General features: G+C 65.4%; 56 protein-coding genes and 2 pseudogenes (1 of these 58 running past the window's edge). 32 read left to right on the top strand and 26 right to left on the bottom strand.

Going from position 1 to position 55,340, the window contains the following annotated elements:
* The 9 genes from DPV79_RS15965 to DPV79_RS15930 all read left to right on the top strand — a co-directional run.
* Window positions 1-473: the 3' portion of a hypothetical protein gene (locus tag DPV79_RS15965; protein ID WP_113045866.1), read on the top strand. Its footprint begins 40 nt before the window's first position; 473 of the gene's 513 nt are visible here — the last part of the coding sequence; the start codon falls outside the window, past its left edge; it ends in the stop codon at window positions 471-473.
* A complete protein-coding gene (locus DPV79_RS15960; RefSeq protein ID WP_113045865.1) occupies window positions 473-1,945 on the top strand; it encodes an AAA family ATPase in 1,473 nt (490 codons plus the stop codon). Before DPV79_RS15965 ends, DPV79_RS15960 begins: the two co-directional genes overlap by 1 nt.
* Window positions 1,938-2,342, top strand: coding sequence for a hypothetical protein (locus tag DPV79_RS15955; protein ID WP_113045864.1), 405 nt, complete (start codon window positions 1,938-1,940; stop codon window positions 2,340-2,342). The genes DPV79_RS15960 and DPV79_RS15955 overlap by 8 nt, the downstream gene beginning before the upstream one ends.
* Before the next feature lie 390 nt (window positions 2,343-2,732).
* Window positions 2,733-3,386 carry a hypothetical protein gene (locus DPV79_RS42080; protein ID WP_133295654.1) on the top strand — a complete coding sequence of 218 codons (654 nt, stop codon included), beginning with the start codon at window positions 2,733-2,735 and terminating at the stop codon, window positions 3,384-3,386.
* Window positions 3,387-3,426: 40 nt separating this feature from the next.
* Window positions 3,427-4,818, top strand: coding sequence for a flotillin family protein (locus tag DPV79_RS15950; RefSeq protein WP_133295653.1), 1,392 nt, complete (start codon window positions 3,427-3,429; stop codon window positions 4,816-4,818).
* A 2-nt stretch (window positions 4,819-4,820) separates the two neighbouring features.
* Complete coding sequence (locus DPV79_RS15945) at window positions 4,821-5,045, top strand: hypothetical protein (protein WP_113045862.1); 225 nt, start codon at window positions 4,821-4,823, stop codon at window positions 5,043-5,045.
* Between the two features lie 69 nt (window positions 5,046-5,114).
* A complete protein-coding gene (locus DPV79_RS15940) occupies window positions 5,115-5,387 on the top strand; it encodes a hypothetical protein (protein ID WP_113045861.1) in 273 nt (90 codons plus the stop codon).
* Entirely contained in the window at window positions 5,362-5,736 is a 375-nt protein-coding gene (locus DPV79_RS15935; protein WP_133295652.1) for a hypothetical protein, read from the top strand. Before DPV79_RS15940 ends, DPV79_RS15935 begins: the two co-directional genes overlap by 26 nt.
* Before the next feature lie 69 nt (window positions 5,737-5,805).
* Window positions 5,806-6,072, top strand: coding sequence for a hypothetical protein (locus DPV79_RS15930; RefSeq protein WP_133295651.1), 267 nt, complete (start codon window positions 5,806-5,808; stop codon window positions 6,070-6,072).
* 50 nt (window positions 6,073-6,122) lie between these two features.
* Here DPV79_RS15930 and DPV79_RS15925 read toward each other — a convergent pair whose 3' ends face one another.
* Window positions 6,123-7,172 (bottom strand): tyrosine-type recombinase/integrase, encoded by a 1,050-nt coding sequence (locus tag DPV79_RS15925; RefSeq protein ID WP_113045858.1) that lies wholly within the window; start codon window positions 7,170-7,172, stop codon window positions 6,123-6,125.
* Window positions 7,173-7,287: 115 nt separating this feature from the next.
* Between DPV79_RS15925 and DPV79_RS15920 the strand changes: the two genes are divergently transcribed.
* The 3 genes from DPV79_RS15920 to surE all read left to right on the top strand — a co-directional run bounded on the left by DPV79_RS15920 (window position 7,288) and on the right by surE (window position 9,203).
* Window positions 7,288-7,917, top strand: coding sequence for an AzlC family ABC transporter permease (locus DPV79_RS15920; RefSeq protein ID WP_279636567.1), 630 nt, complete (start codon window positions 7,288-7,290; stop codon window positions 7,915-7,917).
* Window positions 7,910-8,218: an AzlD family protein gene (locus tag DPV79_RS15915; protein ID WP_060068295.1), complete on the top strand. Its 309-nt coding sequence runs from the start codon at window positions 7,910-7,912 to the stop codon at window positions 8,216-8,218. Before DPV79_RS15920 ends, DPV79_RS15915 begins: the two co-directional genes overlap by 8 nt.
* A 205-nt stretch (window positions 8,219-8,423) precedes the next feature.
* On the top strand, window positions 8,424-9,203 hold the full coding sequence (gene surE / locus DPV79_RS15910) for a 5'/3'-nucleotidase SurE (RefSeq protein ID WP_113045857.1): 780 nt from the start codon (window positions 8,424-8,426) through the stop codon (window positions 9,201-9,203).
* A gap of 217 nt (window positions 9,204-9,420) precedes the next feature.
* On the opposite strand, the gene DPV79_RS15905 is transcribed toward surE, so the two are convergent.
* The 8 genes and pseudogenes from DPV79_RS15905 to DPV79_RS15870 all read right to left on the bottom strand — a co-directional run bounded on the left by DPV79_RS15905 (window position 9,421) and on the right by DPV79_RS15870 (window position 19,737).
* Window positions 9,421-10,242, bottom strand: a complete 822-nt coding sequence (locus tag DPV79_RS15905) for an SDR family NAD(P)-dependent oxidoreductase (RefSeq protein ID WP_021160587.1) — start codon at window positions 10,240-10,242, stop codon at window positions 9,421-9,423.
* A gap of 17 nt (window positions 10,243-10,259) precedes the next feature.
* Window positions 10,260-10,727 (bottom strand): annotated as a pseudogene (locus DPV79_RS43355) (MFS transporter); the annotation flags it as partial.
* Window positions 10,728-10,788: 61 nt separating this feature from the next.
* Window positions 10,789-13,434, bottom strand: a complete 2,646-nt coding sequence (locus DPV79_RS15895) for a GH92 family glycosyl hydrolase (protein ID WP_113045856.1) — start codon at window positions 13,432-13,434, stop codon at window positions 10,789-10,791.
* Between the two features lie 67 nt (window positions 13,435-13,501).
* Window positions 13,502-15,961 (bottom strand): GH92 family glycosyl hydrolase, encoded by a 2,460-nt coding sequence (locus tag DPV79_RS15890; protein WP_113045855.1) that lies wholly within the window; start codon window positions 15,959-15,961, stop codon window positions 13,502-13,504.
* A gap of 328 nt (window positions 15,962-16,289) precedes the next feature.
* Entirely contained in the window at window positions 16,290-16,757 is a 468-nt protein-coding gene (locus tag DPV79_RS15885) for a cupin domain-containing protein (protein ID WP_048021426.1), read from the bottom strand.
* A 240-nt stretch (window positions 16,758-16,997) separates the two neighbouring features.
* Window positions 16,998-18,350: a pyridoxal phosphate-dependent decarboxylase family protein gene (locus DPV79_RS15880; protein WP_113045854.1), complete on the bottom strand. Its 1,353-nt coding sequence runs from the start codon at window positions 18,348-18,350 to the stop codon at window positions 16,998-17,000.
* A gap of 25 nt (window positions 18,351-18,375) precedes the next feature.
* On the bottom strand, window positions 18,376-18,675 hold the full coding sequence (locus tag DPV79_RS15875; RefSeq protein WP_021160594.1) for an ArsR/SmtB family transcription factor: 300 nt from the start codon (window positions 18,673-18,675) through the stop codon (window positions 18,376-18,378).
* A gap of 174 nt (window positions 18,676-18,849) precedes the next feature.
* A complete protein-coding gene (locus DPV79_RS15870; protein ID WP_113045853.1) occupies window positions 18,850-19,737 on the bottom strand; it encodes a LysR family transcriptional regulator in 888 nt (295 codons plus the stop codon).
* A gap of 133 nt (window positions 19,738-19,870) precedes the next feature.
* Between DPV79_RS15870 and DPV79_RS15865 the strand changes: the two genes are divergently transcribed.
* Window positions 19,871-20,908 carry an aldo/keto reductase gene (locus tag DPV79_RS15865; RefSeq protein WP_059587108.1) on the top strand — a complete coding sequence of 346 codons (1,038 nt, stop codon included), beginning with the start codon at window positions 19,871-19,873 and terminating at the stop codon, window positions 20,906-20,908.
* A 34-nt stretch (window positions 20,909-20,942) separates the two neighbouring features.
* Here DPV79_RS15865 and DPV79_RS15860 read toward each other — a convergent pair whose 3' ends face one another.
* A complete protein-coding gene (locus DPV79_RS15860) occupies window positions 20,943-22,769 on the bottom strand; it encodes an ABC transporter ATP-binding protein (RefSeq protein WP_244321758.1) in 1,827 nt (608 codons plus the stop codon).
* Window positions 22,770-22,805: 36 nt separating this feature from the next.
* Here DPV79_RS15860 and DPV79_RS15855 point away from each other — a divergent pair, with 36 nt between their 5' ends.
* The 5 genes from DPV79_RS15855 (at window position 22,806) to DPV79_RS15835 (ending at window position 26,726) form a co-directional block, all read left to right on the top strand.
* Entirely contained in the window at window positions 22,806-23,108 is a 303-nt protein-coding gene (locus DPV79_RS15855; RefSeq protein WP_048021417.1) for an ArsR/SmtB family transcription factor, read from the top strand.
* 61 nt (window positions 23,109-23,169) lie between these two features.
* Window positions 23,170-24,165, top strand: coding sequence for a zinc-dependent alcohol dehydrogenase family protein (locus DPV79_RS15850; RefSeq protein ID WP_113045851.1), 996 nt, complete (start codon window positions 23,170-23,172; stop codon window positions 24,163-24,165).
* 157 nt (window positions 24,166-24,322) lie between these two features.
* Complete coding sequence (locus DPV79_RS15845) at window positions 24,323-24,799, top strand: GNAT family N-acetyltransferase (protein WP_059684973.1); 477 nt, start codon at window positions 24,323-24,325, stop codon at window positions 24,797-24,799.
* A 317-nt stretch (window positions 24,800-25,116) separates the two neighbouring features.
* Window positions 25,117-25,380: a helix-turn-helix domain-containing protein gene (locus tag DPV79_RS15840; RefSeq protein ID WP_042975682.1), complete on the top strand. Its 264-nt coding sequence runs from the start codon at window positions 25,117-25,119 to the stop codon at window positions 25,378-25,380.
* A gap of 2 nt (window positions 25,381-25,382) precedes the next feature.
* Entirely contained in the window at window positions 25,383-26,726 is a 1,344-nt protein-coding gene (locus tag DPV79_RS15835; RefSeq protein WP_113045850.1) for a type II toxin-antitoxin system HipA family toxin, read from the top strand.
* A gap of 42 nt (window positions 26,727-26,768) precedes the next feature.
* Here DPV79_RS15835 and DPV79_RS15830 read toward each other — a convergent pair whose 3' ends face one another.
* Complete coding sequence (locus DPV79_RS15830) at window positions 26,769-27,494, bottom strand: class I SAM-dependent methyltransferase (protein ID WP_113045849.1); 726 nt, start codon at window positions 27,492-27,494, stop codon at window positions 26,769-26,771.
* Between the two features lie 188 nt (window positions 27,495-27,682).
* Between DPV79_RS15830 and DPV79_RS15825 the strand changes: the two genes are divergently transcribed.
* The 3 genes from DPV79_RS15825 (at window position 27,683) to DPV79_RS15815 (ending at window position 31,072) form a co-directional block, all read left to right on the top strand.
* A complete protein-coding gene (locus DPV79_RS15825; RefSeq protein WP_113045848.1) occupies window positions 27,683-28,690 on the top strand; it encodes a hypothetical protein in 1,008 nt (335 codons plus the stop codon).
* Window positions 28,691-28,948: 258 nt separating this feature from the next.
* Window positions 28,949-29,536 (top strand): DUF4410 domain-containing protein, encoded by a 588-nt coding sequence (locus tag DPV79_RS15820; protein WP_059587098.1) that lies wholly within the window; start codon window positions 28,949-28,951, stop codon window positions 29,534-29,536.
* Between the two features lie 726 nt (window positions 29,537-30,262).
* Entirely contained in the window at window positions 30,263-31,072 is an 810-nt protein-coding gene (locus tag DPV79_RS15815; RefSeq protein WP_021160604.1) for a TlpA disulfide reductase family protein, read from the top strand.
* Between the two features lie 34 nt (window positions 31,073-31,106).
* On the opposite strand, the gene DPV79_RS43650 is transcribed toward DPV79_RS15815, so the two are convergent.
* Complete coding sequence (locus DPV79_RS43650) at window positions 31,107-31,238, bottom strand: hypothetical protein (protein ID WP_269139196.1); 132 nt, start codon at window positions 31,236-31,238, stop codon at window positions 31,107-31,109.
* Between the two features lie 497 nt (window positions 31,239-31,735).
* Here DPV79_RS43650 and DPV79_RS43350 point away from each other — a divergent pair, with 497 nt between their 5' ends.
* Entirely contained in the window at window positions 31,736-31,930 is a 195-nt protein-coding gene (locus tag DPV79_RS43350; RefSeq protein WP_226233541.1) for a SymE family type I addiction module toxin, read from the top strand.
* Window positions 31,927-32,247, top strand: coding sequence for a helix-turn-helix domain-containing protein (locus tag DPV79_RS15805; RefSeq protein WP_060280166.1), 321 nt, complete (start codon window positions 31,927-31,929; stop codon window positions 32,245-32,247). The genes DPV79_RS43350 and DPV79_RS15805 overlap by 4 nt, the downstream gene beginning before the upstream one ends.
* 173 nt (window positions 32,248-32,420) lie before the next feature.
* Here the strand turns inward: DPV79_RS15805 and DPV79_RS15800 are convergent, their stop codons facing one another.
* From DPV79_RS15800 to DPV79_RS15785, 4 genes are all read right to left on the bottom strand, one after another.
* Entirely contained in the window at window positions 32,421-32,825 is a 405-nt protein-coding gene (locus DPV79_RS15800) for a hypothetical protein (RefSeq protein ID WP_021160608.1), read from the bottom strand.
* A 259-nt stretch (window positions 32,826-33,084) separates the two neighbouring features.
* The gene (locus DPV79_RS15795) at window positions 33,085-34,677 is read right to left on the bottom strand and encodes a DHA2 family efflux MFS transporter permease subunit (RefSeq protein WP_113045847.1); all 1,593 of its coding nucleotides are present in this window, start codon (window positions 34,675-34,677) and stop codon (window positions 33,085-33,087) included.
* The gene (locus tag DPV79_RS15790; RefSeq protein WP_059587090.1) at window positions 34,674-35,792 is read right to left on the bottom strand and encodes an HlyD family secretion protein; all 1,119 of its coding nucleotides are present in this window, start codon (window positions 35,790-35,792) and stop codon (window positions 34,674-34,676) included. The genes DPV79_RS15795 and DPV79_RS15790 overlap by 4 nt, the downstream gene beginning before the upstream one ends.
* Before the next feature lie 47 nt (window positions 35,793-35,839).
* On the bottom strand, window positions 35,840-37,360 hold the full coding sequence (locus tag DPV79_RS15785; RefSeq protein WP_482764114.1) for an efflux transporter outer membrane subunit: 1,521 nt from the start codon (window positions 37,358-37,360) through the stop codon (window positions 35,840-35,842).
* A gap of 98 nt (window positions 37,361-37,458) precedes the next feature.
* Between DPV79_RS15785 and DPV79_RS15780 the strand changes: the two genes are divergently transcribed.
* Both DPV79_RS15780 and DPV79_RS43345 read left to right on the top strand, forming a co-directional pair.
* Window positions 37,459-38,232 carry an AraC family transcriptional regulator gene (locus DPV79_RS15780; RefSeq protein ID WP_113045845.1) on the top strand — a complete coding sequence of 258 codons (774 nt, stop codon included), beginning with the start codon at window positions 37,459-37,461 and terminating at the stop codon, window positions 38,230-38,232.
* A gap of 102 nt (window positions 38,233-38,334) precedes the next feature.
* Window positions 38,335-38,505: pseudogene (locus tag DPV79_RS43345) on the top strand (helix-turn-helix domain-containing protein); the annotation flags it as partial.
* A 104-nt stretch (window positions 38,506-38,609) separates the two neighbouring features.
* On the opposite strand, the gene leuA reads toward DPV79_RS43345, so the two are convergent.
* Window positions 38,610-40,319, bottom strand: a complete 1,710-nt coding sequence (leuA, locus tag DPV79_RS15770) for a 2-isopropylmalate synthase (protein WP_165843526.1) — start codon at window positions 40,317-40,319, stop codon at window positions 38,610-38,612.
* 960 nt (window positions 40,320-41,279) lie between these two features.
* Here leuA and DPV79_RS15765 point away from each other — a divergent pair.
* The 3 genes from DPV79_RS15765 (at window position 41,280) to DPV79_RS15755 (ending at window position 43,611) form a co-directional block, all read left to right on the top strand.
* The gene (locus DPV79_RS15765) at window positions 41,280-41,669 is read left to right on the top strand and encodes a fucose-binding lectin II (protein ID WP_021160613.1); all 390 of its coding nucleotides are present in this window, start codon (window positions 41,280-41,282) and stop codon (window positions 41,667-41,669) included.
* 124 nt (window positions 41,670-41,793) lie between these two features.
* Window positions 41,794-42,612 (top strand): fucose-binding lectin II, encoded by an 819-nt coding sequence (locus DPV79_RS15760; protein WP_113045843.1) that lies wholly within the window; start codon window positions 41,794-41,796, stop codon window positions 42,610-42,612.
* A gap of 153 nt (window positions 42,613-42,765) precedes the next feature.
* The gene (locus tag DPV79_RS15755) at window positions 42,766-43,611 is read left to right on the top strand and encodes an AraC family transcriptional regulator (protein WP_113045842.1); all 846 of its coding nucleotides are present in this window, start codon (window positions 42,766-42,768) and stop codon (window positions 43,609-43,611) included.
* A gap of 186 nt (window positions 43,612-43,797) precedes the next feature.
* Here the strand turns inward: DPV79_RS15755 and DPV79_RS15750 are convergent, their stop codons facing one another.
* From DPV79_RS15750 to DPV79_RS15740, 3 genes are all read right to left on the bottom strand, one after another.
* On the bottom strand, window positions 43,798-44,130 hold the full coding sequence (locus DPV79_RS15750) for a helix-turn-helix domain-containing protein (RefSeq protein ID WP_027790006.1): 333 nt from the start codon (window positions 44,128-44,130) through the stop codon (window positions 43,798-43,800).
* The gene (locus tag DPV79_RS15745) at window positions 44,123-44,455 is read right to left on the bottom strand and encodes a type II toxin-antitoxin system RelE/ParE family toxin (protein WP_113045951.1); all 333 of its coding nucleotides are present in this window, start codon (window positions 44,453-44,455) and stop codon (window positions 44,123-44,125) included. Before DPV79_RS15745 ends, DPV79_RS15750 begins: the two co-directional genes overlap by 8 nt.
* Window positions 44,456-44,744: 289 nt before the next feature.
* On the bottom strand, window positions 44,745-46,109 hold the full coding sequence (locus DPV79_RS15740) for a M23 family metallopeptidase (RefSeq protein ID WP_113045841.1): 1,365 nt from the start codon (window positions 46,107-46,109) through the stop codon (window positions 44,745-44,747).
* Between the two features lie 340 nt (window positions 46,110-46,449).
* Between DPV79_RS15740 and DPV79_RS15735 the strand changes: the two genes are divergently transcribed.
* The gene (locus DPV79_RS15735; RefSeq protein WP_113045840.1) at window positions 46,450-47,319 is read left to right on the top strand and encodes a mechanosensitive ion channel family protein; all 870 of its coding nucleotides are present in this window, start codon (window positions 46,450-46,452) and stop codon (window positions 47,317-47,319) included.
* Between the two features lie 80 nt (window positions 47,320-47,399).
* Here the strand turns inward: DPV79_RS15735 and DPV79_RS15730 are convergent, their stop codons facing one another.
* Together DPV79_RS15730 and DPV79_RS15725 are read right to left on the bottom strand one after the other, a co-directional pair.
* Window positions 47,400-48,542, bottom strand: coding sequence for a branched-chain amino acid ABC transporter substrate-binding protein (locus DPV79_RS15730; RefSeq protein ID WP_113045839.1), 1,143 nt, complete (start codon window positions 48,540-48,542; stop codon window positions 47,400-47,402).
* 69 nt (window positions 48,543-48,611) lie between these two features.
* Window positions 48,612-49,649 carry a histone deacetylase family protein gene (locus DPV79_RS15725; protein ID WP_060221439.1) on the bottom strand — a complete coding sequence of 346 codons (1,038 nt, stop codon included), beginning with the start codon at window positions 49,647-49,649 and terminating at the stop codon, window positions 48,612-48,614.
* A 115-nt stretch (window positions 49,650-49,764) separates the two neighbouring features.
* On the opposite strand from DPV79_RS15725, the gene DPV79_RS15720 reads away from it, so the two are divergent.
* The 3 genes from DPV79_RS15720 (at window position 49,765) to mqo (ending at window position 52,790) form a co-directional block, all read left to right on the top strand.
* Window positions 49,765-50,253 carry an Lrp/AsnC family transcriptional regulator gene (locus tag DPV79_RS15720; protein ID WP_059489442.1) on the top strand — a complete coding sequence of 163 codons (489 nt, stop codon included), beginning with the start codon at window positions 49,765-49,767 and terminating at the stop codon, window positions 50,251-50,253.
* 65 nt (window positions 50,254-50,318) lie between these two features.
* On the top strand, window positions 50,319-50,606 hold the full coding sequence (locus tag DPV79_RS15715; protein WP_021157988.1) for a subtilisin-like serine protease: 288 nt from the start codon (window positions 50,319-50,321) through the stop codon (window positions 50,604-50,606).
* 540 nt (window positions 50,607-51,146) lie between these two features.
* Window positions 51,147-52,790, top strand: a complete 1,644-nt coding sequence (mqo, locus tag DPV79_RS15710) for a malate dehydrogenase (quinone) (protein ID WP_042973822.1) — start codon at window positions 51,147-51,149, stop codon at window positions 52,788-52,790.
* Window positions 52,791-52,821: 31 nt separating this feature from the next.
* Here the strand turns inward: mqo and DPV79_RS15705 are convergent, their stop codons facing one another.
* From DPV79_RS15705 to DPV79_RS15690, 4 genes are all read right to left on the bottom strand, one after another.
* Window positions 52,822-53,223, bottom strand: coding sequence for a hypothetical protein (locus DPV79_RS15705; RefSeq protein WP_113045838.1), 402 nt, complete (start codon window positions 53,221-53,223; stop codon window positions 52,822-52,824).
* 81 nt (window positions 53,224-53,304) lie between these two features.
* Entirely contained in the window at window positions 53,305-53,562 is a 258-nt protein-coding gene (locus tag DPV79_RS15700; protein ID WP_059553755.1) for a PAAR domain-containing protein, read from the bottom strand.
* 22 nt (window positions 53,563-53,584) lie between these two features.
* A complete protein-coding gene (locus tag DPV79_RS15695) occupies window positions 53,585-54,244 on the bottom strand; it encodes a hypothetical protein (protein ID WP_113045837.1) in 660 nt (219 codons plus the stop codon).
* A gap of 99 nt (window positions 54,245-54,343) precedes the next feature.
* Window positions 54,344-54,979, bottom strand: coding sequence for a hypothetical protein (locus tag DPV79_RS15690; protein WP_244321757.1), 636 nt, complete (start codon window positions 54,977-54,979; stop codon window positions 54,344-54,346).
* Between the last annotated feature and the right edge of the window lie 361 nt (window positions 54,980-55,340).

Raw genomic sequence — 55,340 nt, 5'->3', positions numbered from 1 at the left:
CGATCGCAGGCGACTTGATCGCGGCGCTGGTGCAAGAGCTGCGCCTGTTGCCCGATATCTGGATCAAGGTCGGTTTCGACGAGCAGCAAGACATCTTGGAGCGCATCAAAAAGCGCGTGACCGACAACGTGCGGCAGGCGGTCACCATGATTGCGGCAAGTGATCGGATGACTGTCGCGGCCGAGCTGAAGCGCGTCACGTTCGCCGATAAGGTCGAAGCCGTGTTCAGCCTCGCGAAGCGCGACCCGTCCGCGATGGAACTCTGTCACGCGCAAGGGCTGGCCTGCCTCATCGTCGTGGCTGACGCGCAGCAGCACATGGGCGGCACCGACACGCCGCAAAAGGACATTCGGCAGAAAGACATGTTCGACGGCAGCGGCACCGGCGACGCCGACAGCCTGATCGAGCAAGTGCGCCGCCGCTCGCAGCAGCCGCCGAGCGTGCCGCCCGCGCCGTCCGGGGAGGACGAATAATGAAAGTCACCCGCTTGGCCGTCCGCAATTTCTGCGGGGCTTTCCGAATTGACGTCGAGCCGAAAGAGCCGGTCGTGCTTATCTGCGGCTCGAACGGCGCGGGTAAGTCGTCGCTCGTCGAAGCGCTGCGGTTTGTGGCGCTCGGCGACGGCGGCGGCGCGCGCGTCGTCAAGTCGGGCGACTGGCCCCTGCTGGTGTCCGAAGGTTCCCGTGAGGCGGTCGTCGCGCTTCACGTTGAACATGACGACGGCAAGAGCATCCGCCGCGTATCGCTGCCGGAAGGCATCGCGACGCAAGACGGCCCCCCTATCCCGCAGCCGGAATACCTGCCGTTCGTGCTCGATCCGACGCTGTTCGCGAGCGTGCCGACCGACGAGCGCCGCATGCTGCTGTTTCACCTGCTCGGCGCGTCGATCGAGCCGGATGCGGTCGAGAAAATCCTCATCGATCATGACGTTAGCCCGATGCACGCGAGCGAAGCCGCAACGCTGATGCACGGCGGCTTTGAAATGATGCACGCATATGCGCTCGACCAAGCGAAGCAGGCGCGCGCGGCGTGGAAGGCGATCACGGGCGAAACCTACGGATCGCGCAAGGGCGACACCTGGGCCGCGCCGGTCGTCGAATTCTCGCCCGAATACCTCGATCACGTCGTCGCCCGGCTAGCTGAGGTCGGCCCCGAACTCGAAGGCGTGCAGCGCGCGCTCGGCGCGATCGAAGAACGGCACCGGATCGCGCAGCGCGGCGCGCAGTCTACGCCGTGCCCGCACTGCGGCGGTTTGCTCATGATCAACGGCGACCACCTCGAACCGTTCTCGCAGGCCGAAGGCGGCAGTAACGCCCTCGCGATCCTCGAAGGTGAGTACAGCGCCGCGCGCACGCATGCCGACGAGCTGCGGTCGGTGCTCGACGCGCTGACGACGCAGCGCCGCGAACAGGAGGCCATTCAAGTGCAGGCGGTCGAAGGCGAGAAGCGCACCGAAGCGGCGCGCGGGTATCACGCCGACGTGAAGCAATGGACGATGGTGGCCGATCTGGCTGCGCCCGAAGGACTGCCGTCCGAGCTGCTGCGGGGCGTGCTCGGCCGGTTCAATGCGACGCTGCGCGGGTTCGCCGCTCAGAACGGGTTCCAGCAATGCGCTGTCACGCCCGCGCTTACGGTGACTGCGGACGGCCGACCCTATGCGCTGCTGTCGAAGTCGGAAAAGTGGCGGGCCGATCTGACGTGCGCAGTAGCAATCGCTCACTTCTCGGGCCTGCGCTTCGTCGCGACCGACGAGTTCGACGTGCTCGATACCGGGGGCCGCAATGGTGCGCTGCAATGGCTTGAGCATCTGGTGCAGCATAAGGAACTCGACGCCGCGTTTCTGTTCGCGACGCTCCGCACGCTGCCGCCGCCCGAGCCGGGTTTCATGGAGTCGCACTGGATCAAGACGGGTGAAAACGAACACGTCGGAGGCCGCAATGAGTAGCGAAGAAACGACCACCTCGCAACGCGTCCTCACGTGGATGCGCGCGACCCGCGAACGTTACCCGGACGGGATTACCAGCGTCATGCTGGCTGATCAGCTCGACCTCGAACCGAACAGCGCGGCAGCGGTACTTTCCAAGCTGTTCGACTCGCGATGCGTGACCCGCGAGAAAACGAACGGCGCGCGCGGCGGGCGGCTGCTGTATCGCTATCGCTACGTGACCGACGTTCCGATGGCCAAGCCGGTTGAAACGCGCCAGAAGCCCCCCATCGGGCGTGTCGCGGTCGGCGACATGCTGATCCTTATCCCGATCGGCAAAGAAGCCGTGCAAATCACGGTCGAGGATGCTCGCGGTCTATACCGTCATCTCAGCATGCTTTTCGGGAGATCAAAGTGAGCCAGATAAAGGAAACCGCGCAGCTCATCACCGACGTTCTGCCGCCTGGCTCTCACTTGACGGCGGCAGAGATTCGAGCGCGTGCGCCGACCGCGAAGCGCGTTTCGGAAACGCTCGGCGCTATGGTGCGGCGCGGCATAGCCCGACGATGGGGTGTCCGGCATACGGCGGACGGCAAAACGGAAGTCATTTTCACGATCGATGTAAAGCGGTGTTAACGCGGCAATTCTGCGCGATTTACGTCTAGTAACACCTTGTTACGTTGATTAACCATGACGCAACCATACTGACGAGCATCAATCTCCATACCTTTCGTTCCTAATCGGAATGAATTCCGCAATGGGGAAAGAGCTGAACAGTACGGGTGCATGACGATGATCCATTCCATCTATGAATACGCAAGCAACGCGGGAGACCATCCCGCGCCACATGGTCGGCTTGCCTCGCGACGAGCGCGGTTATCCGGTGCCGTGGTTTTGCGCGATCGTGAATGGTCGGCCCGACTTCCGAATCGCGGACGCAGAGCGGGTTTGGCAAGCCGTGATAGGCTCGCGCTGCTGGATTTGCGGTGGCAGTCTAGGCCGCTTTCGATCTTTCCTGATTGGGGCGCAGGGCGCGATGAATCGCGTTCACTCAGAACCCCCTAGCCATCACGATTGCGCGACTTACGCCGTCAGCGTCTGCCCATTCCTCGCACTGCCGAAGGCGCGCAGGCGTGAGGCAAACAGACCGGAGAACGCAGTCTGTCCCGATGGGTTAGACCTCGCGAATCCTGGCGTCGTTATCGAATGGGTTTCTAGCTCTGCCCGCCCTTTCAATGGGAAGGACTCCTTTCTATTTGAACTCGGCGAGCCAGATGCAGTGCGATGGTTCTCGGAAGGTCGCCCGGCGACACGAGATGAAGCAAAGAAAGCAGTAGATGAAGCGGTAACTAAGTTGCTCGCGCATGCAGGCGACGATGCAGTGAAACGCGGGGCCGTGCGATTACGCGAACGCACGATTCTCAGTTATCTGCCACAGGTGAATTCGATAAATCAGGAGTGAGAGTATGCGCCATCCATATATGCAACCGCGCGATGCACGTATGAACCGCGAGGCAAACAGCCCGAGCAAGCTGCCCCCGGCCAAACGGCCGCGAGACGCATCGGCGGGACCGGTGCGCATTACGTGGACTGAGCTTGAGTGGCGGGCCGTGGTCGAGAAGGCGATCCAGATTCAAGCGATCGAGCCGAACCTCTCGGACTATCAAGCCGCAGACCGCGCGCAGGCTATCGTGCTGCTGTCGAAAAGACAGCGACCGTTCTATAGCGAAGCCGGGAATCCGCAATCGAGGCTGCGGGAAAGCTTGATGATGTATTTCATGGATATGCGCGCCGAACTTGCGAGCAAGACACAGGAGACGATCGTGATCGATACCGCAGCGGTTGATACACCGGATGAGACGACGCCCGCAGGCGCCCCGGAACAGGCTTCGCCGGGGCTGATCGATGACGCAGCGCCGTCGAGCACCGAACTGCCCGCGACGCTCGATTACAGCGCGCTCGCCCCTGAACGCACAGAGCTGAACGGGCAGCACGCGGATAAGCGCACATTGGTGCGGTGGACAGACGACGAAAAACTCATGATCGCGGGCAAGTCATTGGAACTAATGCGCGGTTTCGACGGGATGAAGCCCCTCGAAGCAGTGCGCAAAGCGATTGAATACAACCTGCCGAGCGAGCGTCATCGAACAATCGTGACGTTCGGCGATGTGAAGTGGATCGACGGCATGTGGAAGCTGATCCAAGACCGTGAGCAAGCCGAAGCGCTCGCGCGTGAGCAAGAGCAGGCCCGAGAAGAGAACGCCCGGCGCGAAGAGAACGCCCGGAACGAGCAAGCGGTGCGTGAGGCGCGCGAGGCACACGAACGCGCACAAGCCGAGCGGATCGCAGCAGAGAAGGACGCCGCCCGCGAGCAGTCGATCGACGAAGCGGTTAACGAACGGCTCGCCGCGCTGTCGTTTGAGGGCATCGTGCGACTGTTCGCCAACAAGGTCGCGCGGACGGTGATGAATGAAATCGGCGCATCACTGTATGCCGATATCGAGGAACAGATTGAAGGGCTGGTGTCCGCAGCGCGCGCCGGATTCTCGACGACGCCCGGGAGCGCCGCAGCCGAACAAGCAGTGATCAAGCGTCCGGCGCACAAGCCGAAAGTGCTGATCTGCGGCCTGTTGAATCAGCAAATCGCTGAAGTGAAGCAGTCCTATGGCGATGTGCTCGAACTCGACTTCGCGAAGCATCGCGACGAAGGCGGCGTGAAGCTGAAGGACAAGGGCGCACGCGATCTGGTGCTGATCATGGATGAATGGGGCGGCGCGCGGTTCAAGCGCGAAGCGAAGGCGGCGGGAATCGCTTACGTCCCCATCAACGGCACTGTGTCCGCGTTGAAAAAGTGGCTCGACAGCTACGTATCGAACGCAAACGGAGCGAACTAGCGATGTTCTCGATGTGGGTCATCTATGAACGGCCGCGCGACTATCCCGAGCAGTATGTCGCGCGCCGACTGCGAGCAAACAGTGGCGGCGGCGTCATCACGCTACGTGGCGACGTGATCCTCGGCGACACGCTCGACGAAGTGCGCGCGCGGCTCAAGCCGTTCGGCCTGCATCGCATCGCACGTGATCCTCGCGACGAGCCGCAGGTAGTCGAGACTTGGCTGTAAGACCGAACCCCTGAAAAGGCGCAACGAGTTTTCGGGGGTTTCTAAACCGACCTTCTGTTAGAGGTACTTATGAAGCAACGCGAAATGGTCGAGTATCGAAGCCCTCTGTCGTGGACGCGGGTGATCGACGTGCTCACCGAGAACGGGAATCAAGGCATGACGAACAAGGAAATCGCAAACGTGCTGGATACCGACTATGCACGCGTCCGCGGCCTCACGCTCGTTATGTGGGAACACGGCGCACTGTCGCGCGTGCACGTTGGCGAGACGGGCGGAGCGACGTTTTACTTTCTGCCGATCACGGAAGAGGTGAGCGATGAAGAACGAAGCACAGCGCTTTAACTGCCCGCGCCGGATCATGGCGCTGATCCACGCCGAGGACGAGTGGCTGACGACTCGATGGAATCGCCCGGATGATCAATGGCCCGAGGCTGCATCGCCCAAGCCGCGCACGTGTAGCTACTGCGGCGGCGTGCACCCCGACGACGTTATCCCGCTGCTGATCGCGGGGTGGCACGTCGAACCGACCACGAAGAATTACAAGTTCTACGTGAACGATCCGGACGGGCATTCGGCAGTTCCGCCCGTGAAGGTCTACCTGCAACACTGGACGCAAGAGCAAGTGCAGCGGGCCGACGCGATTCTCAAGGCGCGCTATGAAATGGAGCGCTCGCACGTTAAGAACGACTAGGAGGCGACAGGGGAAAGCATGGACACGAACGCACAAGCAAACAAGGCCGCGCCGCCGGACGATGACGAAGTGTGGACGCCCGCGCAGCTCGGTAAATTTCTCGGTTACAAGGCCGAGACGATCCGAAGCTATTCGACCGCGCACCCGGATCGACTGCCGCCGCGCATCAAGGGTTTGAAGCGCCCGCGATGGCTGCGCTCGGTCGCGATGGCATGGGCGCGCGACGGTAGCAAACGCGATCCGCTCGACGATGCAGCGAAGCCCGAGCAGCCGATCGAATCGCGCGAGCCGCGCAAACCTCAGGTCGGCCGACCGCGCAAAGTTCCGGCGCACTGACCAAAAGAAAAGCGGCCCTGCGGGGCCGCTTCCCTTTGTACTCTACCTCGCTACTGATCGAGTGCGTCGAGCGCGTCGGCCATCTCAGTCCCACTCAAGTTGAAATAGATTTTCAACATTTGGAGCGATTTGTGGCCCGTGAATGCAGACAGCTTGAGCAAGGCCACGTCGTTATCGCCGACAATCTTTTTCAGCTTCTTCGCAACGCGTGTGGCTGCCTCGCGGCGGGAGTCGTGCGCGTGCAGGTCAATGATGCCCGCCTGCTTCTTCGCTTCGCAAAACAGTGTCGTGAAACGATCCTCCGACATAGGCACCAGCTTTTCGTCAGGCTCGCCGACAGGCACGAGTTTGAGCAGCGCCAACGCTCTTTGCGAAAGAGGCACCTCGCGCGAATCGCCGTTCTTGGTCGTCTGAAGGTAAATGTAGCGTTCAGCGATATGGACGTCCCGCCAACAGACTTTCGTGAACTCGCCACGACGCATCGCGGTTTCGATCGCGAACAGGAACGCCCACATTACCCATTGGCGTGTTTTCTTCGGCGTGGACTTCATATCCCAGTTGAGCGTCGCAGCCAACCGTTCGATATCGTCCTCCGTTACGCGTCGCGTGCGCGGCTTTCCCTTTGGCGGCATCGTGATCATGCTGACGGGGTTCTGCTTCAATGGAACTTCCCACTCGCGGATCGCGTGTGTGAATACGCCCGACAGGAACGCCATTTCTCGAATAAACGTGGACGACTGGACCGGCTTCTCACCTTTCAAACGATAGTCGCGGTATGCGCGCAAATCTGCCGCACCGAAATTCGCGACGCGCTTCTGGAACGTTTCCAACTTGGCAAGCCGCAGACCAAGGTTCAATTCGACTTTGTAGCCGGGTCGTGACGGGGAAACGTCCCGAATGAATCGATAGATCACCGCCGCCACAGTTGGATTTTCGCCAAAGTCATCATGTCGGATCACTTCGCCGCGCTTGATACGTGCCTCGATCTGTTCGGCCCATTGTTCGGCTTCAATGCGCGTGTCGAAGGTCGCGCTTGCCTCTTGTCCGCGCATCCGAACCTGCGCACGCGTGCTGCTTCCGCGAGTCGTGAACGTCGCCATTTTGTGTACCTCACAACGTGTTTTATGGGAGTAACCAGCCTATCACTTCCCATTGGCCCGAAGCGTGCACCGGGCGTTCACGTTGGAGCAAATTGTTACACGCGATCACACTGAAATATATTTAAAATCAATAGGTTGCATACTCATACACGAGAAAAATCGAGACCTGTTCGAGGTGCCGATGATGACCGGCATGAACTTCGGCGGCGGCTCCGAATTCGCGGCGATCCACCTGTGGACGTCGCCGCCGCACATCGCGCTGATCGTCGCGATGTCGTTCCTCGTGAATTCGCGTCACATCCTGATGGGCGCCGCATTCGCGCCGTATATCCGCCGCCTGCCGCGCCGCCGCGCGTTCTTCGCGCTGTTCTTCATGTGCGACGAAAGCTGGGCGATGTCGCTCGCCGACGCCCGGGCGCGCTCGGCCACCCACATCAGCGTGCCCTACTACGCCGGTATCTGCGTGGGGCTCTACCTGACATGGATCTCGATGACCACGCTCGGCGCGGCGGTCGGCCCGACGATCGGCGACGTCGAGCAGTACGGCTTCGACATGGCGTTCACGGCCGTCTTCCTGGTGCTGCTGCGCGGGATGTGGAAAGGGATGCGCGCGAGCCGCCCGTGGTTCGTGAGCCTCGTCGTCGCGGCGGCCACGCACCTGGCCGTGCCCGGCGCGTGGTACGTCGCTGCCGGCGCCTGCGCGGGGCTGATCGCCGCGCTGCTGTGGGAGCCGCGCGATGCCTGATTTACCGGATCTCAACACGGTCGTCACGATCGTGCTGATGGCGTCGACGACTTACCTGTCGCGCATCCTCGGCTACGTGCTGCTGCGCAACCGCACGCTGAGCCCGCGCATGGCGGCGGTGATGGAGAACGTGCCCGGCTGCGTGCTGATCTCGGTGATCGCGCCGGCCTTCGTGTCGACGCGCCCGGCCGACCTGCTCGCACTGGCCATTACGCTGATTGCGGCGACACGCCTGTCGATCCTGCCGACCGTCATCGTCGGCGTCGTGTCGGCCGGCGTGTTGCGGCACCTGCTCGGATAACGCGGATAACGCGGGTAACGCCGATCCGTCCCGCCGCATCGGCGGTCTGCCGAACCCGAGAACGGGCGCGCGATGCGCCCGTTTTCGCATGCGCGCACGGTGCAAGGTGCTGCGTGGCACGACAGGCGTCGCGACGGGATGCTAGCCTTGCGGGTGTACCCGCGATGCCTTCCCCCCTCATTGCCTACCTGCGAGGATCGTCCCGATGCAAGAAACCCGCCCGCTGTTCGATCGTGTCCTGCTCACCAACGACGACGGATTCGACGCCCCCGGCCTTGAAGTGCTCGAACAGGTCGCCACGCAACTGGCGCGCGAAGTGTGGATCGTCGCGCCGGCGGAAGACCAGAGCGGCACGTCGCATTCGCTGAGCCTGCACGAACCGCTGCGCGTGCATCGCAAGGGCGAACGCCGTTTCGCTGTGCGCGGCACGCCCGGTGACTGCGTCGCGATCGCGATCAGCCACCTGATGAAGGATGCGCGGCCCGACGTCGTGTTGTCCGGCGTGAATCGCGGCGCGAACCTCGGAACCGAAACGGTGTTCTCCGGCACGGTCGGCGCCGCGATGACGAGCATGCTGGTCGGCGTGCCGGCCATCGCGCTGAGCCAGGCCTTTACCGATCGCAATGCGGTGCCGTGGGGCACCGCGCTGGCGCTCGCGCCGGACGTCATTCGCCGGCTCGTCGCCGCCGGCTGGGACCGCGATGCGTGCCTCAACGTGAATTTCCCGGCGCGGCCGGCCGAGGACGTGCGCGGCCTGAAGGTGACGAACCAGGGGGCCGGTACGCTGCAGGGCGTCGAGATCGTGTCGGGCCGCGATCCGCGCGAAATCGACTATCACTGGCTGAAACTCGCTCGCGCGCCGCGTGAGGACGATCCGCATTCGGAAACGGTCGCTCTCGGCGAAGGGTATGTCGCCGTCACGCCGCTGAAGTTCGAGCGCACGCACGACCACGCGCTCGCGCAACTGCGGTCGCGCCTCGGCTGATCCGCGTACGGAGGCTAAAGAGCGGTCGCGGCAATCGCGTGCATGATTCTTGCGCGCGGCTGTCCGGCCGCGACATTGCATCACCGCATCGCCACAACACCGCGACGCTGTATCCCCACATCACTTGCATCACTGCATCACTGCATCACCGCATCACCGCATCACCGCATCACCGCATCACCGCATTACCGCATCACCGCATCACCACTTCACCCCATCACGTCAGGTTCATTCCCCCATCGAGCATCACGATCTCGCCCGTCACGTAATCAGACGCGACGAGCATCGCGACCGTCTGCGCGATGTCATCCGGCGCCGCCGCCCGGCGCATCGGCGCGCGCTCGCGCCAGAGCTGCTGCGCGTCCGTCCAGTCGGCCGTGAGCGGCGTATCGACGAGCCCCGGTGCGACCGCGTTGACGCGAATCGCCGGCGCGAGCGTGCGCGCGAGCAGCCGCGTCGTGTGATTGAGCGCGGCCTTCGCGGCCGCATAGGGAATCGACGCGCCCTTCGGCCGCACGCCCGCATGCGAACTGACGTTCACGACGCACCCGGCCCGCCCGTGCGACGCCGCCTCGCGCAGCGCGGCCTCCGCTTCGGCAACGAGCCGGAATGGCGCGATCACGTTGATCTCGTGCATCTCGCGCCACACGTCGGGCGTCGCCGCGGCAAGGTCGTCATGCGGAATCACGCGGCTGACGCCCGCGTTGTTGACGAGGACGTCGAGCCGCCCGTGCACGGCCAGTGCGTCGCGAATCAGCCGCACGCGTTCGGCATCGTCGGCGAGATCGGCCTGCACGTAGGCCGCGCCGAGTTCACGCGCCATCGCGCGCCCCACGTCGGCCGAACTGCGCGAATGCAGGATCACCGCATAACCGTCCGCCGCGAGGCGGCGCGCGATCGCCGCGCCGATTCCCGACGTCGATCCGGTGACGAGCGCGACCGGCCGATGCAGCCGCGACGCGCGCGGCTCGGCGACGGTTTCGGTTTCAGGTTCCGTTTCGGGAATCGGGGCAGAGATCGGCGGAAGCGGCGCGTCCATGTCGGGGAACCCTGTGAGTGGCGTTCCCGCATCATAAGCGCGACGACGTCTCCCAGACGCGAAAGTCACCGCGGCCACCACGAGGATCGCTCCGGCGAAGCCGAATCGGCCGGCTATCCATGCGGCCGGCAACGCGCGGATCGCACAGCCGGGATCGCGCCAGAACCGGTACACGCTCGGCGAGCGAGCACACCCGCCAGCCGGGCCCGGACGCGTCGGACGCATCGGACACGGCAGCAATCAGGCCCGGACAGACCATCGCCGTGCCGAGACCGGGCAACACGCTCGCCACGAGCCGCCAGCGCGACTGCCCCGTCAGCGAGGTCGGCGCGAGCCCAGCCGCCGGCACCCGCATCCCGGCGACGATCAGCCCCTTGCGGCCCCAGCGGTCGCTCAGCGGCCCGGTGACGATCCGGCAACTTGCCCCACACGGCCGGACAGACGGCCGGACAGACGGCCTCAAGGATGCCGATCCGCTCGAAACCGGCACGACCGGATGAAGCCATTCGGCCCGCGTCGAGGCGGGCCGCTTGCCGTTGCCTGCTGCTACTTCCCTGCAAGCGTCAGCGAAGGTGCGAGCGCGCTGTTCGGATCCTGACCGTTCCACTGGCTGACCCAACCATCGTTCGGCGTCGCCCCCATCACGAAATCGAGCGTGCCGCCGGCCTTCATCTCGTCGTAGGTGATGTACGGCCGATGCAGCGGCACGCCGTTCAGGCTCACCGACTGCACATAGCGATTGACCGACGACGGCGCGCCGCCGCCGGCCGTGTGCGCCGTCACGGTGAAGCGCCGCGACTTGCCGAACTTCAGCGCACCGCCGTCTCCGCCGCCCGATGCAACCGGGATGTCGATCGTCGCTTCCGCGAACAGCGGCGTGCCAAGGTAGAACACGCCGCCCACCGGATTCAGCGAATAGATGCCGAGCGCGGACAGCACGTACCACGCGGACAGTTGCCCGCAGTCGTCGTTGCCGGGAATGGCCGAATCGCGCACGCGGCGCGGGTCCGCCAGCGCGGCCTTCAGGCTGTCGCCGCTGAGCAGCGCGCGATCGCCGGCCGTCAGCGTCAGCGAATACATGTCGTCCATCACCGTGCGCACGCGGTCCTGTGTCTTCGACGGCATGCCCGCGATGTCGTACAGGTACGGCAGATGGTTCGCCGGCTCGTTCCCGGCGAAGAACTGGCCGCTGCGGCCGGTCAGGTCCGGAAAGCCCTGGTTGCCGAGGAAGGTCAGCGGGTTCGCCGGATCGAACGTGCGATCGAGCTGCGCGATGAACTGGCTTTTCCCGCCGAGCAACGCAACGAGCCCCGGGAAGTCGTGGAAGATGTTCCACGTATCGATCCACGCATTCGATTCGGAGAAGTCCGTCTTCTCCGCCGCCGTCGGGTCGAAGCCCGCCACCCAGTTGCCCTGCGCATCCTTCGGCTGCGAGAACTTCCAGCCGTTGTTCAGCGTCGGGTTGAACACGTTCCGGTAGTTCTGGCTGCGCTGCAGGTAGGGCCGGTAGTCGGCCGTGCTCTTGCCCGCCGCCTTGCCGACCGCGGCCGTCGCCCAGTCGTCGAACGCATAGTCCTGCGTCGTCGACACCGATGCGTTGTCGCCCGCGACCACGTAGCCGCGCTGGCGATACTGGTCGAAGCCGTGCGCGCTCGCGCCCTGCGTGGTGGTCAACGCGGTCCAGATGTCGTCGATGCCCGCGTTCGTCAGGTGCTTCAGGTACGCATCGGCGATCAGCGGGATCGACGGGTGGCCGGCCATCGTGAAGGTTTCCGTTTGCGCGAGCGGCCACACCGGCAGCTCGCCCTTGCCGTTCTGCCTGAACTGCGTGAGCAGCGACTTGACCAAGCCGTCGACGCGCTCGGGCTGTACCAGCGTCATCAACGGCGATTCGGCACGGAAGGTGTCCCACAGCGAGAACGTCGACGAATAATCGAAGCCCGGATTCGCATGCTTGCTCGTCGTCGGCGGCGTTGTCGTGCCGTCGTTGGTCGAATCGGTGCCGACGTAGCTGCCGTCCGCGTTGTTGTAGACGGTCGGCGCGAGCATCGTGCGATACAGCGACGTATAGAACATCGTCCGCTGGTCGGCGCTGCCGCCCTTGATCCTGATCCGTCCGAGCGCGTCGGCCCACACGCGTTCGGCGGCGCCGCGCACCTGGTCGAACGACTTCGCGCCGACTTCCGCGGCGAGATTGGCCTGTGCATCCGCGATGCTCGACGGCGAGATGCCGACCTTCACCGTAACCGCGCCGCTGTCGTTGCCGTCGGCGAACGTCAGGTAGGCCTTGAAGCCGTCGGCGCTGAACGCGACGTGTTTCGTATCGAACGGCTTCGAGAAACGCGCGACGAAATACGTCGGCTTGTTGTTCGCCCAGTTGTTCGTGATCTCCCAGCCGGCGATCGTCTGCGCATCGATGACCTGGATCTTGCCGCTCGCGGTCGAGCCGCCGATCGGGTTGTCGATGCTGACGATCATGCTGCGCTTCTGTGCTGCCGCGCTCGGGAAATACGTGTAGCGATGCACACCCGCATGCGCGGTGGCCGTCATCTCCGCGAGAATCTTCGCGCCCTTCACGTTCCACGGCGTGTTGCCGCTGCCGGCCGGTGCCATCTTCACGCGGTAGTAACCGGGGCTCGCGGTTTCGTCGTCGTGGCTGAACGACGCGTTGTAGGTGATCGACGCATCGGCGGCCACCTTGGCCAGCGTCGCGGTGTCGACCGGCGCCAGCGTCGGCAGGAACCGCACTTCGCCGCCCGAACCGATGCCGGTGCCCGACAGGTGCGTGTGCGTGAAGCCGGTGATGAGCGGATCGTCGTACTGATAGCCGGACGTGCGATCCCAGTTCCACGGCAGCGTGTGCGCGCCGCCGGTCGTGTCCGGCCCGAGCTGCACCATCCCGAACGGCACGGTCGCGCCCGGGTACACGTGGCCGTGGCCGCGCACGCCGCTGCCCCAGTCCGCGTTGATGTCGAGGTTCGCGGTGCCGATCATCGGATCGACGCTGCGCAGCACCGATCGCTTGCCCGCGCCGCCGTTCTCGCCCTGATCGTTCTGATCGCCCTGGTCGTTCCGGTTGCCCTGCGCGTTCGACATCTGCGCGAGCACGCTCGCATCCGTCGAAGCCTGATCGCCCCCGCACCCCGACAACACGGCAAGGCATCCGATACCCACCACATGACGTAGCTTCATCCGTTCGTCCCTCCCTCTCTCTGTGTCGATCCTGTCGGCAAGAACCGCTCGTTGATCTTCTCGACCGTTACGGCGCGCTGGCCGCCTGCGGGAACGACGGCATCGCGGATGCGTCGGTGCCCCACGTCGCCGCGCTCGCGTCGGCCGTCATCGAATACGACAGCTTTCCGCCCTTAGCGATGTGCTCGAACGGCAGCCACGCGGTCGGGTAAGGTGCGCCGTTCAGCTTCAGCGACTTCACGTAGAACGACGCGGCATCGCCCGAACCCGCGCCCGGCGCGACGATGTGCAGCAGGCGGTAGCTGCCGTCCTGCTGCCCGACGCGCACGACGATCTTCTCGAACTGCGGGCTCGACAGCGCGACGCCGCTCACGCCCGGCACGACCGGGTAGAGACCGAGCGCGGCCCACACGTACCAGCCCGAGAGCGCGCCGAGATCGTCGTTGCCGGGCAGCCCGGCCGCACCGGTGCCGAACTCGTTCGCGAGCGACGCGTGCAGCACGCGCTGCGTATGCGACGGCGCGCCGGCCCACGCATAGACCCACGGCACGGCCATCGTCACTTCGTTGCCGACGTAGAAGTACGGCTGCACGGTGCCGATGTTCAGGTGCGTGAAGAACGTGTCGAGCCGCTTGACGACCGGTGCGGCGCCGCCGGCCTGCGCGACCACGCCGCCGAGATCGTGCGGCACGTACCACGTGTACTGCTCAGAGTTGCCCTCCATGAAGCCGGTGCCGTCGGTGACCCACGCGCCCGCCGCAGTCTTCGGCTGGATCGCGTTCCTGTCGAACAGGTTCTGCCAGTTGCCGCTCGACTTCAGCAGCGTGCCGGCCGTCGCCGTATCGCCGAGCGCCGTCGCGAAGCGCGACACCGCGAAGTCGCGCACCGCATATTCGAGCGTGTTCGACGCGGTCTGGTTGTCGCCCGGGCCCGACGACGGCACGTAGCCGAGCCGGTCGTAATCCGCGCGGCTGCCCATCACCGGCGTGCCGGCGCATGCGGCGCCCGATGCCGTGCTGCGCTTCATGATCGACAGCGCGGCCTGCGTGTCGAAGTTCGTCGCGCCGAACGCATGCGCGTTCGCGACGATGATCGAGCCCGCATCGCCCGGCATCACGGCCGTCTCGGTATTGAAGTACGCCCAACGCGGGAACGCGCCGCACGCTTTTGCATCGAGCACGAGCGACTGCACGATGTCGCTGGTCCGCACCGGATCGAGCAATGCCTGAAGCTGCATGAACGAGCGGTCGATGTCCCAGCCGGAGAAGTTCGCGTACATCGTGCGGCCTTGCTCGACCTGACGCGTCGGCGCGGCCGATGCGCCGTTCGACGCGTAGAAGTCCGGATACTGGCCGTTCACGTCGTTGAACACGTTCGGGTGCAGCGACGCGTGATACAGCGCGGTGTAGAACTTCGTCTTGTCCGCGTCGCTGCCGCCCGTGACCTGGATCGCGTTCAGGCGCGCGTTCCACGCGGCGCTCGCCGCGCTGCGTACCTTGTCGAAACGCCAGTTCCGGTTGCCTTGCGCGTCGGTGCCCGGATTCTCGGCGAGCAGGTTCGCCTTCGCGTTCGCCTCGCTGACGAACGAAATGCCGAGCTTCATCATCACGTCCGGGTGCTTGCGGTCGACATTGAACGTCAACGCCACGGGGCTGTCGTTCGACAGCGCCGGCTTCACCGCGAACGGCTGGCTGAATTCCGCGTAGTAGTAGACGGGTACCGCATGCCCGGCCCAGCAGAATCCGCCGCCCGCGATCGTGCCCGACAACGCGCGGTCGCCGACCTGGCTGATCGTGTCGCCCGTCGAGCCTTGCGCGCGATTGTTCAGCACGGTCGGATCGATCGCGATCGTCGCCTGCTGGCCCTGCGCGAGTGCCGGATACGTGAAGCGCGCGAAGCCGGTGCGCAGCGTCGTCGTCAGCTCGGCCTTGATGCCGTTGCCGAGCGTGACACCGTAATAACCGGCCTGCACGGTTTCGTTCGCGTGGTTGAAGCTGGCCGGCGTGCCGGCGTCGCCGGGCGCGAGTTGCGGCATCACGTTCAGGTAGCCGCCGTTCGCCCAGCAGCCGGTGCCGCTCAGGTGCAGGATGCTGAATGCGTTGATCGACGTGTCGCCATACCAGTAGCCGCCGGAGAAGCCGGAACCGTCGCCTTTGCGGCTGTCGTATTGCGCGGTGGGCGTCATCGGGCTCCATTGCATCATCCCGAACGGGACCGTCGGCCCCGGGAACGTGCCGCCGCCCAGACCCGAGCCGACCGGGTCGGCCGGCTGGTCGGTCGCGTAGTCGGTGCCGATCAGCGGATTGACGTACTGAACGACGCGAATGTCGGCGTTCGTCTTCGCTGCTGCGTTGCCGTTGTCGTTTCCATTGCCGTTGCCGCCGTTGCCGTCTTCGTTGCCTTGCGACTGCGCCGCGGCCGACAGATTCGAAGCGGCTGCCGACGGCGAATCGCCATCGCCCCCGCACGAAGCCAAGCCAACGCAGAGCGCCAGCAGCGCCGCTCCCAACCCCAGGTTCCTCGACATCGCCTGTCTCCGTTTCGTTCTTGAATCAAGCCGTTGGTTCGAACTACTGAGCTTTAAATCAGGAATCTTTTCGTGACTTGTCGCGTACGCGGCCAATCGGTCGAAACTGCCGGACGCGTGTATTTATTTCCGTACCCGGATGCCCGAAAAAGACATGCCGGCAGGTCGAAATGCCGGCACCCGGGGACGGACAATGCGCACAAGCGTGCCCAAATAAACGTGGTTTCTCCACCCCGTATTTTTACGAATTTTTATTTTGTTTATCTAAACAATATGTAATTGATTCGGTTTTTTATACGGAATTCGACATTGCGAATGCGATTGGCAATCAGGGCTGTTTCGGCAGCTCGACGTAGTCTTCAAGCTCGCCGGCGATATAAAGCCGCTTGCCGATACGCGGGTATTCGCAGACATCGTGTTCGAGCCGCTGCCCGCCGACGAGCAGTTCCAGCGGTGCATCGCCGGTGTTCTGCACCGTGTGCGCTTCACCGCCACGCGGAAAGCCGATGAAATCACCGGGCCCGATTTCACTGACGCGTTCGCCGATCGTGACGGAGCCCGTGCCGGACAGCACGTAGACGAATTCTTCCTCGTACAGGTGACGGTGATACTCGGCCGATTCGTGACCGGGCATCAGCGTGAGCAGGTGAACACCGAATTGCGTCAGGCCGGTCAGGTCGCTGAGTTGTCGTTTGAGCCGGACGGCATTGGGATTCAGCGAATGCACCGCGCGCGTCGGTTCCATCTTCGCGATATCGGCGGCCTTCAGCAGTTCCCGGGGAAAGGGAGTCGACATGGGGGTCTCGCAAGCGTGAATGCATCGGTTGAACGCTGCGCCGGCCCGGCGCGCGCAGCGGCTATTGTCCGACATTTTCACGCCGGCAGACGTGGCATTCGCACCGCTGTCGCACGCGGCTCACACACCCCCGTTCGTTGCGCGAGCGCATCGATGCGAATGGTGCGCGCCGCGCTGCACGTCATCGCATGCATGAAGGTTGCGCCCGCCAACCTGACGGGCGCGGACGCCGCGTGACGCTCAGCGCACGTGCACACCGCGCAACGCCGTCAGCAACGCGATGAGCCGATCGATGTGCGCATCTTCCGTGCGCCACGACGACACGCTGATCCGGAACGCCGGCCGCCCCTGCCACACGGTCGCGCCGAACCACACGTCGCCCGATGCCTGTGCGGCTTCGAGGATCGCCACAGTTTCGTCGTCGGTGCCGGCGCGCACGAGCACCTGGTTCAGCACGACGCGATTCAGCACGTCGTAACCGGCCGCACGCAGGCCGTCCGCAACCCGCGCCGCCTGCGCGCAATGTCGCTCGACCATCGTCGCCACGCCGGCGCGGCCGAGCGCACGCAACGCAGCCCACACGGGAATGCCGCGCGCCCGCCGCGAGAATTCGAGGTTCAGGTTCTTCTGCGCATCCTGCGCGCCGCTCAGGTAGACGGCGTCGCTGTTCATCGCGGTGGCGAGCGCCGCCGCGTCGCGGCAGATCACCATCGCGCCGTCGTACGGCGTGTTGAGCCACTTGTGGCCGTCGGTCGTCCAGCTGTCCGCGCCGTCGATGCCGTCCGTCAGCGCGCGCTTCGACGATGCGCGTGCCCACAGGCCGAACGCGCCGTCCACGTGCACCCATGCGCCGGCCGCCTTCGCGGGCGGAATCAGCGCCGCGAACGGATCGAATTCGCCGGTGTTCACTTCGCCGGCCTGCACGCAGAGGATCGTCATGTCGTCGAGCGGCGGCAACTGGGCGGGGTCGATGCGGCCGTGCGCATCGACCGGCGCGACGACGATGCGCTTCATCCCGAAGCCGAGCACGCGCAGCGCCTTCTTCACCGTGATGTGCGCGAGCGCGGAGATCACGACCTTCACTTCGGGCGCGCCGATCAGCCCGTCCTCGTCGATATCCCAGCCCTTGCGCGCGAGCAGCGCACGCCGCGCGGCCACCAGCGCGACGAGCGTGCAGGCTGTCGCGCTCGTGCCGAACCCGACCGCGCTGCCTTCGGGCAACGCGAGCGCATCGACGACCCAGCGCGCGGCCTGGCGTTCGATCGTCGCCGCGACCGGCGAATTCGCGTACGACGACGCGCACTGGTCCCACGCGAGCATCAGTCGCTCGGCCGCGGCAGCAGCCGGGAGCGCCGCGCCGATCACGAAGCCGAAGTAGTTCGGGCCGTTCGACGCTACCGTCGCGGGCGTGCCGTGCTCGTCGAGCAGGCGCAGCACGTCGTCGGCCGGGCGGCCCGCGTCGGGCAGCGGCTCGTCGAAGGCGGCGAGGGCGGCCAGCGCGGCCGCGTCGGGAAACGCGCGTCGCTCGCCGGTTGCGGCCAGATACGCGTGCGCGCGCCGGTCGGCGTCGGCCAGCAGTGCAAGTTCGTCCATGTCGGTTGCCTCGGGGGAAACGGAATCAGAGTTGGGAGAGATCTTGGCCGAGCTGCTGCAGCGCGCCGTCGATCCGCTTGTAGTACGTGAACTTGCCGACGCGGGTCGCCCGCACGAGCCCGGCATCCGCGAGGATGCGCATGTGGCGCGTGGTCGTGGCCGGCGCGATGCCGAGCTTCTCGGTGATGTACGTGCAGCACACGCCGAGCTCGTCGAAGTCGCCGTGCGGTTGCGGCGGGAAATGCTTGCGCGGCTGCTTGAGCCAGCGCATCACGGCCAGACGGCTTTCGTTGGCCAAAGCGCTGATGCGGGTAACGTCGTCCATGGGGTGCGGTTTCGTTTGACGTTTCGAATATTAGCTAAATGACGAAATGTGGGCAATCGATTTGAAGGACGATTTCGGCTGGCGATGTGGCATGCAGGGGCGTTGCGTCGACACGCGACGCAAGCGCAGCGGGATCGCTGCTTCAACGTTTCGCGACAGCCCGTGTAATCTGCATCACGCCGCAGTCAGTGCCTGCGCCATCCGCTCGATCAGCGCACGCACGCGCGTCGGCTGCGCGGCACGGCCCGGATACACGATCTGCAAGTCGACGTCGCCCGGCGAGAAATCGCGCAGGATCTCGACGAGCGCGCCGGACGCCAGATCCTGCTCGACGTCGACCAGCGATTTCAGCGCGACGCCATGCCCCGCGATGCACCACGCCCGCACGAGCGCGCCGTCGTTGGCCACGCGCCGGCCGCGTACCATCACGCGCTTCGCTTCGCCATCGATGCTGAACGGCCATTCGGCATACAGGTCCGGCCCGAAACGCATCACGATGCAGTCGTGAGAAACGAGATCGTCCGGATGCGTTGGCGTGCCGTGCGCGGCGAGATACGCAGGCGACGCACATACCACGCGCCGCGCGCGGCCGAGCGAGCGACTGCGCAGCGAACTGTCCGCGAGCGTGCCGCGGCGAATCGCGAAATCGAGCCCCTGGCCGACGAGATCGACGTAACCGTCGCCGAGATGCAGGTCGACCGTCACACCCGGGTGCTCGGCCAGGAACGCATCGACGACCGGCACGACGCGCTCGCGCCCGAGATCGGCCGGTGCGCTCAGCCGCACGGGCCCCGACAGCGTCTGCACGCCCAGCCGCACGCGGCTTTCGAGTTCGTCGGCTTCGGCCAGCAGGCGCCGCGCGCCGTCGACGAGCGTGCGGCCCTCGTCGGTCAGGCTGATCGCGCGCGTCGTGCGCGTGAGCAGCGCCGCGCCGTAGTGGCGCTCGAGCGCCGTCAGTCGCTCGGACACCGTGGCCGGCGACAGCCCGACCTCGCGGCCCGCCGCGGCCAGCCCGCCCTTCTCCACGATGCGCAGGAACAGCGCGAGATTGTCGAGCAGCATTGTTCGCTCCTTCCGAAGGATATTTTCGAAGCCTGCCCGATTATCCGAAATGTCCGCAAGCGATACAGTGCGGCAACGCTCGATGTCACGGCCGTCCACCCCAGCGCTTCGATCATCCACAGGAAACCCCGCCATGGAATACCGCACCCTCGGCCGCTCCGGCCTCAAGGTTCCCGTCCTGAGCTTCGGCGCCGGCACATTCGGCGGCACCGGCCCGCTGTTCAGCGCATGGGGCAACACGGGCGTCGACGAAGCGCGCCGCCTGATCGACATCTGCCTCGAAGCCGGGGTGAACCTGTTCGACACGGCCGACGTGTATTCGGACGGCGAATCCGAGCGCGTGCTCGGCGCCGCGATCAAGGGACGTCGCGACCAGGTGCTGATCTCAACGAAGACGGGCCTGCCGACCGGCGACGGCCCGAACGATGCGGGCACGTCGCGCGCGCGACTGGTCCGCGCGGTCGACCACGCGCTGCGCCGCCTCGACACCGACTACATCGACCTGCTGCAACTTCATGCGTTCGACGCGGGCACGCCGGTCGAGGAAGTGATGTCGACGCTCGACGATCTCGTGCGCGCGGGCAAGCTGCGCTACATCGGTGTGTCGAACTTCGCGGGGTGGCAGATCATGAAGTCGCTGGCGGTGGCGGATCGGCACGGCTGGTCGCGTTACGTCGCGAACCAGGTGTATTACTCGCTCGTCGGCCGCGACTACGAGTGGGACCTGATGCCGCTCGGCGCCGACCAGGGCCTCGGCGCACTCGTGTGGAGCCCGCTCGGCTGGGGCCGGCTCACCGGCAAGATCCGGCGCAACGCACCGCTGCCCGAAGGCAGCCGCCTGCATGAAACGGCGAGCTACGGGCCGCCGGTCGACGAAGAACGCCTGTACGACGTGGTCGATGTGCTCGACGCGATCGCGGAGGAAACCGGCAAGACGGTGCCGCAGATCGCGCTGAACTGGCTGCTGCAACGGCCGACCGTGTCGTCGGTCATCATCGGCGCGCGCAACGAGGAACAGTTGCGCCAGAATCTCGGCGCGGCAGGCTGGGCGCTGACCGATGCGCAGGTCGCGAAGCTCGATGCGGCGAGTGCCGTCGAAGCGCCTTATCCGTACTTCCCGTATCGCCGGCAGGCGGCGTTCGCGCGGCTCAATCCGCCGATGCGCGGGTAAGGGACGGTAGCGGCGACGCGGTTGCGTGCCTGTGTCAGGCCGGCACGCCTGCCTGGCCGAGCCGCACGACCTTGTCGGCCGCGCCGATGACCGAGCGCCGGTGGGTGATCGCGATCACCGTGACATCGCGGGCGAGCAGTCGCACGTGTTCCATGATGTCGCGCTCCGTCGCTTCATCCAGCGCGGAACTCGCCTCGTCGAGAAACAGTACGGTCGGGTTGCCGTACAGCGCCCGGGCGATCGCGATGCGCTGGCGCTCGCCGCCGGACAGCTTCAGCCCGCGCTCGCCCACCGTCGTGTGGAATCCGTCCGGCAGGCCGTCGATGAACGTCAGGATCGTGGCCCTCGCAGCGGCTTCCCGCAAACGCCGAGCATCGTGCGGCCGGCCGAGCAGGATGTTGTCCTCCAGGCTTTCGTTCAGCAGCACTACGTCCTGCGGCACGACGGCGACGGCAGCGTACCAGTCGGCGCGGTCGATGTCCGCGAGATCGACGCCGTCGACGAGAATGCGCCCGCCGGTCGGTTCGATCGACTTCAGCGCCAGCTTGAAGATCGTCGATTTCCCCGCCCCCGTTTCGCCGACGATGAACGTGACGGCCCCGCGCTCGGCGACGAAATCGACATCGGTCACGCCGCGCCCGTTGCCGTATGCGTAGCCGACATGATCGAACACCACGCGCCCTTCGCGCGGCACGAACGCCGATGCGTGCGACACCTGCCGCTCCTCGGGTGCCGTCCAGAGCGCCGCGAACGGCACGAGGGCCGCGCGGGAGCGCGCACTCTCGTCGATCGAGCGCGCGAGCATTTCGAACGGCAGGTTCAGTTGCAACAGCAACGTGTTGAACAGCACGATGTCGCCGATCGACAGCGCACCGGCCTCATGGCGCGGCAGCAGCAACCAGAACGTCACCGAGAACTGGACCGCGAGGCCGAGACCCAGCAGCGCGAGATAGCCGACGTGCTGCAGCACGTATGCGCGCCAGCTGTCGCGCTCGACGCGCGCTTTCTCGGAGAAACGTTCGGTCATCCACCGATGGCTGCCGAAATGCCGAAGCGTCTCCATCGCATTGATCGCGCCGCCGACGAAACGCGCATTCTCGTGCCCGGCCTCGATGGCGCGGTCGAGAAACGCGCGCGAGCGCCGCGCGGCAACGATCGCGATCGTCACTGCGACCGCGCCGTAGGCGGCCGTGATGGCCACGACCTCGAAATTGATCAGCGCGCCGAGCGTGGCGAGCGTCAGCACGATCTGAAGCGTGCCGGGAATCAGGTCCATCAGCGCGAGTTGCACGAGCACCGACAGTGCGCGGCTGCCGCGTTCGTTCGCATTCTGGATTTCAGCCGGATTGTGTTCGACGAAGAAGGCCGTGGTCTTCTTCAGGATGCGCTCGAAGAAGCGCGTGCCGGTGATGAATCCGAGATTCTCGGAACTCATGAAGGACAGGTACTGCACCACGCGTTGCAGCGCGCTGGACAGGCCCAGCAACACCGCATAGAGCACAAAGCCCGGGATCAGCGCATGGAGCACGCCGCGATGCGACAGCGCGTCGATCAGGCGCGAGAACAGATAGGGCGCGGCGACGGCGCTCGCACTCGACAGCACGACGACCGCCGCGACCGTCAGCAGCATCCAGCGATCGGCCTTCCAGTAGGCTCGCAGCACCTCGGCAATCGGATTCGGCGCGTGGTGTTCGTTCATGACGCGAAAAACCGGGGGCGACCCGGATGGCGACAGACGGCCGAAAAGTCTAACAGACCGAAAGAAAAGACACGGCGGCGTTCGGGCGGCATGGCGGCAGCAACACGAGGCCTTCGAAGACCGGTTAGCCGTGGACGCTACCAAACGGCGGATGTCCCTCACATTGACATATCGGTAAATATCGATATACTCCGCGCCATGGAATTGCTCGACATTTTCAAGGCCCTCTCGAACCGGACACGCCTCGAGATCCTGCAAGGCTTGAAGGATCCCGTGAAAAACTTCCCTCCGCAGGACGAAGGGGACGTGCTCACGGTGGGCGTTTGCGTCAGCAGCATTCAGGAGGGTGTCGGGCTGTCGCAGTCGACGGTGTCCGATTATCTTGCCACGCTGCAACGCGCCGGCCTGGTCGAGGTCAGGCGCATCGGTCAGTGGACCTACTACAAGCGCAACGAAGCAGCCATCAGTGCGCTTGCCAAGGCCATTGGCAAAGAGCTGTAATTTTTTGCCGCACTATATCGATAATTCCCGATATCTCTTTTTATCGAAACAAGGAGTTCCAGTGAAAGCGCTCATGCTCAAATCGTTTGGCGGCCCGGAATCGTTCGAACTGAGCGACGTACCCAAGCCCGTGCCGCTCGCGGGACAAGTCCTGGTTCGCGTCCATGCGACGTCCATCAACCCGCTGGATTACCAGGTCCGGCGCGGCGACTATCCCGACCTGGTGCCGCTGCCGGCCATTACCGGGCATGACGTCTCCGGCGTGGTCGAAGCAGTCGGGCCGGGTGTGACGGCCTTCTCTCCGGGAGACGAAGTCTGGTACACCCCGCAAATCTTCGACGGGCCGGGCAGTTATGCCGAGTACCACGTCGCCGCCGAACACATCGTCGGGAAGAAGCCGCCGTCACTGAGCCATCTCGAAGCGGCAAGCCTGACCCTGGTCGGCGGGACGGCATGGGAAGCACTGGTCGTGCGTGCGGCGCTGCGCGTGGGGGAAAGCATTCTGGTACACGGTGGCGCGGGAGGCGTCGGCCATGTGGCGATCCAGCTCGCCAAAGCCATCGGCGCGAGGGTGTTCACGACCGTGCGCGCAGCCAACGTCGAATTCGCCCGAAGTCTGGGGGCCGATGAGGTCATCGACTACGAAAAGGACGATTACGTCGACGCCGTCATGCGGACCACGGGTGGCCGCGGAGTCGACGTCGTGTTCGACACCATCGGCGGCAACACCTTGTCGCGCAGCCCCGACGCGCTCGCACAGCTTGGCCGCGTCGTCACGATCGTGGACATCGCACAGCCGCAAAACGTCATTCAGGCCTGGGGCAAGAACGCGAGTTATCACTTCGTTTTTACGAGGCAAAACCGTGGCAAGCTGGATGAGCTGAGCGCATTGGTTGCGCGCGGACAGCTGCGGCCATACGTCGGCGCCGTCTATTCCCTTGCCGATATCCCGCTCGCCCATGCCCGGCTGGAAAGTCCCCGCCACGGTGTTCGCGGAAAGATCGCGATCGCGGTCGAGCCATTGGCTCATCCCGGCCGTGTCGACGGGTCTTCATGATCCTGTTGCGCGGATGCTCGACCGTTGGCCGTGGCACCATGAAATACTGTCGCCATGGGCCTACCCATGGTGCCGCGAGCTTCCTATCGTAGAGACCTGCGACGCGCCGGCCGGATCGGCGGCGCGCGCCCTCCTCATCGAAAGGTTCGCCAACAACATGAATGCCGACGACACAGGACTGACCGTACGCGCGGTCACTGAAAACGACTACGACCAGTGGCTGCCGCTATGGGACGGCTATAACCGCTTCTACGGCCGCTTCGACGATACGGCCCTGCCGCTGCGCATCACGCAGCTCACGTGGTCGCGCTTCTTCGATGGCTACGAACCCGTCCATGCCTTCGTCGCGGAACGTGACGGCAAGCTCGTCGGGCTCGTGCATTTCCTGTATCACCGCAGCACGACGCACGCCGGGCCGGTCTGCTACCTGCAGGACCTGTTCACGCTCGACAGCGAGCGCGGCAAGGGCGTCGGCCGCGCGCTGATCGAAGCCGTGTACGACACCGCGCGTGCGCATCGCGCCGAACGCGTGTCCTGGCAGACGCACGAATCGAACCACACGGCGATGCGCCTCTACGACACCGTCGCGGAAAAGCCGGGAGCGGTGCTCTACCGGAAGGAGTTGTTGCGCTGAGTACGCGCGGCCGGGCGCTCATCTGCCACCTTGCCCCGCGAAGACGACGGCATGCGCGCCCCTTTCTTCAACGCGCTGAATGCAGGAACACCAACCAGCGTCAGCCCCTGGATAAGCCCGCCCGATTGAATGCCATGATGAATGCCACGATCGATCACAGTCGCGGTTACCTCGGCAGCTTGGTAGCCCTCGAGACACAAAATCTCCGGTTACATCCATTTTTGTATCCCTGAGGCTACAATCCTTGCATGCCATTTTGTAGCAGAAGGGCTACAATTAAAGCCGGTTTGGCGCTTTCTGATGCCTTGGGGCTACAAATGACAACATTGGCCGATGTGGGAGAAATGCTGAGGGATGCCCGCCACGCGGCGGGACTTTCTCAGAGTGAGTTGGCTGAGCACGCCGGTGTCGCACGCACGACGCTCGCACGCATGGAGACACTTGCACGAGGCGACATGAGCGTATCTGCGCTCGTCCGCCTCCTTGAGGCCGCCGGCTACGACCTGCGCGTCGTGAAGCGCGGACACGGGCGCACGCTCGATGACGTGCTGGCCGAACAGCGCACGATGGGAGATACGTGACCATGCGCCTCCACGTGTATGTCAAAGGCAAACTCGTAGCTCACCTCAACCGCCAAGCGGACGACTATGCGTTGCGCTACACCGCAGACGCCCTCGACGCCGACTTTGCCAGCCTGACCATGCCCGTTCGCGAAGATGCCTGGGTCTGGCCTCGCGACCTGCATCCCTTCTTCCGGCAGAACCTGCCCGAAGGGTTTCTCTTTCAAGTGATTCGCGAAGAGTTCGGCCCTTATCTCGACGGAACCGACCTCTCGCTCCTGGCCATCATCGGCGGCTCCGGTATCGGCCGGGTAACCGTCACACCCGAAGGCGGCCCCCCTGGCGGCGAGCTCGACCCGCTCGACCTGAAGAGCCTGCTGCACGAAGACATCACGACCGCCCGCTTTGCGGAACTCGTGCGGTATTACGCTCGCGCCGCCATTTCAGGCGCCGTACCCAAATTCCTTGCGCCTGAACTCCGGTCAGGCCAGGCACCCGTAGGCAAGCAAACGCTACGCACGAGCCGGCACATCGTCAAGGGATCCGACGAGCAAACGCCCTATCTCGGTTTCAACGAGCATTACTCGATGCAGGTGCTGGCAAGACTCGGGGTCGCACGAGTAGCGAAGACCACGATGTCGGACGACGGCCGTGTGCTCGTCGTCGACCGGTTCGACATCGACGAACAAGGCAAACCAGCCCTTGGCCTCGAAGACGCTTGCAGCCTGCTTGGCCTGCCTCCGCATGAGAAGTACCGCCCGTCGACCGAACAGGTCCTCAACGCAACGAAGCCCTACATCGGCCCCGCCAATTGGCGACGAGAGGCCGAGCAACTCGGCTGGCAACTCATCACCAACTACGTCGTGCGCAACGCGGACTGTCACGCGAAGAACATCGCACTCATCTACTCGAACATCGACGACGTCATCTACACACCCGCCTATGACATCGTCACCACGGAGGCTTATCCGCGCTTTGCAAACAACCCGCCAGGGCTGAGCATCGAAGGTCGAAAAACGTGGGCTCCGGGGAAAACGCTGGAGCGCTTTTTCAACACGCGCCTCGGCATCCCGCCAAGGCAATACCGCGAAATGGTCGAAGCGCTGTGCGACTCCGCCGTATCGACAGGGAAAGATATCGTCGAAGCAGCAAAAAACGAGACGCGGTGGCGGTGGATCGCCAAACAGATGCTGCATGCATGGAACGAAGGGATGGGATCGCTTCGCAGCACCAAACCGCAGGTCGCACTCAAAGCGCTCGCGCCAATCATCGAGGCCGCCGGTTTCTCGGATGCCGACAAGGCCGACAACGCGAGAGAGGTCATTGGTCGCTCGGAATTGCTGGCCAATCACGGCAAGGACAACTGACACCCGCCCAGTTCAGTCCACCGACACACGTCCGGGTCGCGCTCACCCCACCGGCCGCGCCTTGATCCACAGAAACAGCGGCACGCGCGCCCATTGCTTCAGTTGATCCGTATCGGCCTGATCGGGCGGCGGCTCGCGCAGCGACACGATCGCGAACCCGGCCGCCTCCAGTGCTTCCATATACGCCTGCAGCGGCAGCGACCAGCCCGCGAAATGCATCGACAGCCCGTCGCGCGTTTCCACGCCGTCGAAGTGCTCGCGCCCGAAATAGCTGCCCTTCAGCACGAACGGCGCATCGGGTTGCGGCCCCGCGAAGCCGCCGCGATCGCGAAACGGATGCACGAGCGAGATGAACAGCAACCCGCCCGGCTTCAGCACGCGGCGCGCCTCGTTCAACGCGCGCTGCATGTCGTCGAGATCCATCAGCACGTTGTACGCCATCACGAGATCGAAGCTGGCCGCGTCGAACGGCAGCGACGCCGCGTCGGCCAGCTCGTAGCGATGCGCGGAATCCGCGTGCCGGGCGGCGTCGAGCATCGCGGGCACCACGTCGGTCGCGGTCACGTCGTAGCCGAGCGCCTTCAGCTCGCGGCTCACGCGGCCTTCGCCGCAGCCGATCTCCAGCGCGCTGCCGGTGTCGCGGCCGATATAGGCCGCGAGCCCCGCGCGGTATTTCCAGAACGCATCGTGCCCGGGCTTGCCGGCCCAGCCGATCCATTGGTCGGCGACCTGTGTCCAGTGTTCGGTGATGGCTTTCGTGTCGGTCATGCGCGCTCCCGCCCGGTGTGCGTCGTTGGCTCAGGATGCGCATGGTAAGCCGATGCGGCGGAACGCGCGACCAGGCTGCGCCGCGCGGCCGGTTTCCGTTTCCGGCGGCGACGTTCTACAGTGACATAAAACAATCCGCGCCGCGTCGCCACCGCCTGGCGATGCGCACCCGATTCCGAGGACATCCCATGCCGAGCATCCTGGACGCGCCCGCCAATCTGCCCCCGAGCTCCGTCGCGGCGGAAACGCGCATGGTGCACGACGTCGCGACGCTGAAGCCGTCCGACTACCGTTCGGCGGACGGCATGTCGTGGGTCATCTCCACCATCACGCCGGCCGCGGACAGCGGATCGAACGTGACCGGCACGACGTACTTCGACTCCGCGAAAGGCAAGACCGTCCCGCTGCCCGACGCGCGCCGGCGCTATGCGAATCGCGGCACGTGGCAGGTCGTCGCGAGCTCGAGTCCTGCCGTGCCCGCTACCGGCCGCTACGACTGGCTGACGCTCGCCTGGCTGCCGATCAACCGGCGGCCGCTGCCGCAAACGCCCGAACACCTGTATTCGCCGTTCATTCGCGGCGGCACGATCGTGTATCGATGGAATCCGGCGGCGGAAGGCGGCGAGCAGTTCGGCAACGTGCGGATGATCTTTCCGGAATGGACGCGGCAGGTGGCCGATGCGTTGCGGTCTGCGCCGGCAGAGTCGCCGGGTGGCGCCAGCACGTCGGCCGCACCGTCGGCGCTCGATCGCCTGACAGCGGACACGAACCCGATGACCGCCGTGCTCGACTTCGGCGACGCACTGCGCGACGAGCCGGTCGAGCGAATCGTCGCGCGGCTGCCGGCGCTGCTGCGCGTGAAGGACCTGCACGAACTGTCGGCGATCGTGTTCCTGTGCCTGTCCGGATCACGCGCAGAAGACCGGCCGCGCCTCGCCGAAGCGATCAACGGATCGATCGCGTCGACCGACGACAGCGCACGCCTGCTCGCGATTGCATATGGCGCGTTCGCGGCCGGCCGGGCACGGCCCTATCCGTTCAACGATGCGGGGCAGGCCGCGCGTATCAACGACGTGTTCGGCGCGTTGAAGCGGCGGACCGCGGCGCTCGACGTGCCCGTCGCGGAAGGCTCGCCGTGGTACGAGTTCTTCACGGCATATCGGCTCGGCGGGGCGGCGCCGGGGAACAACCCGTGACGACGGGCACATAGCCGGTGCGGCCACGGCGGAAGCCGGCCTCCCGCTTGCGCGTGGAACCCGTCGCTACGGTGAACCGCGCGCCGTCATCGCCCGTCACGTGAGCGGCGCATGTCTGCATCGGCGCCGAAGGCCGCGACGAATCCGGATCAAACGGAATGTTCGATCTATTCGACCATTTGAACCGGATCGCCCTGTGCTAGATTCGCGCCCGGCCATAGAGCCATCTCAAATAACCCGAACCAAAAAGACCAAATCATGAAATCTGTATTCCGTCATGCCGCTCTGGCATTGGTGACGATCGGCTTCCTGTCGGGCTGCGCCAGCAGCGTGACACGCGACGCCAGCGATCCGGCGGGGGCCGCCGTGACTGCTTCGACGATGAAATTCGGCACGAAACCCGTGGTCGTGAAGGTCACGCTCGACAATACCGCGCAGGAAGCGTTGAAAGACAACCTGAAGTTCGACGCGAAGAAACTGCAGGAAAAAATCGAAAGCGCGCTGGATGCACGCAAGCTGCTGGCAAAAGCGGATTCGACCGATGCAATGCACCTGAACGTCGAAGTCAACGGCATTCGCGTGCGCTCGAGCTTCTCGGCCGTCATGTTCGGTTTCATGGCGGGCAACGATCACGTCGACGGCACCGTGACGCTGCTCGACGCCGACAATCATCAGATCGACCGCTTCAAGGTATCGGCTTCGTACGCGCTCGGCGGCATCGCCGGCGGCATGGACGATACGCGCATGAGCTGGCTGTACGAGAAGTTCACCGAGCAGACGCTGACGACGCTCGAACCGGCGGCCGGCGCGCAACAGGCGAACGCCACGCAGACGAAGACGCAGTAATGCCCGCCGCCCGGCGGGCCGCGGATGCGCGGCCCGCCGGGCGGCTGCGATCGCGCTCATCCGCCGGCGACGATGCGGATGTCGCATGCAACGATCGTCGTCGACCGGGGGCCTTTCAGCCTGCCCCGCCTCTCACCGCGCTCCCGCGCGCGGCATGACTCCATCGCCGAATTCCTGAATACGCTCGCAAGCCACGCTTGCGCAAATGCTCAGCCATCGGTCGGCCGATCAGCAACGACGGTTCGTGTGTGTTGCCTCCATCGGAACCCTGTGCCTGCCATCAACCTGGCGCCACGTCGTGCGCGAGTGACTGCCCGGTGCCCGAATCCGGCGACGATCCCGTTTCGTCGGATCAGCCGGCATGAATCGGATCGCGGCCGTGCCCATCTGCCGCCACAACGCATACACGATCGCATGTGAAACGATGGGAATGCAGCCGCTCGGGGAGCCGACCGTCAGGCAGAGATCCCTTTCGAGACACCGGCGGACACCACGCCGGATCGGCGACCGCATTGTCGATGAGCGATTCTCAACCGATCATCAGACCAGCCCGAATGACTGCACGCTTACCGGAAAATGACGGCATCCTGACTATGTGCGCGCCGCGCCGGGAACCCGCGCGCATCGGGCCATGTCGAATCGCATCACGACCGTTGACTGCATCGCGTTCATCGGCCGATCATCGTCCTCCTGCCCCCGCTCGATCAAGTCGCCCCTTTCCTGCTCATGTTAAGCATCGGTCCCTTCTCGATCCGCGTCGTCGCGGTGGCCGTCGCCGCGCTGCTCGCGTGGCTCGTCGCCCGTTTCATCCAGCGCCGCCCGCCGGACGGCCAGCACAAGACCGCATCGAGCCTGATCCTCGATACCTTGCTGCTCGGGCTGATCGCCGCGCGCATCGGCTACGTCGCGCAGTGGTGGCACGAGTACGCCGCCGCACCGCGCGCGATCGTCGCGCTCGGCGACGGCGGCTTCGACTGGCGCATCGGCCTCGCGGCCGGAATCGTGTTCGCGGGCTGGCGCGTGCGCCGCCTGCCCGCGCTGCGTCGCCCGGTGATGGCCGGCATGCTCGCGGGCCTCGCCGCGTGGGGCATCGCGCAGGGCACGCTCGCAACGTTGCAGCACGGCGCGCCGCCGCTTGCCGCGTTGCGGCTCGAAGCACTCGACGCCACGCCGGTGCCGGTGCAACGCTTCGCGGGCAAGCCGGTCGTCGTGAACCTGTGGGCCACGTGGTGCCCGCCGTGCCAGCGCGAAATGCCGATCCTCGCGCAAGCGCAGCAGGATCATCCGGGGATGACGGTGCTGATGGTCAACCAGGGCGAAGACGCGCAAGCGGTGCGCGCGTTCCTCGAACAGAAAGGGCTGCGGTTCGATCACGTGCTGCTCGATCGCACACTGCATGCAATGCAGGCCTATGGTTCGCGCGGGCTGCCGACGACGCTCTTCTTCGATGCGAAAGGCAATCTCGTCGAATCGCACATGGGCGAGATCACCGCCGCGCGGCTGAAGGACGCCGTGGCGGACCGATTCGGCCAGTAACGCGCGTCGGCCGAACGGCCGCGGCATCGCTGCGTCACATCCGCGCCTCGACCGCGGCGAGCCGGGCCGGCAGATGGACGCGCTGCACGCATGATGCGCGGCCGCCGTTGCGGAAAGCACGGCAGCGTTCCCGCGCAAGTTCGGGCGGCACCTGCACGACGCCCATGACATCGTCGTGGGACGTGTGGCGGGCGAATCGGAGTATTCGACCGACACGCTTTCTGACATATCGTCAATAAAGTGACGACACGGCTCGCCGGCGCAATCGCCGGGGAAGCGTTTCGCAGCAAGCCTGCAAGACATCGGGGCATCCATCCGTGCAGACGAAGACGCTCCGGACCGACACCTGATGCCGGCCGATCTCGGCTAGAGTGATTGCACGTTTTCGCGTGGAATGTCATTTCATTTCGTCATGCCAACCATGTGACGGGATGTCGATCAAAATCCACTGCGTAAACGAGCGCGGCCCGCGCGTGCACTACCACGCGCGGGCCGCTGACCACAACCCACTCTGTACAGGAGTCAGTCATGGCTGACGGGAATCATAACGCACCGGTTCGCTTTCACGATTGTTCCGTGCCCGCTCGCACGTCTTTTCAGACTCGCCGCATCGTTCCACATCTCAGGCTCGCCGACACGGCACCGCCGGCCCTCCATCTGTGGATGAAACTGTCCGGCCGCTGGATCGACGCAGCGGGTTTCGAACCCGGGCAGCGCTTGCGGATCGAGGTGATGCACAAGCGGCTGGTGGTCACGCCGATCGAAGACGGGCCCGGCGACGATTTCGGCCAGGATGCCGATCGCGCAACACGACCGCCGCGGCCGACGTTCTCGGTGATCACGGGAGGCGCACAATGAATCGCAACAACTCACGACAACGTGCCGACACGTTGCCAGCCGACTTCGGCCTCGATGACGCGGGAGCACTGTCGGCCAAATCCGCGCTCGTACTGAAGATCAACGCACTGACCGTCTCGCGCGGCCTGAGCGAAGACGAGACGGCGGCGCTCGCGGAGATGGCCCGGCCGGTCGTCACGCCCGAGCAACGCGAAATGCTCCGGAACGTCTCGCTGGAACTGTTGATGCAGACGCTGGTGTCGCTGGGTCAGCAGGTGGAAATCGTGGTGCGGCCTGCGGGGCCATCGAATTCGGCAGGCATCACGGTTTCGGTCTGACAGTCGGCAACATGAATGAAGGGGGGCGTAGCGGCCGGGCCCGGCCGCCGCCGGATGCCCGTCACGGGCGAGCGGGAGGAAGCACAGTGCCGGCTCGCAGCAACCATCCTCGGCACATCGGCCCGGCCGCGCCCCCGTCGCCCCGCGTTCAGGCGATGCGCCGGACCCGGCGATCAGGGGCGCGACAACACCATCACACGACCTGACACACGCTGCAGCTTCAGCCAGCCCGTGTCGGCCGTAAATTGAAGCTGCTGCAGCGGAAAATCGAACTCCGCGCGCTGCGCGGCGCTGATCACCGCATCGGCGATCCAGCGGATCAGTTCCTTGCCTTCGTCAGTCGTCTGGTGGCCGTTCTGGACACCATAAAAATAGCGGTTCCCGGCGTTGACCTCGTTCTGAACCTGCATCCAGTGCCCCGGCAGGCCCCGCTGCGTCCTGAACAGATCGGCCACCCGCTGCGTCGTCAGTCCGCGCGCCCACAATGCGCCGTTCACGGCGGGGCGCGCCAGGTTGTGGCGATCGGCTTCCTGGGCTTGCTCCTTGATGTCGCCTTTCAGGGAATCGGGTTTCGTCATGACGCTTTCCTCGCGATGGGCCCGACAAAGGGCCGGTTGAATGGACAAGGACCACGGAGAGGGGAGGCTAACGCGCGAACCTGCGCGACCCTGGCGTCCGTGGCCACCACGAACGACAGGCCGGCGACATGCGCCGGCCTGGCTCACGATATCGGCCGCAGGCCGGTCGTCCCGCCTGCGCCGGGTGAACGATACCCCCATTGCGGGAATTCTTCGCCTGTCAGGTATGTCAGGCTTCGATATCGGGCGTCCGTCCCCATCACGCTTTCCTTTTCCCCTTCAACAGGAACGCCGCCGCCGTACATCCCGCCATCGCAACACCCGCGATCAGGAACGTATCGCTGTACGCCATCAACAGCGCCTCGCGCATCACGCGCTGGTTCACGAGCGCGAGCGCCAGCTCGTGCACGCCGCCGGTCGCCGAACCCGGCAACGCATCGGCACGCGGCACATGCACGCGCGACAGCAACCGCACCAGCATCGCCATCCGCTCCTGAAACGCTTCCGAGAACGGCGAAACGGCCTCGCCGATCCGCATCGCATGCAGCTTCTGCCGCACGACGACGACCTGGCTCGCCACCGCGATGCCGATCGCACCGCCGACGTTGCGCACCATGTTGAACACGCCGGACGCCGAACCGAGCTGCGCCTTCTCGATCCCGTCGACGGCCATCACCGACAGCGCGATCACCACGAGCGACTGCCCGATCCCGCGCACGACGAGCGACGGCACGATCACGTTCGACGCGGCGTCGGCGGTCAGGTGGATGTTCATCAGGCAGCCGGCCGCGACGAGCGCGAAGCCGAGCACGATCGTCGCGCGCGGGCTCGTGCGGCGCATCAGCGGCGGCGTCAGGAACGACATCACGAACTGCACGAGCCCGTACGGGATCATCGCGAGGCCGATGTCGCGCGCGCTGTAGCCGTGCAGCTCCGCGAAGTAGTTCGGCACGAGAAACACGACGCCGAACACCACCGCGCCGAACAGGAACTGCATCAGGCTCGCGATCCCGAAGTTGTAGCGGCCGAGCAGCCGCAGGTTGATGAACGGCGCCTCGCGCCGCAGCTCGATCGCGACGAACGCGACGAGCCCCGCCACCGCGACGATCGACAGCTCGACGATCAGGTCGGACGCGAACCAGTCCTTGCGCCCGCCCTCCTCCAGCACGATCTGCAGCGCGCTCAAGCCGATCGCCATCGTCGCGATCCCGAACCAGTCGGCCTGCCGCAGCTTCGCCAACTGCACGGGCACTGGGCGGATCGCCCACGCGATCGCCGCGATCAGCGCGATCGCGGGCGGAATCTGCAGATAGAAGATCCAGCGCCACGAATACATGTCGGTGAGCCAGCCGCCGAGCGACGGCCCGGCCGCCTGCGCGACGTTGTTCGCGACCGCGAACAGCGCCATCCCGAGCGGATGCTTCGACGGTGGCAGCTCGGTGACGATCAGCTGGAACGACAGCGGAATCAGCACGCCGCCGAACGCGCCCTGCAGTGCGCGCGCGACGATCATCGTCGAAATGGTCGGCGCGACCGAGCACGCGATCGAGAACGCGAGGAACCCCGTTGCGCCGACGAGCAGCACGCGGCGCGCGGAGAACACCTGCACGAGCCAGCCGGTGAGCGGAATCACGACGATCTCGGCAACCAGGTATGCGGTCGAGATCCACGAGCCTTCCTCGAAGCTCGCGCCCAGCGACCCGCGGATGTCGGGCAGCGACGCGTTCGTCACATGCACGTTCATCCCCGCCATGAAGCAGCCGAACACACCGCCGAGCACCGCGACCCACGCGCGCAGCGAGACGGTTTCATCTTGCGCGGCCTGCGCGGCCCGCGATGCCGCGGCCGTCACGATCCGGCTCCCGGTGCGCCGCGCGTATCGACGCGCGCGATCACCGACATGCCGGGCCTCAGCACGAGGCCCGGCGGCGGCGCATCGAGGCGGATCTTCACGGGTACGCGCTGCACGATCTTCGTGAAGTTGCCGGTCGCGTTGTCGGGCGGCAGCAGCGCGAATTCGGCGCCCGAGCCCGGGGCGAGCCCCAGCACGCGGCCGTGCAGCGTGCGGCCCGAGTAGGTATCGACGTCGATCTCGACCGGCTGCCCGTCGCGCATCGCGCCGAGCTGCGTCTCCTTGAAGTTCGCGACGACGTACACGTCGCGCAGCGGCACGACCGCGAGCAACGGCATCCCGACCTCGACGTACTGGCCCGCGCGCACCGCCCGCTGGCCGATCGTGCCGTCGCGTGTCGCGCGGATCACCGTGTGCTCGAGATCGAGTTGCGCCAGCGCGAGCTTCGCGCGCGACGCCGCAAGGCGCGCACGCGCCTGCTCGATCGCGGCCGCGCTTTGCGCACGGCGCCGGCGCAACACCGTCTGCTGGTCGTCCTGCGCGCGCACGGCCGCGCCGGCGCGCGCCAGTTCCGCGCGCGCCTTCAGCGCATCGGCGTGCGCCTGTTCCCAGCGCTGCCCGCTGGCGGCCGATTCGGCGAGCAACTGCTTGTAGCGCGCCGCATCCGCGTCGCGTCGGGTCGCCTCGGCACGCGCGGCGGCCGCGTCGGCCTGCGCCTGCTCGATCACGCTGCGCTGCTGGCCGACCTGTGCGTCGAGCGTCGCGGCCGCGGCTTCCTCGGCCTGCAACGTCGCATCGGCGGCGGCAACGGCCGCCTGCGCGTCGTCGAGCTTCGCGCGATAGTCGCGATCGTCGAGCGTGACGAGCACGTCGCCGCGCTTCACGGGCTGGTTGTCGTCGACGGCCACGCTTGCGACATAACCGGCCACCCGCGGGCTGACGGTCACGATGTCGGCGCGCACGTATGCATCGTCGGTGTGTTCGATGAAGCGGCCGACCGTCCACCAGCGCCAGCCGAACCCGGCCAGCACGATGACGGTGATGAAGGCGCCGGCGGCGATCCAGTGGCGCCGCGCGAAACGGGCGGATTTCTCGGGTACGGCTGTGGTGCTCATGATCGGAATCGGAAGGGTTGAGTGCGTGCAGATTCACGAACGGCCGGTCAGGGCCCGTTCACGTCAATAACGGGCTTGCGCTGGCCCTGACGCTGCCAGCCGCCCCCCAGTGCCTCGAAGACGGCAACCTGATCGAGCGCGACCTGCTGCGTCGACGCGGCCAGTGCCGCATCGACCGCGACGAGGCTGCGCTGCGCGTCGAGCACGCCGAGAAAATCCAGCGCGCCCGCGTCGTAGTTCAGTTTCGCGAGCCGGAAAGCGCGCGCGTGTTCGGCGCGCGCGGTTTCGAGCGCGGCCTTGTGGCGCCACTCGGCGCCATATCGCGCGAGCGCCTGTTCGGTTTCCTTCAGCGCGCGCAGCACCTGCGCGTCGAACGACGCGCGCGCGGCCGCATCGTCCGCACGTGCCTGCGCGAGCTGCGCGCGGCTCGCCGCGAGATTCGGAAAGCGCCAGGTAATCAGCGGCCCGACGCCCCACGCGATCGCGTACTTGTCGCCGAGCGACGACGGACCGCCGGACGTCGACAGCCAGTTCACCGACCCGCCGAGCACGATCGACGGATACAGCTCGGCCGTGGCGGCACCGATCCGCGCGTTCGACGCGGCGAGCCGGCGCTCGCTTTCGCGCAGGTCGGGCCGGCGCCGGAGCAGCGCGGCACCATCGCCGACCGGAAATGGCCGCGCCAGCGCCGGCGTCGCATGGCAGCGCGCGGCCGCATCGGGAATCGCGCCGGGCGCGTGCCCGGTCAGCACCGCCAGCTCATACAACGCGGCGCGGCGCGCGCCAGTCAGCGCCGGCAGTTCGGCACGCGTATCGTCGGCGAACGCGCGCGACCGCGCGACTTCCAGATCGGACACGAGACCGTGCGTGCGCTGCCGTGCGGTCAGCGCGGCGAGGCGGTCGGCGATCGCGACCGAACGCTCGGCCACGTCGATCCGCTCGCCGTACGCGCACGCCTGCGCGTAGGCGGCCGTCGTCTCGGCGGCCACCGCGACGCGCATCGCATCCGATGCCGCCTGCACGGCCTCCGAATCGGCGCGCGCGGCATCGACGAGATGGCCGACACGCCCCCACAGATCGATTTCCCACGACAACGCGAACGACGGCGCGAATCCCCAGCGCGTACGCGCATCCGTGCCGTTCGCGCTCGCGACGATCTGGTCGGGCGCGTGCTTGCCGTAGTCGACACCGAAGCCGGCCGTCGTATCGGGCAATCGCGCGGCACCCGCTTCGTCGAGCACGGCGCGCGCACGCGCGACGCGTGCCGCGGCCACCGCGAGATCGCGGTTTTGCGCGAGCGCTTCGCGCACGAGTGCGTCCAGCGCGGGATCGTCGAACAGCTGCCACCAGCGATCGGGCAACGCGCCGCCCGGCGCGACGGGCGCATCGACCGCGGCATCGAACGGCGCGCGATGTGCCGCATCGATCGACGGCGGACGATACGGCTCGCCGACGGAGCATGCGCCAAGCATTGCCGCGCTCAGCAGCGTGGCGGCAATGCGCGGCGCGCAAGACGAGGCGGCAAAGGGTAAATCGAAGGAAAGCGAAGCAAGGAAGGAGGCGCGCATCGTGCGGTGGCAGTCGAACAAACGATGGGCCTATGGTAATTTCGGCACATTCAGTCGATCTCGCGCGCAAAGCGCATTCGTCGTCGAGAAAAGGACAAGTGGACCCATTTTTCAGCGCGCTCGAGCGCAAGGACAAGCACAAGCAGATCGCGGTCGCCGTGTCCGACGCGGCGTCCGGTGTCCTGTATCCGCCGCATTCGCACCGGCACGGCCAGCTGATTCACGCGATCTCCGGCGTGATGCTCGTGTATGCGGATGCCGGCAGCTGGGTCGTGCCGACCGGGCGCGCGGTGTGGGTGCCGGCGGGCACGCAGCACGAGATCCGGATGGCCGGCGACGTGCAGATGCGCTCGGTGTTCGTCGCGCGCGAAGTGCGGCCGAGCCTGCCGGGCGAGTGCCGCGTGATCGAGGTCGGCACGTTGCTGCGCGAACTGATCGTGACCGCGTGCGAACTGCCGGCCGACTACGACCTTTCGCATCGCGCGGGACGCGTGCTCGCGCTGATCCTCGACGAAATCGAAATCGCGCCGCTGCTGTCGCTGCATGTGCCGATGCCACGCCATCCGGCACTCGCCGCGCTGTGCACGCAGCTGATCAACGACCCGTCGGTGGCCGTCACGCTGCAGTCGTGGGCGCGCGATGCGCACATGAACGAGCGCACGCTCGCACGCACGTTCAAGCGCGAGACGGGCATGACGCACGGCGCATGGTGCCGCCATGCGCGATTGCTGCTGAGCCTGCCGCGCCTCGCGGCCGGCACGCCGATCCTCGAACTCGCGCTCGAGCACGGCTACGACAGCCCGAGCGCGTTCGCGGCGATGTTCCGCAAGGCGCTCGGCGTGCCGCCGAGCGAATACTTCCGGCGCCGATAAGCGGCGCTGTCCGTTTCGCGACGATCGCGCGCTGCCGCGCGTGCGCGGCGCAACGTGTGGCCCGCTACCGTAACGGCATCGCACGACACTCGCGCTCCGCCGATGGATCTGATTCAACGCATGCAGGTTTTCGTCACGCTCGCCGACGCGGGAACCTTCACCGAAACCGGCAAGCGGCTCAAGCTCACGACCGCGTGTGTCAGCCGCACGATCGCGTCGCTCGAAACGCATCTCGGCATCCGGCTGCTGAACCGCACGATGCGCTCGATGTGCCTGACCGGAACTGCGCGATGCGCTTGCCGGGCCGCGCGGCGGCCACCGCGGCGACGGCGACGCGACCGCGCCGGGCACCGCCGGCGCAGCCGCCACGACGCCGCTTACGCGACAGCCTTCACCGCCTGCTGCGCGCCAAAAAACGTCGCCTGCGCCGCTTCGTCCGCGCGCGCATACGCGCGGTTGACCCCGCTGATCACCGCGCGGATCGACGCGGTCGTCAGGTTCGCGTCGATGCCGACGCCGAACGCGCTGCCGCGCACGCCCGTGCCGGCCAGTTCCGCGATCGCGATCGCCTTCGCGTCGGCGCCTTGCGACAGCGCACGTTCCTCATAGTGCTGGATGCGCAGCGGCGTACGCAGCGCATGCATCAGCGCGTCGAGCGGGCCGTTGCCTTCACCGCGCAGCACGCGGCGCTCGCCGTACACGTCGGCGGTCAGCACGATCGTCTCGCGGCCTTCGCGTTCACTCAGCTCATGGCCGACATAACGCAGCGGCGCGTCGCCTTCCACGTATTCCTGCTGGAACAGCGACCAGATCTGCGCGCTCGTCACCTCGAGCCCGCTGTCGTCGGTCAGGCGCTGCACGGCCGCGCTGAAGTCGACCTGCAGGCGGCGCGGCAGCGCGACGCCATAACTCTGCTCGAGCAGGTACGCGATACCGCCCTTGCCCGACTGGCTGTTCACGCGAATGATCGAGTCGTACGTGCGGCCGACATCGCTCGGGTCGATCGGCAGGTACGGCATTTCCCATACGGCGTCGGGTTTCTGTACCGCGAAGCCCTTCTTGATCGCGTCCTGATGCGAGCCGGAGAACGCGGTGAACACGAGGTCGCCGACATACGGATGGCGCGGATGGATCGGCAACTGCGTGCATTCCTCGGACGTGCGCGCGACTTCGTTGATCTGCGAGAAATCGAGGCCCGGATCGACGCCCTGCGAGTAGAGGTTCAGCGCGAGCGTGACGAGATCGACGTTACCGGTGCGCTCGCCGTTGCCGAACAGGCAGCCCTCGATCCGGTCCGCGCCGGCCATCACCGCGAGCTCGGCCGCCGCGACCGCGGTGCCGCGGTCGTTGTGCGGATGCACAGACACGATCAGCGCATCGCGGCGCGCGAGGTTGCGGTGCATCCATTCGATCTGGTCCGCGTAGAAGTTCGGCGTGCCAACTTCGACCGTGGCGGGCAGGTTCACGATCGCCTTGTGCTCCGGCGTCGGCTGCCAGACGTCGAATACGGCGTCGCAGACTTCCTTCGCGAAATCCAGCTCGGTCGCCGTGAAGGTTTCCGGGCTGTATTGCAGCGTGAAATGCGTGTCGGTCGCGGCGTCGGCGAAGCGCTTGATCGTGCGCGCCGCGTTCACCGCGAGTGCCTTCACGCCGTCGCGGTCGAGGCCGAACACGATCTTGCGGAATTCCGGCGCGGTCGCGTTGTACAGGTGCACGATCGCGCGCTTCGCGCCGCGCAGCGAGTCGAAGGTACGCTCGATCAGGTCGTCGCGGGCCTGCGTGAGCACCTCGATCGTCACGTCGTCGGGAATGTGGCCGCCTTCGATCAGTTCGCGCACGAAGTTGAAGTCGGTCTCAGATGCCGACGGAAACGCGACCTCGATCTCCTTGAAGCCGATCGCGACCAGCATCTTGAACATCCGCATCTTGCGCGCCGCGTCCATCGGCTCGAACAGCGACTGGTTGCCGTCGCGCAGGTCGGTGCTCATCCAGATCGGCGCTTGCGTGATCGTGCGCGTCGGCCACATGCGGTTCGGCAGGTTGACGGGCGTGAACGGTCGGTACTTCGTCGCGGGGTTCTTCAGCATCATGATGTTCGGTCCTCGGTCGGTTGGTCGGGAAACCGCGGCGCGATGGCCATCAGTCGTGGTGGCAGGCTGCGCGCACAGCGGTGAAAACGGTGGAAAGCGGCACAACGGCAAAGCGGTACGGCGAACGACAGCCTTGGCGGTTGAGCGACCGGGACGGAGCGGAACGATTCGGAAGAAAGACGAACTCAGGCGCCGGTCGACAACCGGGGCCAGGTCGGTGATGCGGGGGAAATCTGGCGCTTCAGGAAAGAAGCAGATGGAAAGCGCGCAGCCGCAGACCCAGCCCGGAGAAACGGGCTAGTAGTCGTAGCGAGAAGAGGGGCTGGGCGGCTTGCATGGCCGGAATCAAATCACAAGGTGACGGGGGCTGTCAACGGGCCGGACGCAAATGGCGCCGAATTTGATCGCTCAGAATCGGTCGTGTCCGATAGGCATCGCGCAGCCCTGTCGATATGCTTCATGGGTGCGGCGCCGGTGGGGCCCTGTTCGCGTTCGGAGTGAGTGGGTCAATCCACTTCGCCGGTTGCCGCACCCCATTTCCGTTGCGATCGGGTTTCGGCGCGGGCGTTCGGTGGTGGCCGGTGGGCGCGGCCATGACCGAGATGCTGATGTTGAAACGAACGCTGCCAAATGCGAACACCGAACGTCCGCGCCCAAGCCCGCTTGCTGTCGCCTCACCTGCCACCCCCGCCTCCCCTGCCCCTCCGGCGCAATCACGCATCGTTCAGAAAAGCGATATACACGCCGATATAGTTTCCCGAATATTTCCAAATAACACCAATTAAACACGCTTCATTAAATCGATTAACCCTGGTTTTCGATTTACTGAACAATAGTCATTCCTCGGTGAATATTTTCTGATTTATTTTTCGGCATGCTCGATGCGTCGCATTTCAAACGGAAAACGTTTGTGCGACATGGCTCCAAGCCTTACCCATCATTCCTCAGGAGGAAAGCATGGCCGATTCTCAAACGTCTTCCAATCGCGCCGGCGAGTTTTCGATTCCGCCGAATACCGATTTCCGCGCGATTTTCTTCGCGAATGCCGCCGAGCAGCAACACATCAAGCTGTTCATCGGCGACAGCCAGGAACCCGCCGCGTATCACAAGCTGACGACGCGCGACGGCCCGCGTGAAGCGACGCTGAATTCCGGCAACGGCAAGATCCGCTTCGAAGTGTCGGTGAACGGCAAGCCGTCTGCCACCGACGCGCGCCTCGCGCCGATCAACGGCAAGAAATCGGACGGCTCGCCGTACACGGTCAACTTCGGGATCGTCGTGTCGGAAGACGGCCACGACAGCGACTACAACGACGGCATCGTCGTGCTCCAGTGGCCGATCGGCTGACCTGACGCACGGCTGACAACCGACCACCGCCGGCCGCCTCCGGGCCGGCCGGCGGTCGGGCACCGCATTCAGCGGCACCTCGCGCCGCACTCCACGAAAACCCGCCCAACCAACGGAGACATCCATGCCCCTCCTTTCGGCTTCGATCGTCAGTGCCCCCGTGGCGACCTCGGAGACCTACGTCGACATCCCGGGCCTGTACATCGACATCGCCAAGGCAGAGATTCGGAACGGGAAACTGCAGGTCATCCTCAACGTGCCGACGCCGTACGCGACCGGCAATAACTTCCCCGGCATCTATTTCGCGATCGCGACCGACAAGGGCGTCGTCGCGGACGGCTGCTTCACCTATTCGTCGAAGGTGCCCGAAAGCACCGGGCGCATGCCGTTCACGCTCGTCGCGACGATCGACGTCGGCACCGGCGTCACGTTCGTGAAGGGCCAGTGGAAAAGCGTGCGCGGCAGCGCGATGCATATCGACTCGTACGCGAGCCTGTCCGCAATCGGAGAAACCGCTGCATCGTCGTCGCCCGCCGGCGGCGGCAACGAAACCGGTGCGGAGGGCGGCAGCGGTGCCGGCGGCATCGGCGGCGGCGAGCGCGACGGCACGTTCAACCTGCCGCCGAACATCAAGTTCGGCGTCACCGCGCTCACCAACGCGGCGAACGACCAGACGATCGACATCTACGTCGACGACAACCCGAACCCGGCCGCCACGTTCAAGGGCGCCGGCGCGCAGAACCAGAACCTCGGCACCAAGGTGCTCGACTCCGGCAAGGGACGCGTGCGCGTGATCGTGATGGCGAACGGCAAGCCGTCGCGGCTGGGCTCGCGGCAGATCGATATCTTCAAGAAGTCGTATTTCGGGATCGTCGGCTCGGAAGACGGCGCCGACGACGACTACAACGACGGCATCGTGTTCCTGAACTGGCCGCTGGGCTGAGTAGCACCGCCCTGCCTGCCGTCGCCACGCCGCCCGGCGTGGCGATCCGTTCCAGTGCGTCAGCCGGCGCACTCCCCGCCCGCGCCGCAAGAACGATCAAATGCCCCCGGCGCCGATACCATATAGTCCGACCGACACCCTCATTGGCACGCCATGAACCCGGTAGGAAAAGCACTCTGGTTGATCGAAACCGAACTGGACAGGGAACTGACGCTCGACAGGATCTCCGCCGGTTGCGACATGTCGCGCTTCGGCTTCTCGCGCCTGTTCTCGATGAATACCGGCTGGCCGGTGATGCGCTACGTGCGGTCGCGGCGGCTCACGCGCGCGGCACGTGCACTCGCGCAAGGCGCGCCGGACATCCTGCACGTGGCGCTCGATGCCGGCTATGGCTCCCATGAGGCGTTCACGCGCGCCTTCCGCGATCTCTTCGGCGTCACGCCCGAGGACGTGCGGGCACGGCGCAACCTCGACGGATTGTCTCTTGTGGAGCCGCTGTGCATGAAAGAACTGAAGATCATCGACGTGAGGCCGTCGCGCTTCGAAACCGCCGGCAAGCGGTTGATCGCGGGCATGAGCGACCGCTATACGTTTGACAGCAACGAAGGGATTCCGGCGCTCTGGCAAGCGTTCATCCCATACATCGGTACCCTTCCCGGCCAGGTCGGCGACGTGACGTACGGCGTGTGCTGCAACCCCGATGCGGACGGCAGCTTCGAATACATCGCGGGCGTGGAAGTCACGAGCCGCGACCGGCTGCCCGCGCCGTTTCGCTGGGTCGAACTGGCGCCACAGCGGTACGCGGTGTTCGAACACGCCGGGCATATCTCGACGTTGCACCAGACCTTCTACAGCATCTGGAACGGCTGGCTGCCGACGTCGGGATTCAACGCGGTGGACGCACCCGAGTTCGAACGCTACAGCGGCGACTACGATCCGGTGACGGGCGCCGGCGTGCTGGAGATCTGGTTGCCGGTCGAACCTGTGGCGTCAACGTGAACGAACGTGACAACCCATCGGACCACGCTGATTCTGCAGCCAATGTGTTCGACTACGAAGTGCCCACACGATGAACCGGACGGGCTGCAGTTTCTCGAGGTGCGGGATTCACAGTCAGGATCGTGGCCGCGTATGCGGTCTCCCGACGAAGTTCGTTTGCGAAATCAGCGCCTGACGCCAGCGTGTTCACGCAAACGAAATGACGAGCTTCTTGCCGCACGCTGCGGCGTACTTGCGCAGCGTCGCAAACGACGGCGAGTGCTTCTCGCTCGAAAACGAAGCTTCGAGCCTCGATACGGCCGACGTCGTGGTGCCCATTCGTTCGGCGACCTGAGCCTGAGTCAGGCCCGCATCCTTGCGCGCGTCGAGCAACGCACGAAGCGCGGTGAACTCCTCTTCCAGTGCATCGTATTCCGCCTTGATGGCCGGATCGGTGAGCAGACGTGCGGTGTCTTCGGCAGTGTGTCGGACCGGTGCATACCGCTCCTCGCTTGTATGTGCGGGGCGAGCCTTAGCCATTGTTACGTACCTCCTTCATTCGCCTGCGGGCGATTTGCAACTCGTCGTTGGGTGTTTCCTGCGTCTTCTTGACGAAGGAATGCAGGACGACGAGTTCATATCCCACCCGGATGCAATAGAACACACGCCCGATGCCTTCACGGCCTCGCGGGCGCAATTCAAACAATCCTTCCCCCATCGCGCGCGAATACGGCATCCGCAGATCCGCACCGTGGTCTTCCATCGCCTCGATCAGTCGGAGGTAGCCAGCCAGAATGCCCTTGGGCAAAGCGAACACATCACGCTTTACCCGTTCGTCGTAGTACAGGATCGTCCACTTCTTCATCGCGATATTAGCAAATTTGCTAACTCCCATCAAACCTGTCGAGTCCTTCCGGTCGGCGCGCTCCGGGCACGTGACCCTCCGCATGTATTGCGACTCCTGCGACAAAGCGACATGCCCGCTGCCGGCCACGCGCCCCGATCAGGTACCTCTCGTCAGGTCAGGTGAACCGGGTATCCGGCTTCCGTTTGTCAATTCGTCTTCTACACGCTTCCTTCAGACTCTAAGGCGACGTCTTTGCGATTCGTCAGTTAACCAAACGATCTAATTCCCACGTTGCACGTCCGCGGGGTCAACCATCGTGCGACGGGGAAAGCGTCGTCATCGCAACTGGCTGCAGCCAGGCGGCAGACGCGAGCTGCGTGCGCGCACCGAGCGCCACCTGGTTGAACGCCACGCGCCGCTCGCCCTTCAGCTTCGCCGCGTCGCCCGCCTGTACGAGCGCGACCGGGTCGACGAGACGGTCATGCCTGCGCACCTCGAAATGCAGATGCGGCCCCGTGGCCGTCCCGGTGCTGCCGACCGCGCCAACACGCTGGCCGCGCGCGACTCGCATGCCGGTTCGCAGTGTCGGCTCGAACGCCGACAGATGCGCGTAGTACGACGCATAACCGCCGTCATGGCGAATCACCACGTACTTGCCATAGCCGCGCGGTTCGGTGCCAATGAACGTCACGACCCCACGTTCCGACGCATGAACCGCGCGCCCGGCCGGTGCCGCGAGATCGACGCCGGAATGCACATGACGCACGCCGGTCACCGGATGCACGCGCGCCCCGAAATGCGAGCTGATCCGCGTGGCGTTGACCGGCATCGCAAACCGCGAACCGGCGAGCGGCACGCCGTCGAAGTCGTAATAGCCCCCCGACGCGCCGCCAGCGGGCGCAAACCACACGCCCGCGACGTACTGGCCGCGGAAGCGGAGCTCGAGTGCCGTCACGCGCGTGCCGCCCGGCTGCGTCGCGCTGTCGTCGGGTTCGAATGCGACGCGGAAGGTGTCGCCGAGTGCGCCGTGCCGTTTCAGGTCGATGCGCCCGGCGACCATGCGGATGACCTGCGCGGCAACGCCGGCCGGCAGATCGGCGCGCGCCAGCGACGCCCGCAGGTTGCCGACGATCGCGCCGCTACGCGCACCGCGCTCGGCCTCTTCGAGCACGAACGGTTCAGCGGCGGCGAGATCGACGGGATGCCGTTCGTACGCGGCCCGTTCACCCATCGCGGGCAACGCCGATGCAAGACCGTAATTGAACCTCGACGCGTACGCGCGCTCGACCGCACCACGCGCCGCATCGCACAGCACGCGGTAGGCGACACAGGCACCGAAGCGCGCAACGGCGCCGTCGCGTTCATGCGCGCTCGGCACGGTCAACGCAGGCGACGCATAGGCTACGTCGAGCGGCGCTGCCGACGATGCGTGCAAGCCGCCCCACGTCGTTCGCGCGGCATTGAAAAAGGGCACGTCGACAAGGTCGGCCGTCACGGACGGGAACGGCGCGGTGTCGTTGGACACATGCGCCGGCGCGCCCGGTGCACCCGCCACACAGGCGGCCGCGACGACACCACGCAGCAGCGCGCGGCGCATCGGGAAACCGCAAACGCCGCGGAGCGCAGGTAGACCTTGTTCGCGTGCGAGACGGAAACGCAGGTCTAACCGCATGACGTCGTCACTCGCTGTCTGTCAATGAAAAATCGGGAAAGAACCGGGTATCGCGGAGGAACGATCGTCGCGACCCGGCAACGTGAAGACGAGTGTATCGGCGCGATCGAAACAGCTGAATAGGACACGTCTCATTTAATGGAAAAGTCGTTTCGTACTAAATCGAAATCGCGATGTCGCACGCCGGCGGCACGGCTGTGCGGCATCCGACCCCACCCATGCGTGCGAACCATCGTGCCGCAGGGACAGTCGAACGCTGCCGGCGCGTGAGCGCGAGCGTGCCCGACCACGGCACGCTCGCGTCGCATCGCGCACTGCTCCCCCAACCCGGAATCCCTTCATGTTTCTCGACCAACTACATCCGGAACGCTGGACGTTCCTGTGGAACGCGTTGTCCACCCTCTCCCTCAAGCTGTCCGCCGGCCTGGCGTTGCTCGTCGTCGGCTGGTGGCTGTCGAAACGCATCGGCAACTGGCTGAACCGGCTGCTCTCGAACAAGGAACGCGTCGACGACACGCTGCGGCCGATCCTCTGCGACGTGGCCGTGTGGGGCATCCGCATCGTCGCGATCGTCGGCGCGCTGTCGCAGCTCGGCATCGAGACCGCGAGCATCGTCGCGGTGCTCGGCGCCGCAGGCCTCGCGATCGGGCTCGCGCTGCAGGGCACGATGCAGAACATCGCGGCCGGCATCATGCTCCTGCTGCTGCGGCCGTTCAAGGTCGGCGACTATATCGACGGCGGCACGGGCGTCGCGGGCACCGTCGACGAGGTCGGGCTCTTCATGACGCGTCTGACGAAACCGGACGGCATCTGCGAATACGTGCCGAACAGCGCGCTGTGGGGCAGCTCGATTCGCAATTACACGCGCAACCCGACACGCCGCCTCGATCTCGAAGTGGAAGTATCGGTACACGACGACATCGACCGTGCGCTCGATGCGCTGCGCAAGCTGGCGCTCGCCGATCCCGACGTGCTCCGCGAGCCGGAACCGGACGTAATGGTGATGCGGTTCGACGACAGCACGGCGGTCGCGAACATGCGCGTGTGGACGCACACCGACAAGTTCTGGGCGGTGCGCTGGCGCCTCGCGCGCCAGGTGCGCAAGACGCTTGCCGATGCGGATTGCGTGCTGCCGATCCGCGCACGCGAGCTGCACATCGTGCACGACGCGGAGCGCCGCGCCGACAGCACGCGAGTGCGCGCGCTGTAAACGGCGAGGGCCGAGAAGCCTGTCCCGCTTCGCGGCCCCCGCGACATCAGGCGCGACATCAACGCAACATCACCGCCGCGTCACATCTTCACGATATCGAGCAGCGCCTTCTTGCCGCTCTTGTACGTGAACACCGAGATCGCGCCGTGCTTCAGGTCGCCCTGCGGCGTGAAGCTCGTTTCGCCGATCACGCCGCGATAGTCGGTGGCCGGCATCGCGGCCAGCACCTTCGCCGGGTCCGTCGAGTTCGCGCGCTTCATCGCGTCGACGATGATGTACACCGCGTCGTACGAGAACGGCGCATACACCTGCATTGGCTGGTGGTAACGCGCTTCGTAGCGTTTCGCGAACGCCGCGCCGCCCGGCATCTTCTCGAGCGCGATGCCGGCCTCGGAGCACACGACATTGTCCGACGCCGGGCCTGCGAGCTTCGGCAGGTCGGTCGAGCACACGCCGTCGCCCGCGAGGATCTTCGCGCGCATGCCGAGCTGGCGTGCCTGCTTCGCGAGCGGGCCGCCCGTCGCGTCCATTCCGCCGTACATGATCGCGTCCGGGTTCGCGCCCTTGATCTTCGTGAGGATCGCGCGGAAGTCGATCGCCTTGTCGTTGGTCGCGTCGCGCGACACGACCTTCATGCCGGCCGCCTTCGCGGCCTTCTCGAACTCGGTCGCGAGGCCCTGCCCGTACGCGGTCGAATCGTCGACCACGGCCACCGTCCTGATGCCCATGTTCTTCGCCGCATACATCGCGAGCGCGGGCCCCTGCTGCGCGTCGGTCGCGACGACGCGATAGGTCGTCTTGAAGCCCTGCTGCGTGTACGTCGGATTGGTCGCGGCCTGCGAGATCTGCACGACGCCGCCGTCGCGATAGACGCGCGACGCCGGAATCGACGTGCCCGAGTTGTGATGGCCGACGACGCCGACGACCTTGTCGTCGACGAGCCGCTGCGCGACCTGCGTCGCGGTGCGCGGATCGCCCGCGTCGTCCTGCGCGTCGAGCTGCAGCGTGACCTTCTTGCCGCCGATCACGAGCCCCTTCGCATTGATTTCCTCGACCGCGAGGCGCGCGCCGTTCTCGCTGTCCTTGCCGAGATGCGCGATCGCGCCGGTCAGCGGCGCGACGTGGCCGATGCGCACGATCTCGTCCGCGTGCGCGGGCAATGCGGACAGCGCGCACGTCAGTGCGGCCGCGCTGGCGAGTACCGTCTTGTGATGTCGATTCATGGTTGTCTCCGTCCTTGTCGCGCTTCGTTCGTGTTCAGATCCGTCGTTCGTCGAAGTCATCCCGCACGCTCACGCGCGCCCTTCGAATCCCAGCAGTACGTTCACCGCGTTGATGCCGATCTCGTCGACCATGTAGCCGCCTTCCATCACGAACAGCGTCGGCAGGTTCAGGCGCGCGAGCGCCGCGCCGATGCGCAGGTAGTCGGGCGAGCGCAGCCGGAAATGGCTGATCGGGTCGTGCTCGAAGGTATCGACGCCGAGCGAGACGACGAGCGCGTCGGGCGCATGCGCGGCGATCGCGGTTGCCGCCTGGTCGAGCGCCGCCGAATAGGTGTCCCACAGCGTGCCCTTCGGCAGCGGCAGGTTCAGGTTGAAGCCTTCGCCCGCGCCGATGCCGCGCTCCTCCGCGTAGCCGGAGAAGTACGGGTACGACACCGGCGCCTCGCCGTGGATCGACGCGAACAGCACGTCCGCACGGTCGTAGAAGATGTCCTGCGTGCCGTTGCCGTGGTGGAAATCGACGTCGAGCACCGCGACGCGCGCGGCGCCCTGCGCGATGCAGTGCTGCGCGGCGATCGCCGCGTTGTTCAGGTAGCAATAACCGCCCATGTACTCGCGGCCCGCGTGATGGCCGGGCGGGCGGCACAGCGCGAACGCCGCGCGCGCCGCGCCGCTCGACAGCAGGCCGGCGCCGGTGAGCGCCGAGTTCGCGCTCGCGCTCACGGCATCCCACGTGCCGGCGTTGATCGGCGCGCCGGCGTCCATCGCGTAGAAGCCGAGCTTGCCGTCGATGAACGCGGGCGGCGTCGCGGCGGCCGGCATCGCGCGCACCGGCCACACGAGCGGCAGCGCCTGGCAGGTGCGGCCCGTCGCGGCCCACTCGTCCCACGCGCCGACGAGGAAATCGACGTAGCGCGCGCTGTGCGCGGCCGCGTAGTGCGCGCGGTCGAACGGTTTCGGCGCGATGACGTCGCCCAGTCCTGCGGCACGCACCTGCGCGAGCACCGTCTCGGCGCGAAGGGGGTTTTCGAACGAATCGGTGATAGCGCCGTCCTTCAGTTCGACGCCGCGATGCAACTGGTGATCGCTGCTGTAGACCGTGAGCATGGTTGACTGTTGCAGTGAGGGTGGCAACAGTTTATTGACCGCAGGCGGCAATAACTTTGCTTTCGACGCGCGCCTTTCGTACAATTTTGAGAAAACCGCCTACGGAATCCCGGAAATGAGCAAAATTCGCGCTTCGGTCGAACTGGATGGCGTGGACCGCGCCATGCTCCGCCTGCTGCAGGACGATGGCGCGCTGTCGAACGCGACGCTCGGCGAGAAGCTGTCGCTGAGCGTCACGCCCTGCTGGCGCCGCCGCAAGCGGCTCGAGGACGAAGGCGTCATCACCGGCTACCAGGCGAATCTCGACCGGCGCGCGCTCGGCATGAACGTGTTCGCGTTCGTGCAGGTGACGTTCAACATGCATTCCGACCAGGATTCCGATCACTTCGAGGAGGTGATGCGACGGCACGACGAAGTGACGTCGTGCCACAAGATCACCGGCGCGGCCGACTACATCCTGCAGGTCGTCGCGGCCGATCTCGATGCGTACGCCGAATTCGTCGAGCGCGTGCTGCGCAAGCAGGCCGGGGTTTCGTCGATCCAGTCGAGCCTCGCATTGCGCGAAGTGAAGTTCTCGTCGCGCGTGCCGGTGCCGGGCGCCTGAACGACGCGGCGAACGCAGGGGCCGTCAGCCGATTCTCCGAATACTCATCCCATGGAGCACCACCTATGACGCGTTTCGTCCCTTCCCTGTCGCTGGCCACCACGCTGGCCTGCGCGTTCGCCCTGAGCGCCTGTGCCGCACCATCCACGCCGCCGGCCCAATCGTCGGCGCCGCCCGCACCACCGATGGTCGGCAGCGATCGCGACGCGCACGGCTGCATCGGCTCGGCCGGCTATTCGTGGTGCGAAACGACCCAACGATGCGAGCGCCCGTGGGAACTCGCGAAGCAGAAGGGTTTCGCGAATTCGGCGCAAGCGTACGACCAGTTCTGCCGGAACGCTGCCGCCAGGTAAAGTGACGTGACGTCGCGCGATCGTGTCGCGGCACGCTGCCGCGACACGACGAGACACAAGCAAGACGCGCCCGAAAAACCGTCGCGATCCCGCGCAGTTATCCACACGTTTCCCGGTTCCGCCGACCGTCATTCCGGAAACCCGGACACGCAAAAAACCCCACGAAAACAACGGTATTTTTCGTTTGTGACACAGCAAACGAGTTCGGTTACATTACGCGCCCCTTGCCACCCCGCCCCCCGCAAAACGCGTCGCGCGCGGCCTCTTTCCACGCAGCCTGAAGCGCCTTCCGCCCAGGCTTGCCGCAAGGGCCCGGGCGCGTCGTGCGCCACTGTGACGCAGGCGCTTGCCTGCCCGCGGGAAGCCGATCCGAAGGTGTCCTTCCCGATGGTTTCGCGTGCGCAAATGCAACGCGGCGCGGTGTCGATCCGGAATTCCGGATTCGCGATCCGGATCTCCGGATCGATGTTTCACCGCGGTCGACACGCACGCCGGGCGGCTTGGCAAACCGATGCATCCAAGTTGAAAAAGGGATCTGCTGTGATCAAAACGTTACGGGTAATACTGTCGGCGCTCGCGCTGTGCGTCGCCGCGTCGTCCGCGCACGCCGCCGATACGAAGAAGGTCGACGTCCTGCTGGTGGGCGGCGGCATCATGAGCTCGACGCTCGGCGTCTGGCTGCACGAGCTCCAACCTGACTGGTCGATGACGATGGTCGAACGCCTCGACGGCGTCGCGCTGGAAAGCTCGAACGGCTGGAACAACGCCGGCACCGGCCACTCGGCGCTCGCCGAACTCAACTACACGCCGGAGAAGGCGGACGGCAAGGTCGACATCTCGAAGGCCATCGAGATCAACGAGTCGTTCCAGATCTCGCGCCAGTTCTGGGCGTGGCAGGTCAAGCAGGGCGTGCTGAAGAACCCGCACTCTTTCATCAACTCGACGCCGCACATGAGCTTCGTGTGGGGCGACGACAACGTCCGCTTCCTGAAGAAGCGCTACGAAGCGCTGCAGGCGAGCCCGCTGTTCCGCGGGATGCAGTATTCGGAAGACTACGACCAGATCAAGCAGTGGGTGCCGCTGATGATGGAAGGCCGCGACCGCAACCAGAAGGTCGCGGCAACGTGGACGCCGATCGGCACCGACGTGAACTTCGGCGAGATCACGCGCCAGTTCGTCGGCTACCTGAAGACGCAGCCGAACTTCACGCTGTCGCTGTCGAGCGAAGTGCGCGAGATCACGCGCAATGCCGACGGCACGTGGCACGTGACGTGGGTCAAGCTGCACTCGGATGAACCGGCGCAGTCGGTCGACGCGAAGTTCGTGTTCATCGGCGCGGGCGGCGGTGCGCTGCATCTGCTGCAGGCGTCGGGCATCCCCGAGGCGAAGGACTACGGCGCGTTCCCGGTCGGCGGCTCGTTCCTCGTGACGGAGAACCCCGAGGTCGTGAAGCAGCATCTCGCGAAGGCGTACGGCAAGGCGTCGGTCGGCTCGCCGCCGATGTCGGTGCCGCACCTCGACACGCGGATCATCGACGGCAAGAAGATCATCCTGTTCGGGCCGTTCGCGACGTTCTCGACCAAGTTCCTGAAGAACGGTTCGTACTTCGACCTGGCGAAGAGCACCAACCTGCACAACGTCGCGCCGATGATGCGCGTGGGCGTCGACGAATTCCCGCTGGTCCAGTACCTCGCCGGCCAGCTGATGCTGTCGGACGACGACCGCTTCAACGCGCTGAAGGAATACTTCCCGAACGCGAAGAAGGAAGACTGGCGCCTGTGGCAGGCCGGCCAGCGCGTGCAGATCATCAAGCGCGACCCGGTGAAGGGTGGTGTGCTGAAGCTCGGCACCGAGATCGTCAGCTCGCAGGACGGCAGCATCGCGGGCCTGCTCGGCGCGTCGCCGGGTGCGTCGACGGCCGCGCCGATCATGCTGAACCTGATGAAGAAGGTGTTCAAGGACAAGGTCGCGACGCCCGAGTGGCAGCAGAAGATCCGCCAGATCGTGCCGAGCTACGGCACGAAGCTGAACGACAGCCCGGCGAAGGTCGTCGAGGAATGGACCTACACGAGCGACGTGCTGCAACTGGCGCCGCCGCCGAAGATCGACATGGCGACGCCGTCGCAGGCAACGGGCACGGTCCCGGCACGCCCCGCGAAGGCGTCGGCCGACATGGCGCTGTGATGCGCTGAGCGGCAACGCGTGATTTGAACGGCTATCCGCGAGGATGGCCGTTTTTACGTGCGCGGGCCGCGCCTCCTGCATGGTGGTCCTTGCCGCAGGACTCCAGGACGTTGGCAAACGTGACCGACTCAGGCTCGATCAGTACGAGGAAGGCTTCGCACTGCGGCGGCCCCCGCCAGCCGTCGCAGATGTCCCAAACAGACTGCTGGCTGGTGGCGAACAGAAGGTCGAGATAGGTGCCGTCTCGCAGCGTCACCGATGACGCGTCAGGAATCCCGGTTGATGCCGCAAGTTGCAGGTATCCGAATACGCCATTTTCCACGAAATGCATGGTATGCGAGATCGTGTCGTGGATCTGCACGACTTCGTGGCATATAACCTGGCGCAGGTCATCGATTTGCACACGGCGGATCGCCGGGACATTCCCACTCATGTTGCCTGACTCCGAGACGAGTACCTGCTCGCCATCGGGACCTTCGAACAGACAACTTCCGACTGCTTTCAACAGCCACTGTCACTCCACCTGCCATCCTGCTTCGCCCTCGACCAGAGTGCCGCCATGGCTCGTGGTGTCGCCTTCGCGCGCCACCGGCTGGCCTTCGATCTCCGTGCCGGGCGAGCCGGTTTGAATTTTCGCACCGCAACTGATGCGATCGCCGACGCGCGCGATTGCACGGCCGTTAATGGCAGCGGACTCGGCGCCGCTGACAACGGTTCCGTCGCCGTGGATGGGACAGCTGTGTCGGTGACCGACGAGTACGATAGGTCGCATATCAAGCTCCTTATGGTTTGTACTACTTTTGAATATCCTGGCGCTTACTAGCGAGCAGGCGAAGACCACCGAAGATGCCGATCGCCAAGGCAGGTAACGAGGCCAGGGCGAGCTTCATAGTCACGACGGTGATGGCGAGGCCCACGCAACTGATCACGGTCAGTGCGCCGAGCACCTTTGCTAGCCACGTGCCCTGGAAATGGCTCTGCTTGATCGGCACCGTCGGGTGGTGCGACCGCCACGTCGCCATGGCTGGGCCAAGCGCCGCCTGGAAGTCCTTGTAGCCGGGTGTCTTGCGGTTACCGAGCAACGTGAGCGTTGGCTGCTCCCGGCGCGTGAGTCGGATCAGTCCGTCCAAGGTATACGCGGTGATACTGTCAAAGGGGACTGTTCCATAGCGCTTGAAGACCAATGAATCGGGTGTGATGTGCACCACGTCTTTGGCAGGCGGGTACACCACGTGGGCCAAGATCAACGGGGTGACGATGCAAACGACTGTCAGCGCCGCGATGGCAAGAAGAGGTCCGTCGGTGGGCAATGGGAATAGCACGAATATCGACACGACTAGCAGTGGAGAAAATAGCGCCGTCAACGGAGCGGCCTGATGCCACCGGGTGTAGATAACCACGTTAGGTAGGTCATTGACTCCGTTGATCGCCATTTCGAGGCCGGGGTTGTTCATGCAAGCGCACTCCAGAAAATATTTGATCGGCAGCTTCGAGACCGTTGGGGTGTGATGTTGTGTTTCCGGTCGTTCGATAGAGTGGATAATCGCGTCGCCTCACCTCGTGCAGCGCGTCGGCTCTCCCCCATTCAGTGCTTCCGAAGGTGGCGGTGCGCTGCGCACGTTGAACACGCGGCACACCACATACCAGCACAAGGCGGAGAACAGGTTGTACGGGAACAGGATCAGCCACATCGGCAACAGCCAATTCTTCTTGCCTTGCCACTCGCCCGGCTCGCCGCTGCGCCATGGCGCATAGTGGCGCCAGGCTTCGGCCGGGGTCAGGCAGATGCGGTGTAGCGGCACGTACCACCAGTTGGGCTCGCCGGGTGGCGGCAAGTGGTCCGGGCCCTTCTCCATGAACTGGTAGATGTATTCCCACACCTCAGCGATGTAGCGCGGGTCGGGGTCATTGGGCGCATTGCTGTCGACCCAGAGGACGGTGCGATCTTGCTCGTCACCCGGTGCCGGCCGTGGGCCGAAGGCCAATGCGAAATTCGTGCTGAAGGATCGGCCGCCGAATTCGTTGCGCACGAATTCGGCGCCTTCGGTCCGTGCCCAGTCGAACGCAATCAGGGTCTTGTTGCGCTGGTAGTAGACCTTGCGCGTCTTGCGGTTGAAGTAGAAATTGGAAAGCCGCTTGATGAAGAAGATGCGGTACCCGGAGATTGCGATTGCAAATAATCCGAACACGATGACGCAAGCCAGAAGTGTCCAGAAAAGTACTCCGAATCTTTCTCTCCCAATTAGTACCCAACACAAATATCCAAACATTGGAATGTTAAGGGATGAATACATTTTCCCCATAAATACCGAATCCGCCACCCACGGATTCCGTAGGCAGAGAACGTCCCGATCAACGCTGACCATCTGATCACGGATCGCCGGTGCCACGCCGGTTCGCGTTTGTCGAGAAAATCGCCATGCCATCGCCATCGATTCAACGCTCCAAGGCTTCCGCCGGCGGCGGTGCGCTGCGCACGTTGAACACGCGGCACACCACATACCAGCACAAGGCGGAGAACAGGTTGTACGGGAACAGGATCAGCCACAT

Source organism: Burkholderia reimsis, from assembly GCF_003294055.1.
Taxonomy (GTDB): domain Bacteria; phylum Pseudomonadota; class Gammaproteobacteria; order Burkholderiales; family Burkholderiaceae; genus Burkholderia; species Burkholderia cepacia.
The sequence above is the reverse complement of the archived record's forward strand: the minus strand, read 5'-3'. Positions and strand labels throughout refer to the sequence as shown.

Bases quoted from the DNA above. Each gene is read 5' to 3' on its own strand.
- DPV79_RS15745 (WP_113045951.1), bottom strand. From the start codon at position 44,455: ATGAAGAAGTGGACGATCCTGTACTACGACGAACGGGTAAAGCGTGAT.
- DPV79_RS15760 (WP_113045843.1), top strand. From the start codon at position 41,794: ATGCCCCTCCTTTCGGCTTCGATCGTCAGTGCCCCCGTGGCGACCTCG.
- DPV79_RS15935 (WP_133295652.1), top strand. From the start codon at position 5,362: ATGAAGAACGAAGCACAGCGCTTTAACTGCCCGCGCCGGATCATGGCG.
- leuA (WP_165843526.1), bottom strand. From the start codon at position 40,319: ATGCTGAAGAACCCCGCGACGAAGTACCGACCGTTCACGCCCGTCAAC.
- DPV79_RS15825 (WP_113045848.1), top strand. From the start codon at position 27,683: ATGCCGAGCATCCTGGACGCGCCCGCCAATCTGCCCCCGAGCTCCGTC.
- DPV79_RS15695 (WP_113045837.1), bottom strand. From the start codon at position 54,244: ATGAACAACCCCGGCCTCGAAATGGCGATCAACGGAGTCAATGACCTA.
- DPV79_RS15835 (WP_113045850.1), top strand. From the start codon at position 25,383: ATGCGCCTCCACGTGTATGTCAAAGGCAAACTCGTAGCTCACCTCAAC.
- DPV79_RS15820 (WP_059587098.1), top strand. From the start codon at position 28,949: ATGAAATCTGTATTCCGTCATGCCGCTCTGGCATTGGTGACGATCGGC.
- DPV79_RS15700 (WP_059553755.1), bottom strand. From the start codon at position 53,562: ATGCGACCTATCGTACTCGTCGGTCACCGACACAGCTGTCCCATCCAC.
- DPV79_RS15880 (WP_113045854.1), bottom strand. From the start codon at position 18,350: ATGGACGAACTTGCACTGCTGGCCGACGCCGACCGGCGCGCGCACGCG.
- DPV79_RS15750 (WP_027790006.1), bottom strand. From the start codon at position 44,130: ATGGCTAAGGCTCGCCCCGCACATACAAGCGAGGAGCGGTATGCACCG.
- DPV79_RS15885 (WP_048021426.1), bottom strand. From the start codon at position 16,757: ATGTCGACTCCCTTTCCCCGGGAACTGCTGAAGGCCGCCGATATCGCG.
- DPV79_RS43650 (WP_269139196.1), bottom strand. From the start codon at position 31,238: ATGGGCGTCGTGCAGGTGCCGCCCGAACTTGCGCGGGAACGCTGCCGT.
- DPV79_RS15960 (WP_113045865.1), top strand. From the start codon at position 473: ATGAAAGTCACCCGCTTGGCCGTCCGCAATTTCTGCGGGGCTTTCCGA.
- DPV79_RS15890 (WP_113045855.1), bottom strand. From the start codon at position 15,961: ATGTCGAGGAACCTGGGGTTGGGAGCGGCGCTGCTGGCGCTCTGCGTT.
- surE (WP_113045857.1), top strand. From the start codon at position 8,424: ATGCAAGAAACCCGCCCGCTGTTCGATCGTGTCCTGCTCACCAACGAC.
- DPV79_RS15740 (WP_113045841.1), bottom strand. From the start codon at position 46,109: ATGCGGTTAGACCTGCGTTTCCGTCTCGCACGCGAACAAGGTCTACCT.
- DPV79_RS42080 (WP_133295654.1), top strand. From the start codon at position 2,733: ATGAATACGCAAGCAACGCGGGAGACCATCCCGCGCCACATGGTCGGC.
- DPV79_RS15955 (WP_113045864.1), top strand. From the start codon at position 1,938: ATGAGTAGCGAAGAAACGACCACCTCGCAACGCGTCCTCACGTGGATG.
- DPV79_RS15720 (WP_059489442.1), top strand. From the start codon at position 49,765: ATGAGCAAAATTCGCGCTTCGGTCGAACTGGATGGCGTGGACCGCGCC.
- DPV79_RS15865 (WP_059587108.1), top strand. From the start codon at position 19,871: ATGGAATACCGCACCCTCGGCCGCTCCGGCCTCAAGGTTCCCGTCCTG.
- DPV79_RS15940 (WP_113045861.1), top strand. From the start codon at position 5,115: ATGAAGCAACGCGAAATGGTCGAGTATCGAAGCCCTCTGTCGTGGACG.
- DPV79_RS15845 (WP_059684973.1), top strand. From the start codon at position 24,323: ATGAATGCCGACGACACAGGACTGACCGTACGCGCGGTCACTGAAAAC.
- DPV79_RS15905 (WP_021160587.1), bottom strand. From the start codon at position 10,242: ATGGACGCGCCGCTTCCGCCGATCTCTGCCCCGATTCCCGAAACGGAA.
- DPV79_RS15840 (WP_042975682.1), top strand. From the start codon at position 25,117: ATGACAACATTGGCCGATGTGGGAGAAATGCTGAGGGATGCCCGCCAC.
- DPV79_RS15705 (WP_113045838.1), bottom strand. From the start codon at position 53,223: ATGAGTGGGAATGTCCCGGCGATCCGCCGTGTGCAAATCGATGACCTG.
- DPV79_RS15870 (WP_113045853.1), bottom strand. From the start codon at position 19,737: ATGCTGCTCGACAATCTCGCGCTGTTCCTGCGCATCGTGGAGAAGGGC.
- DPV79_RS15830 (WP_113045849.1), bottom strand. From the start codon at position 27,494: ATGACCGACACGAAAGCCATCACCGAACACTGGACACAGGTCGCCGAC.
- DPV79_RS15875 (WP_021160594.1), bottom strand. From the start codon at position 18,675: ATGGACGACGTTACCCGCATCAGCGCTTTGGCCAACGAAAGCCGTCTG.
- DPV79_RS15755 (WP_113045842.1), top strand. From the start codon at position 42,766: ATGAACCCGGTAGGAAAAGCACTCTGGTTGATCGAAACCGAACTGGAC.
- DPV79_RS15735 (WP_113045840.1), top strand. From the start codon at position 46,450: ATGTTTCTCGACCAACTACATCCGGAACGCTGGACGTTCCTGTGGAAC.
- DPV79_RS15855 (WP_048021417.1), top strand. From the start codon at position 22,806: ATGGAATTGCTCGACATTTTCAAGGCCCTCTCGAACCGGACACGCCTC.
- DPV79_RS43350 (WP_226233541.1), top strand. From the start codon at position 31,736: ATGAAACTGTCCGGCCGCTGGATCGACGCAGCGGGTTTCGAACCCGGG.
- DPV79_RS15715 (WP_021157988.1), top strand. From the start codon at position 50,319: ATGACGCGTTTCGTCCCTTCCCTGTCGCTGGCCACCACGCTGGCCTGC.
- DPV79_RS15950 (WP_133295653.1), top strand. From the start codon at position 3,427: ATGAACCGCGAGGCAAACAGCCCGAGCAAGCTGCCCCCGGCCAAACGG.
- DPV79_RS15790 (WP_059587090.1), bottom strand. From the start codon at position 35,792: ATGAGCACCACAGCCGTACCCGAGAAATCCGCCCGTTTCGCGCGGCGC.
- DPV79_RS15925 (WP_113045858.1), bottom strand. From the start codon at position 7,172: ATGGCGACGTTCACGACTCGCGGAAGCAGCACGCGTGCGCAGGTTCGG.
- DPV79_RS15895 (WP_113045856.1), bottom strand. From the start codon at position 13,434: ATGAAGCTACGTCATGTGGTGGGTATCGGATGCCTTGCCGTGTTGTCG.
- DPV79_RS15730 (WP_113045839.1), bottom strand. From the start codon at position 48,542: ATGAATCGACATCACAAGACGGTACTCGCCAGCGCGGCCGCACTGACG.
- DPV79_RS15785 (WP_482764114.1), bottom strand. From the start codon at position 37,360: ATGCGCGCCTCCTTCCTTGCTTCGCTTTCCTTCGATTTACCCTTTGCC.
- DPV79_RS15945 (WP_113045862.1), top strand. From the start codon at position 4,821: ATGTTCTCGATGTGGGTCATCTATGAACGGCCGCGCGACTATCCCGAG.
- DPV79_RS15765 (WP_021160613.1), top strand. From the start codon at position 41,280: ATGGCCGATTCTCAAACGTCTTCCAATCGCGCCGGCGAGTTTTCGATT.
- DPV79_RS15815 (WP_021160604.1), top strand. From the start codon at position 30,263: ATGTTAAGCATCGGTCCCTTCTCGATCCGCGTCGTCGCGGTGGCCGTC.
- DPV79_RS15915 (WP_060068295.1), top strand. From the start codon at position 7,910: ATGCCTGATTTACCGGATCTCAACACGGTCGTCACGATCGTGCTGATG.
- DPV79_RS15725 (WP_060221439.1), bottom strand. From the start codon at position 49,649: ATGCTCACGGTCTACAGCAGCGATCACCAGTTGCATCGCGGCGTCGAA.
- DPV79_RS15800 (WP_021160608.1), bottom strand. From the start codon at position 32,825: ATGACGAAACCCGATTCCCTGAAAGGCGACATCAAGGAGCAAGCCCAG.
- DPV79_RS15805 (WP_060280166.1), top strand. From the start codon at position 31,927: ATGAATCGCAACAACTCACGACAACGTGCCGACACGTTGCCAGCCGAC.